We start from the raw sequence: 44484 nt of genomic DNA, 5'->3' as shown, positions 1-44484 counted from the left end.
GGAGCGGGTCGAGGCGGCGGATCTGGATCTGGTGGAGATCAACGAGGCGTTCGCGGCGGTGGGGATCGCGTCGATGCGTGCGTTGGGTGTTGATGAGGAGCGGGTGAACGTCAATGGTGGTGCGATCGCGTTGGGGCATCCGATCGGGATGTCGGGTGCGCGGTTGGCGTTGCACTTGGCGTTGGAGTTGAGGCGTCGTGGTGGTGGGGTTGGTGCGGCGGCGTTGTGCGGTGGTGGTGGGCAGGGTGACGCCCTGATCCTCCGCGTACCGACAGCCTGACCCCGGCCGACCCCGAGATCTACCCGGAGATCCCGCACCGTCGGTGATCGACCGGCTCCGGCGTGGCTACCCTGGACGGCATGAAGTGGCTTCCAGGGGGATGGCAACGGGCTGACCGGGTCGAGCAGGAACGGGCGACCGTCCCGGCACGGCCCCGCAACACCGCCCGTTACACCTCGGACCCGGCCGGAGCCGCCGAACCCGCCACCCGGGTGCAGCCCGGCGGCGGGCACCGCCCGACGCTGCTGAGCGCGGACGCGCACGACGTCGATGTCAGCGCCAGCAGCTTCAAGACGCTGCTCATCGGTGGCGGCATCAGCGGGCTTCTCACCGTGCTGGTCGCCGCGGCGCTGGTCAACAGCGGCAACAGCGTCGGCTTGTGGATCTGGCAGCTCATCTTCGGCGTGATCTTCCTCTGGTTCCTCACCGCCTCGCGGGGCATGCTCAACAGCCGCGGCTTCCTGCTCGACCGCAGCGGCTTCTACGCCCGCACCCGCGGCGAGGTGTTCGGCGTCACGTGGGACGAGATCAAGGCCGTCGGGGTCGGCACGCTGCCGTGGATCCAGCACCGCCGCCCGGTCGCGCCGGAGCGCCGCCACGCGCTGGAGCTCTACCCCGCGGATCCGGGATTCGCGGCGCGGCACCCGGAGCTGGACCGCTGGCGGGTGGAGGAGCAGCCGTCGATGCCGGGGCTGCCCGGCGAGCGCTACCGGTTCCACCTGCCGCCGGTCAGCAGGCTGCCGAAGGAGCTGGAAGGCGCGGTGCAGACAGTCGCCCCGCAGAAGTGGATCGGCCGGTACAAGCGGGAGCTCCCGCCGCCGCAGGCCTGACGGCTACCAGCCGAGGCTGTCGATCGGGTCCGCCGAGGTCAGCTCCGGGGCGTCGATGGCGAAGGTGCGGGCCACCCCGCGGCCGCTGGTGGCGGTCTCGAACCGGACGGTGACGCGACCGTGCCCGGCGCCCTGCACCCAGCCGTGCCCGAACTCCTTGTGCTGAACGTCGTCACCCGCCCGCCAGTGCCGGGTCGACGGCTCCGGGCTCGGTTCGGGGACGGGCAGGGCGGCGGGCGCCGGGGATTCCTGCTGGTCGGCAGGGTTGTCGAACAGCGGCTCCTGCTCCGAGGTCGCCAGTCCCGAGTAGGAGACGCCGACCAGCCGGATCGGTGTGCCCGGCGGGACTGCGACGGGCAGCAGCCGCCGCGCCGCCGCAGCGAGCGCACCGAGATCGCTGGTCGCCGACGAGAACGTCTCCGCGCGGCTGATCGTGGTGAAGTCGGAGTCCCGGACCTTGATCGTCACGGTGCGCGCGGCGCGCCCCGACGACACCAACCGGCGATGCGCCGACTCGGCCATCCCGGTCACCTCGGCCTGCAGCTTCGCCTGGTCGGTGATGTCGACGTCGAACGTCGTCTCGGCGCTGACCTGCTTCGCTTCGGCGCGTTCGGCAACCGGGTGCTCGTCGATGCCGTGCGCGAGGCGGTGCAGCTCGGTGCCGTGCGCCTGCCCGAGCAGCGACGTCACGTCGTTGGGGCGCAGCGCGGCGAGCTCGCCGATCGTCTGGACGCCGATGCGGTGCAGCTTCGACTCCGTCACCGGCCCGATGCCCCACATCTTGCGCACCGGCAGCCCCGACAGCAGTTCCAGCTGCTGCTCCGGCGGCACCACGAGCATGCCGTCCGGCTTGGCCAGTCCCGAGGCGATCTTGGCGAGCTGCTTACCGGCACCCGCGCCGATCGACGCCGTCACGCCGACCTCGCGGTGCACCCGCGCGCGCAGCCGCGTGGCGAAATCCTCGACCTGCGCCGTGGTGGCCCCGGCGAGCTCGGTGGGTTCCAGGAACGCCTCGTCGACCGAGACCTGCTCGACGACGTCCGAAACCTCCCGGACGATGCCGAGCACCCGTTTGCTCACCGCTTGGTAGACGCGGAACCGCGGCGGGAGCACCACCGCGACGGGGCAGCGGCGGCGCGCCTCGGCCATCGACATCGCGGACCGCGCGCCGTACTCCCGGGCCTCGTAGCTGGCGCCGGCGACGGTGCCGCGCGGGCCGAGGCCGCCGACGAGCACCGGGCGCCCGGCGACCGTGGGGCGGGTCAGCTGCTCCACGGATGCGAAGAACGCATCCATGTCCATGTGCAGCACCCACCTCGGCATGACCGTCATTCAACGGGATGCCTCTGACAGCCGCCGCCGCGGCCGGGCGAGGTGAGAGCAAGGGAACCTTCCTGTCACCGCAGGCCGCTGACCTCCACGGCTGGGCGAGAGGATGGGAACCTTCCTGTCACTTCCGGCCGTGCGGGAGCGAGCATGGGAACTTTCCTGTCATCCCGAACCGGGGGTGAGAGCAAGGGAACTTTCCTGTCACCGCGAGCCCGGGTGCGTGCATGGGAACTTTCCTGTCACCGCGCGCCGCCCGGCGGCCGGTCAGCGCAGCTTCGCCCAGGCGTAGGTGATCATGGCGTCGCGCAGGTAGTCGGCCATGCCCTTCGGCTTCCGGCGTTCGATGCGGCGGCGGAACTTCGGCTGGTTCACATACATCTCCGCCAGCCGAAGGTAGGAGGACCGGTCCGGGGTCCAGAAGTGGCAGAGCCAGCGGTAGTGCTCGTGGATCACCTGCTGGGTGCGGGGGTCGTTCTCGGGGACGCCGGTGGCGAACAGTTCGGCGACGGCCGAGCTGATCCGGTTCCAGTCCGCCCCGATGCGCTGTGCGAGCGCTTTGCGCTGCTCCGGGGCGATGGGGCCGTTGGCTCCGGCGGGGGTGAGGTTTCCGATCAGGGCGGTGCCGTCCTCGACGGCTTCGGCCTGATCGAGACCGGGGCTCCCAAACGGCTGCACGGCGTTCCTTCCTCCCCTGACGTGCGGGCACGGCGCATGACGATCAAGCACGGATCGTGATCGACATTGCGAGTGATCACGGCCCTGATCACCTGCCCGTGGCACATTAACGGAGCGAAGTGGACGCTGCGTGTGATTGTGGCGATCCGCTACCAGCCTGTGATGCCCCGATCCGGTGTCGCGGCGCTCAGCCGGCTTCCCTACCAGCGTCGTCGTCCTGCTCGTCGGCCGCGGACCGTTCGGGCGGCGCGAGGAACACCACACCGCTTTCCAGGTCCAGCGGCCCGCCGGGGTCGTGCCCTCGCGAGATGCCGGTCTGGTCGCCTTCGTGCTGGAGCTTCCGGCCGGGGAAGAGTTCGCCGTATTTGCCCATGCACCCAAGGTAGCCCGGCGCCGTGCCGGGGCCGGTGCGATGAAGCCGGCCCCGGCACGGGCGATCAGCAGTGGGCTTTGTAGAAGTACTGCGCCTGCTGGTCGATGTTGTCCTTGGTGATGGCGATCATCTCGGTCTTGGTCTCCCGTTCGACCGGCTGGCCCTTGATCGCCGCGATGGCGCGCTTGACGCCTTCCTGTCCGATCTTGCCGGGGTTCTGCGCGATCAGCGCCTGGACCCGGCCGTTGCGCAGGTCGTCCACCTGCTTCGGACTGGCGTCGAACCCGACCAGCTGCACCTGCCCGGACTTGCCGGCGTTGAACAGCGCGGTGGCGGCGCCTTCGCCGGTGTTGAGGTTGGTGCCGAACACGCCGACCAGGTCGGGGTTCGCGGCCAGCGTCGCTGACACGATCTGCGCGGCGGTCGCCGCCTCGTTCTCGGTGTACTGGGTGGGCAGCAGCTTCAGGTTCGGGTGCTTGGCGATCTCCTCCTCGAAGCCCTTGGCCCGGGCGTCGGTGGTCGAGGTGCCCGCCTTCGTGTTCAGCGCCAGCACCGACCCCGGCTTGTCGCCGACCAGCTGCGCCAGAGTTTGCGCGGCCAGCTGTCCGCCCGCGTAGTTGTCCGACGACAGCGAGGTGACCGAGATGGACCGGTCCTCCAGCGCGGTGTCGACCTCGACGACCTGGATTCCGTTGCTCTTGGCCTGCTGCAACGGCGCGGCCAGCGCCTTGTCGTCGGTGGGCGCGATGATCACCGCGCCGGGCTTGGTGCTGACGATGCCGCCCAGGATCTGCGACTGCTCGGCCTGCTCGAACTTCTCCGGGGCCTGCGAGTTCAGCTGGTAGCCCTGCGCGCTCGCCTCCTGCTGCGCCGCGCATTCGATGGACACGTAGAACGGTTCGCCGCGCATCCCGGTGATCAGGGCGAGGTTCTTGTTGTTGGGATCGGTCTGCCCGCTGCCGGTGTCACCGATCTGGCCCGACCCGCAGCCGGCCAGCAGCAGCGCCGCACCCAGCGCCAGCGCGGTTCTGTGCGTTCTCATCAGCGATTTACCTCCACACGCCGTTGTGCCGAAGATCGAGTGTCAGCGGTTGTTGCGCGCCCGCCGCCTGCGCTGGTCCAGCCAGACCGCGGCGACCAGGACCGCGCCGACCGCGATCGGTTGCCAGAACGGCCGCACCCCGGTCATCACGAATCCGGCGTCGAGCACCGCTGGGATGAACACGCCGATGACGCTGCCGAGCACCGTGCCGATGCCGCCGAACAGGCTGGTCCCGCCCAGCACCACGGCCGCGATCGCGTTCAGGTTGTCGTTGCTGTGCCCGCTGATCGTGGTGGTGCCGAAGTAGGCCAGCGACATGAACCCGGCCAGCCCGGCCAGCACCCCGGTGAGGGCGTAGACGGTGACCAGGTGCCGGGTGACCTTGATCCCGCTGCGGCGGGCGGCTTCGGCGTTCGAGCCGATCGCGTAGGTGTAGCGACCGAAGACCGTGGTGTGCAGCAGCCACAGCGCCAGCAGCGTGATCACCGCCGCGAGGATCACCAGGTTCGGGACCACCACGAACGACGTCCCGGTGCCGAGGGTCTTGCGCAGCGCGCTGGGCACCGTGCGCACGTCGATGCCGTTGGTGAGCAGCTGCGCGGCACCGAGTGCCGCGCCGAACGAGCCGAGCGTGACGATCAGCGCCGGGACCCGGGCGACGGCGACGAGCAACCCGTTCAGCAGGCCCCACAGCGCGCCGCCGACGAGCGCGACCAGCAGGCCGATCGCGATCACGCCCCAGCCGGCGTTCGTCGCGTCGCCGCCGCTGAGCCATTCCATGGTCATCGCCGACACGACGCCGGAGAACACCAGCACCGATCCCACCGACAGGTCGATGCCGGAGGTGATGATCACGAAGGTCATGCCGACCGCGAGCATCAGCAGCGGCGCCGCCTGCACCAGCAGGTTCTGGACGTTGAACAGGGTGGGGAAGGCGTCCGGGCGGAGCACGCTGAACAGCACGCACAGGACGATGAGCACCAGGCCGGTCCACAGCGTGTTCGAGGAGGCCAGCCGTGCGCCGAGCCCCTTCGCCGGGGCCGGCGCCTTCTCTTCCACAGTGGACTCGGGTGTTTCCTGCTGGGTGGCCATCAGCTCGCGTCCTCCTGCGACAGTGCACCGGTCATGGCGCCGACCAGGTCCTCCAGGGTCGCCTCGGCGGCGCTGAACCGCGCCACCCGGCTGCCGAGGCGCAACACCTCGACCCGATCCGCGACCGACAGCACCTCCGGCATGTTGTGGCTGATCAGCACCACCGAGATACCGGTGTCGCGAACCCGCCGGATCACCTCCAGCACGCGTTCGCGCTGCACGACGCCCAGCGCGGCGGTGGGCTCGTCCATGAACACGAGCTTGTCCGCCCAGGTGACCGAGCGCGCGACCGCGACGCTCTGCCGCTGCCCGCCGGACAGCGAGCCGATCGGCACCGACAGGTCTTGCAGCGACACCCCGAACTTCGCGAACTGATCGGCGGCCTGCTCGCGCATCTTCGCTTTGTCCAGCATGCCGAGCCGGCCGAGCAGCCCGGGCCGCCGGATCTCCCGCCCCAGGAACAGGTTCGCGGCGGGGTCGAGGTCCGGTGCCACCGCGAGGTCCTGGTAGGCGGTCTCGATGCCGTGCGACCGGGCGGCGGCGGGGGAGTCGAGCGTCACCGGCTTGCCGCCGACCAGGATCTGCCCCGAATCCGGCTGCTCGACGCCCGAAAGGCATTTCACCAGCGTCGACTTGCCGGCGCCGTTGTCTCCGATGAGCGCGACGACCTCACCCGGGTGCACGGTGAACGATGCGCCGCGCAGCGCCTCCACGCTGCCGTAGCGCTTGACCAGGTTGCGGGCTTCCAAGAGCGGTTCGGTCATCTCGGGCTCCCGGCGGCCGGCGGGCGGCAGTGCACCACGGTGACGTCCCCTTCGAGCTGAGCGGCCCCGGCGGAATGCGGGATCACGGCGGTGCTGCCGCGGTGCAGCGGCAGTTCGGCGCCGCCGTCCGTGCGCAACTTCCCGCTGCCGTCCAGCGCGATGAGCACGCCGAACGACGGCTCAAGCTCGACGCCACCGTGCAGGCGCTCGGCGCGGAAGAAGGGTGCCGCGTCGTCGGCCAGCAGCGGGACGCGGGGCTCGGACCGGTCCGCGGTGCGCTTGATCAGCGAGTCCAGCGCCGCATCGCCGAAACCGGCGCGGTTGACCGTTTCGAGCGCGGTCTGCCGGTCCATGCCGAGGAACGCGCCCTCGGCATCGGCCAGGAAACCCTGCCATTCCAACGTGATCGAGAAGTCCGTCGGCTGCTGCAGCTCGACGATGAACACGCCTTCGCCGATGGCGTGCGGGGTGCCCGCGGGGACGTGCACGGTGTCGCCGGGCCGGACCGGGATCTCGTTGAGCGAACCGAGCATCGCCGACGAATCCTGCGTGGTCACCCAATGCGCGACCGTCTCCGGCGCGACGTCTTCGCGGAAACCCAGGTACACCACCGGGTTCGCGCCGGAGGTACCGACCACGATCCACGCCTCGGTCTTGCCGAACCGGGAACCGAGGTGCTGCTGGGCGAAGGCGTCCGAGGGATGGCAGTGCACCGGCAGCCGCTGCCCCGCGTCCAGGAGCTTGACCAGCAGCGCGGTGCTGTCGCCGAAGGCGGCCACGTGCTCGGCGCCCAGCCACCGCTCGGGTTCGGCGGTCACCGCGTCGCGCAGCAAACGCCCGTCCGGCAGGCGGGACAGGCCCGACTCGGCCTGGCCGAACCGCGTCGTGGTGGACGCGACCCAGTCCTCCGGGCCGAATTCGCGGTCGTCCGAGCCGCGCAGCGCGGCGATCGACGCACCGCCCCGGTAGAACTGGCGGGGCTGGTTGGCCGGCAGGGCGATCGGAACCGCCGGGCCGGACTGATCATTGTGGACAGAACTCAACGTGATACCTCTCCGGAACCTCTGGCGAGCAGCCGAGTGGGAACGACCAGGCGACGTGGCGGCGTGCGGTCGCCGTCCAGCCGCGCGAACAGCAGTTCTGCCGCCGACCGGCCCAGCGCCCAGGTGTCGTGGGTGACCACGCTGATCGGCGGGTCGAGGAGGTCGGCGAGCTCGAAGTCGTCGAAGCCGACGAGCGCCGGCCGACGGGGTCGACCGGCCAGCGCGCGCAGCGCGTGCACGGTGATCCGGTTGTTGCCGGTCACCAGCGCGGTCGCGCGCTGCAGCGTGGAACGCAGCGCCTGCGCGACCGACTCGTCGGTGTGCGGGCCCATCAGGACCAGGTCGGAGGAGAACGGCACACCGGCCTGCGCGCAGCCTTCCCGGAAACCGCGCAGCCGCTCGGCGGCCGTGTGGATCTCCGGAGCGTCGCCGAGGAAAGCGATCTCGCGGTGCCCGTGCTCGGCCAGGTGGCGGGCGGCGAGCGCGGTGCCGCCGGCGTTGTCGATCAGCACGGTGTCGGCGTCGAGGTTGCCCGGCGGCCGGTCGACGAACACCACCGGCGTCCCGGCGTTGATCTCGTGCGCGATGTACCCGTGCTGGTGACCGGCGGGAACCACGATCAGCCCGTCGACGCGGCGCGCGCAGAACTCCAGCACCAGCTCGCGTTCCCGCGCGGGGTCCTCATCGGACGAACCGGTCAGCACCTGCTTGCCCTGCACCCGCGCGATTTCCTCGACCGCGCGGGTCAGCATCGAGTAGAACGGGTTCGCCAGGTCTTCCAGGACCAGGCCCAGCGTGCCGGTCCCGGTGCCGCGGCGGAGGTTGCGGGCGCTGAGGTTGCGGCGGAACCCGAGCTGGTCGATGGCGGCCAGCACCCGCTCCGCGGTCGCCGGATGAACGCCGCTCTCGGCGTTGACGACCCGCGAAACGGTCTTGATGCTCACGCCCGCCAGCCGCGCCACGTCGTTCATCGTGGCGCGCCGGACGTTCCCGGACTCAGACAACGTTGTCATGATGGGCGGCATTGGATCGCAGCCCTTCGCCGCCTGTCAATGCCGCTACCCGGATCTGACTACGCCTGGCCCCACGACATCCGCTGATCGGCCCAACCCAGCCCCGCGTTCCGGGCGGGGTGACAGAAAGGTTCCCATCCTCGCGCCCGCCGATCCCGGCCCGCGCGACCCGCCGGCCCGGCCGATCGATGACAGGAAGGTTCCCATCCTGCGGTTTTCCGGCCCGAGGTGACAGGAAAGTTCCCATGCTCGCAGCCGGAACCCGAGCCGGCGGGGCGTTGTCGCGGCCGCGCGGGTCAAGTCGTCGGGCGGCGGTATTCGGCGCGGCCGAACGCCGCGTCGCGGTGTCGAAACCGGACAAGAACGGCGATCCGCATTGACCTCCGCGGCGTCTCCGACGACGGTGAACCGGCCCGGCTTGACAAGGTTGTCCAGTGAGGAGGCGGCGATGCCCCGAAGCATCCCCAGGAGATCCGCGCTGCGTTTGTTCGGTGGCGCGGCCGTTGCCGGCGGGCTGTTGGCCGCGTCGCCGGCGGTGGCGTCGGGGGCACCGGCCCGGCGGGACTGGAAGCCGGTCGCCGAGGCCGTCCGCCGCGAATTCCTGTGGGCGTGGCAGCACTACGTCGAGCGGGCCATGGGCGCCGATCACATCAAGCCGATCTCCGGCGGCCGGGAGGACTTCTTCGTCGAGGGCCATTCCATCGGGCTGAGCCTCGTGGAGGCGATCGACACGTTGTGGCTGATGGAGGCCGACTCCGAAGTCGAGCGCGCCGTGCAGTGGATCAAGGAGAACCTGAGCTTCGACATCGATGCGCCGTTCCAGGTGTTCGAGACCAACATCCGGATGGTCGGCGGGCTCGCCGCCGCGTACCACTGCACCGGTGAGCAGCGGCTGCTGGAGCTGGCCGTCGACGTGGCGGACCGGCTGCTCCCGGCTTTCACCGAATCCCCGACCGGCCTGCCCTACCGCTACGTGAACCTGGCGACCGGCGCGGTCAGCCGGCCGGAGACCAACATCGTCGAGGTCGGCACCTACGTCGCCGAGTTCGGGATCCTCTCGGAGTGGACCGGCGACCGGCGCTACTTCGACCTCGCCAAGCAGGCCATGCGGGTCGTCTACGACAAGCGGACCGAACTCGGCCTGCTGCCGCACGACATCCACGCCGAAACCGGCGAGTGGCGGAACCGCCAGGCCACCGTCGGCCCGCCGGGCGACTCCTACTACGAGTACCTCTGGGACGGCTACGCGCTGTTCGGCGACGAAGAGCTCCGCCAGTGGTACGACGCGCTCACCGACGCGATCCTCGCCCACCAGGCCGAACGCCACCAGAACATGCTGTGGTTCCCGCAGGTCGACGCGTTCACCGGCGAAGTCCTCAGCCGCGAGCAGAGCGTGCTCGCCTCGTTCTACGCCGGCCTGCTCGGCGAATCCGGCCGCGTCGCAGAGGGGCGCGCCTACCACGACGCGTTCAACACCGTGCAGGACGAGTTCGGGGTGATCCCGACCTCTGTGGACTACTCGACGATGTCGGCGAGCGACCGGAGCAACGCGTTGCGCCCCGAGTTCGCAGACTCGGCTCTCATGCTCTGGCTGGAAACCGGCGACGACGTCTTCCGCGAACGCGCGAACGTCCACTTCGATCACATGGTGAAGACGTCGAAGACGAAGTACGGCTTCGCCGCTCTCGCCGACGTCACGGCGAAGCCGCCGTCGCAAGAGGACACCTGCCCGGGCTACTGGTGGTCCGAGCAGATGAAGTACTACTGGCTGCTCTTCTCCGACACCCCGCGCTTCGATTACCGGAACAACTACCTGAGCACCGAAGCGAACGTCCTGCGCGGAGCCCGCCGCTGACGCGGGGATGACAGGAAAGTTCCCATGCTCTCAGCCGGACGCCGGCAGGAGTGGAGCATGGGAACCTTCCTGTCACCGGCCCCGGCCCCGGCCGCGGGCCGCTGGCTACGCTGGGCGCATGGCTGATCATGTGCAGGTCGTGACCACCACCGACTCCGAGCAGGCGGCCGCCGAGCTGGCCCGCGGCGTCGTCGAGGCGCGGCTGGGGGCTTGCGTTCAGGTCGTGCCGATCCGCAGCTTCTACGTGTGGGAGGGCGCCGCCCAGGACGACGCCGAGTGGCAGCTGCAGATCAAGACCTCGGCCGGGCGGCTCCCGGAGCTCGTCGATCACCTCATGGCCAACCACGGCTACGACGTGCCGGAGATCATCGCCACCCCGATCGTCGGCGGTAACCCCGCCTACCTGGCCTGGGTCGACGACCAGACCCGCCCGTAGCGGACCGGCATCGGTGTGATCGGCGACACCCGGCACACTCGCAGGGGAGTGCCGTTGGAGCGGAAGTGGGTTTGACGTGCCGCGTACGTATGCCAGGTGGTTCCGGGCGGTTGCGATCGCCGAGGCGTTCTCGTGGGTCGGTCTGCTGGTGGCGATGGCGTTCAAGTACGGCTTTCAGCAGCCGCTGGGCGTGACGGTCATGGGCTGGGTCCACGGGCTGGTCTTCACCGCCTACGTGGTGACCTGCCTCGTCGTGTTCAGCCCGCTGCGCTGGCGGTTCGGGGTGCTGGTGCTGGCGCTGGTGGCGTCGATCCCGCCGCTGGCGTCGGTGTGGTTCGAGCGCTGGGCGAACCGGCGCGAGCTGCTGGCCGAATCGGACTCCGACGAGCCGACGTTCTGGGGCCGCGTTCGCTACGCGCTGCGCGAGCTGAACTGACTCAGAAGTCCCCGGCGGCGTGCCGCACCTTGCCGAGCAGCTCGGTGAGCTGTTGGGTCTGCCGCTCGGTGATGCCGCGCAGCCCGAAGTCGATCTCCGTGACCGACTCGGTCGCCTTCTTCATCAGGTCCAGGCCGTCCTCGGTGATCTCCACCAGGGTGGTGCGCCGGTCCGTGGGGTGCGGCACCCGCCGGACCAGGCCGTCCTGCTCCAGCCGGTCGACGATGTTGGTGACGCTGGTCGGGTGCAGTTGCAGCCGGTCGCCCATGACGCGCATCGGGAGGCTGCCGCGCCGCGAGAAGCTCAGCAGCACCAGCGCCTCGTACCGGGCGAACGTCAGGTTGTGCGGTCGCAGCGCACCGTCGACCGCCGATTGCAGGATCTGCTGGACCCGCATCACGCTCGTCACCGCGGCCATCGTCGTCGACGGGCCTACCCGGTCGGCCCAGATCTCGGCCGCGCGAGCGATTGGGTCGAAGGGCAGTGGACTACGGGTGCTCATGGTGTTCGACGCTAGCAGCGGTTACCGATGAGTTGGTGGCTGTGGTGCGGGTAGGGCGAAATCAGGAGGACCGCGCCGCTGCCCGAGCATGATCGTGGTGACCGGCGGACCACGCCGCCGGTCCGGAATGGAGGAGCAGACGTGCTAGTTGCGTTCAGCGTGGCCCCGAGCGGGGCCGGGGACAGCGACAGTGTCAGCGAGGCGGTCGCCGCCGCGGTGAAGGTGGTGCGGGAGTCCGGGCTGCCGCACGAGACGACCTCGATGTTCACCACGATCGAGGGCGAGTGGGACGAGGTGATGGACGTCGTGAAGCGGGCCACCGAGGCGGCTTCTGCGAACGCGCCGCGCACCAGCCTCGTGCTCAAGGCGGACATCCGGCCGGGGCACACCGACCAGCTGCATTCGAAGGTGCGGCGGGTCGAGGAGCACCTGCGCGGGGAGTAGGCGCGGCAAAAGACCGGGGGCGGCGTGCGGCCGCCCCCGGTCTGGCGCTTTAGACGCGTCAGCCCTTGGGGTGGTCCACGATCGGCGCGTTGACGCAGGTGTTGGCCTGCGGCGACAGGATCGGGACCACGGCGCCGATGACGGCAACGTTGTTGCCGCACGCCTGCACCGGGACGGCGCTGATGTTGTTGTCGTTGACCGCGTTGATGCCGTCGTTCTCGGCGCTGTCCGCGAACGCGGCGGTGCCGAGGGTCAGGACACCGAGGGCGGCGGCACCGGCGACGCCGGCAACACGGGTAGCAATGCGCACTGTTTCGTACCTCTCGTTGAACTACTGACTGAAGGTCCCCCAAATGGAGGCCCCGCAGACCCGTGAGAAAACAACCGTCACTCGCGGGCTCAATTTCCACTTCGGCGGGTAGTGGCGCCGAGCCTTAGGGGTGAACCCGCTTTGCCACCTGTTCGAGCGACATTTCCTCACTACTTCGGTTTGATCTCGGGCGTCGTCGGCGTGTCGGTTCTGGATGTGCGGTTTCGCGGGCCGCGGAAGATCTGCCGCCCAGCGACCACGCGACCGGCGGGACGTGTCAGGATGGAGGCGTGACGAGGCCGGATCCACGCCAGCAAGCAGCAGCGATGTCCGCCGCGATGGCGGGCGCAGTCGACCTGTCGGCCCTGAAGAACCGGGCCGACGCCACCGCCCGGGCCGCCCAGGCGCCCGCCAACGGCGACAGCCCAGCGGCGCCCGCGAGCGCCGCGGTCATCGATGTCACCGAGGCCACCTTCCAGGCCGAGGTCGTCGAGCGGTCGCTGCAGGTGCCCGTGGTCGTCGACCTGTGGGCGACGTGGTGCGGACCGTGCAAGCAGCTGTCGCCGGTGCTGGAGCGACTCGCCCAGGAGAGCAACGGCGCCTGGGTCCTGGCCAAGGTGGACGTCGACGCGAACCCGCGCATCGCGCAGCTCTTCCAGGTGCAGTCGGTGCCCACGGTGATCGCCATCGCCGGCGGTCAGCCCGTGGACGCCTTCTCCGGCGCCCAGCCGGAACCGCAGATCCGGCAGTGGATCGACTCGCTGCTGAACGCCCTGCGCGACCAGCTGCCCGGCATCCGCGCGGCCGAGGAGGGCGTCGAGCCCGTCGCCGAGGAGCCCGAGGACCCGCGGTTCACCGCCGCCGAGGACGCGCTGGAGAGCGGTGACTACGCCGCCGCCGAGGCCGCCTACCAGAAGATCCTCGACAGCGAGCCGAACAACGAGCAGGCCAAGGCCGCGCTGGCGCAGGTCCGCTTCACCGCCCGCGCCGAACAGGCCGACCCGGGCGCGATCGAGCGGGCCGACGCGGCCCCCGACGACATCGACGCGCAGCTCGCCGCCGCGGACGCGGAGGTCGCCGTCGGCCGGGTGGCGGAGGGCTTCGACCGGCTGATCCGCGCGATCAAGCGCACCTCCGGCGACGACCGGGACCGGATCCGCCGGCACCTGATCGAGATGTTCGAGGTCTTCCCCGAGGGCGACGACCGGGTCGCCGCGGCCCGCCGGGCGCTGGCCAGCGCCCTGTTCTGAGCAGGGTTTCCCGGGCGCCGATTTCACGCGAAATCGGCGCCCGGTCTTTCGCGTCCTAGTCGAGGAGCCTGTCCCGCAAGGCGGTCACATCCGCGTCGGGAAGACCGCCGGAACGCAGGTATGCCGCCATGTTCCGCGAGGTCGCGGCCTCGCGGATGAGGTCGCCCGCCGTCGTGCCGTGCTCGGCGATGAGCTCTTCGATCTTCGGTGTGTCGTCGCCCAGGCCCACCCTGGCGCACTGCTCGGCGCGGCGGACGTGGCTGAGGGCGTAGTCATCGGCGATATCCGCCGGGTCGGCGCCGACCAGGGCGAGCAGCACGAGCACGATCAGGCCGGTGCGGTCTCGCCCGCCGCCGCAATGCACCAGCACGCCGCCCGGTTCTGCGCGGGCGATCGCTCCGCACACCTCCGCGGTGCGCTGCGGGAACCGGTCCAGGAATGCCCGGTAGTACAGCGGCGTGCAGGAGATTCCGCCGCCCCACCGGTCCCAGAAGTCGGTGTCGGAGTGGTCGTCCAGCGGTAGGTGCACCGTCGTCAGCTCGGGCGGGCGCGGTGCTGCGTCCGGCTCCTGCTCGTCGTCTCCGGTCAGGTCGATGATCGTGCGGATGCCGTGCTGCTGGAGGCCGGACCACCCTGCCGCGGTGAGGGCCGCCGGGTCTTCCGAGCGAACCACCGCTCCCCAGCGGATTGTCCGGCCCTCGTCGGCGCGGAGGCCGCCGAGATCCCGCGCGTTCAGGAAGCCTTCCCAGTCGAGAACTCGTTCCGTCATACCCGTGGGACGTGCGTGGCCGGTTCGGGTTGTGCGCAAGGAAAAAGCGGTGCCGCCCCGATCCGGGACGACACCGCCGGTTCCGTCAGCTCACGCGCCGTACTTGGTGCTGCACGGGGCGAATCCTTCCTGGACGCCGACCCGGAAGGCCTCCACCCGGGCGAACCCGACGGGCACCTGATCGCCGTTGACGTTCGCCGCGATCAGGCTGTCCTCGCCGAGCAGCGCGGACACGCCCTCATCGATGTCGTCCGGCGCGATCCGCAGGCTGCCGACCGGGTTGCGCTGCCCGAACGGGTCCTCGACCAGCAGCCCGCTCCACGAACCGACCATGCAGGCGGTGCGCAGGCCGGCGGCCTCGTCGTCCAGCGGCAGCCCCGTGGCCTTCTGCACCGAGAGCGCATACCTGGACGCGACCTGGGCGTATGCGGCGAAGTCGCCGTAGCCGGTGGAATCCGCGTTCTTGCTCGGCGGTTGGCCGATCTTCTGCAACGCCGCCATGTCCAGCGAGATCGTGTTCGTGCTGGGGCAGTACGAGGCCGGTGATGTGGCCTCCTGGCTGCCGCACGGCTTCAGCCCCGCGACGATCTTGGGCGGCTCGGCGCCGGTGTCGCGGAACACCGTGCGCAGGCTCTTCTCCACCGCGTCGAGGCTCTGCTGGTCCACGGGCAGGTTGGCGTTCTCCTTCTGGATGGGCTTCCACGCCTGGAAGAGCGTCGTGCGCCGCTGGACGTCGTTGAAGTCCATCTTGGCGCAGCGCTGCGGGCCCTCGCTGAACCCGAACTGGAACGCCGTGACCCGGTCGAACGCGGAGCCGTGCGCGTTGCCGTCGCGGAAGTCGGAATCGCCCGGCGAGTCGCGGATGAAGTTCAGCACGCCCATGACCTCGTTGAGGCCCTGCCCGGTGGAAACCTGGAAGTACTTCGAGGAACCCTCGGCGACGTGCCGGAAGTACGCGCCGGTGAAGCAGTCCGCCTGCTGCTCCAGCACGATCACCTGGTCGTTCGCGGTGGCCGTGCTCGCGCGGTGCTGCACGGCGTGCCCGATCTCGTGCGCGAGCACCGTCACCACGGCCATCGGCCCGAAGCTGTTGTTCAGCTCGGGGAGCAGGGTGCCCCGGTCCCACGCGATGGAGTCCTCCGGCGGGCAGTAGAAGGCGTTGACCACGCCCGCCGTGTTCTGCCCGCACAGCTGGAGCCCGGGACCGCCCGAGTCGTAGGACACCAGCCGCTTGACCGGCTCGAAGCGCTTGCCGGGGAAGGCCTTCGGGAACGTCTCGCTCCAGTACTCGTCGATGTCGGCGACCGCGTCGCGCGCGAGCTTGTCCATCGCGCCGTTGTCGGTGCCCTCGACGGGCAGGGACGAACTCGGCGCACCTTCCTTGGGGCCGCTCGGGCCGTTGGTGGCGGGCAGGCCGGCGACCTCGGTGGTCGAGTAGCCGCCGAGCGTCGTGGGGGTGCCGCTGATCGGCCGCGAGCACCCGCCGATCAGGGCCGCGCACGCGAGCACGGAGACCGCGGTGCCGAGGATCCGCTTTCGCCGTCGGCTTCTTGTCGATACCGGTACCACTGACGCGCCCCATCCTGCTGGCCGAAGTCCTCCTGCGCCGGGCCGGCGGCAGTGCCACCCGGTGCCGGAGCAGCCTATCGGTTACCTGATCGACCTCACGTGCGATCTCGCCGGATCGCCAAGGGGCGGGGTGACAGGAAGGTTCCCATGCTCACGCCCGGTCGTCGGCGGTGACAGGAAGGTTCCCATGCTCTCGGGCTGCAGATGGGGTCTGGCGGGGGCGGATGACGGTGACGGCGAGGATCAGGGCGGTCGCGACGAAGGCCGCGCCGACGAGGAACGCCAAGCGGTAGCCGCCGGTGATCGCCTCCGCAGGCTGCTCGCCGGTGGCCTGCAGCGCATTCGTGTGCGCCGTCGCCAGCGTGCTCAGGACTGCCAGGCCGAAGGCGCTGCCGACCTGCTGCATCGTGTTGAACATGCCCGACGCCACCCCGGAATCCTCGGGTGTGGCCGCCGACATGGCGAGGGTCGCCAGCGACGGCATCGCCAGGGCGAATCCGGTGCCGAGCAGGATCAGCGCGGGCAGCACGTCCGCCAGGTACACCCCATCGGCCGGGACGCGGCCGAGCAGTCCGAGACCCGCGACGATCAGCGCGAGCCCAGGGATCAGCACGGTGCGCGGGCCGAAGCGGCCGATCAGCTTGGGGGCGCCGCCGAGGGAGAGGACGCCGATCGTCAGCGAGATGGGGAAGAGCCCGAGGCCCGTGTGGACCCCGTCGAAGCCGAGGATGCGTTGCAGGTAGAGCACGCTGAGGAACTGGAACGAGAACATCCCGGCCACCAACAGCGCCTGGATGCTCAAAGCGCCCCGAACATTGCGCGGGCGGAACACGCGCAGCGGCAGCAGCGGTTCGGCGGCGATCGCTTGCCGTGCGACGAACGCCACCAGCAGCGCGACGGCTCCCGCTCCGCAGCCGAGGGTGTGCGCGGAGGCCCAGCCGCGGTCCGCGGCTGCGATGATCGAGTAGACGCCGAGCATCAGCGCCGAGGTGATCAGCAGCGCGCCCAGCACGTCGACGGCGGCGCGGCCGCCGGTTTCGGGCGCGAGGACCCGTCCTGCCAGCAGCGTGGCCGCGATCCCGATCGGCACGTTGACGATGAAGATCCAGTGCCAGCCCACGGCCTGCGTCAGCACGCCACCGGCGAGGAGCCCGATCGACCCGCCTGCGGACTGGACGAAGCTGTAGACGCCGATGGCCTTCGCCCGTTCGCGAGGCCCGGGGAACAGGGTCACGACCATGCCGAGGGTGACCGCCGAGGTCACCGCTCCGCCGGCGCCCTGGACGAAGCGCGCGACGAGCAGCGTCGCCGGGTCCTGGGCCAGGCCGCAGAGCAGGGAGGCGGCGGTGAACAGCGCAAGTCCCGCCACGAACACGCGCTTCTTGCCGAGCAGGTCGCCGAACCGGCCGGCGAGCAGCAGCAGGCCGCCGAAGGGCACCAGATAGGCGTTGACCACCCAGGTCAGTCCGGACGGCGAGAACCCGAGGTCTTCCTGGATGGCCGGGAGCGCCACGTTCACGATGGTCCCGTCGAGGATGACCATCAGCTGCCCGGCGCACAGCACCGCCAGCGCGAACCAGCGCGACGCCGCGAGGTGTCGAAACATGGGGAGAACTCCAAAGGTGCACGACTTGTTACTGGAGTCATCTTCTGTAACCATTGCGGCGGGCGGAAGGAGGCACTTTCTTGTCACGGAGTCACACGGATGTGTCCGACCGGCTCAACCACGAGGCGTGCCCGATCAACGAGGTGCTGGATCACGTCGCGGGCAAGTGGAGCATCGGGATCCTGGTCGCCGCCGCGGACGGCCCGGTCCGGTTCACCGAGCTGGAGCGCAGCATCCAGGGCATCAGCCGGCGGATGCTCACGCTGAACCTGCGGAAGCTGGAGCGCGACGGCCTGCTCGTGCGGACCGTCCATCCGACGGTGCCGCCGAAGGTCGAGTACGAGCTCACGCCGATGGCGCGCGAGCTGCACGAGACGCTGGCCGGCTTGGTGGGTTGGGCCGAGCGCCACCGGCCCGGGATCGTCCGGGCGCGCGCCGACTACGACGCCCGGTCCTGATCAGCAGGCCGTCGCGCCGCCGAGCGCGCCGGTGCGGAAGGCTTCGAGCCGGGCGAATCCGGTCAGGGAGTTCGTGCCCTGCGCGTCACGGGCGACGTCGTCGGATTCGAGCACGACCGCGACGGCCTCGTCGAGGTCGCCTTGCGACAGCCCCGGCTGCGTGACGGTGTATGCGCCGGTGAGGCACATGATCTGCGTGCTCGCGGCGGGTCCGGTGGTGGGGCGGCCGAGTTCGGTGAGCGCGGCGAGCGCGAAGCGGGAGGCGAGCAGCGTCGTGGCTGCTTGGTCGCCGATCCTGCGGTGCGGTTCGGTGATCGCCGCGCGATCGATGACGATCACGGGCGGCCGCGCGCAGAACGTGGCGGGGCCGGTCGCTGCGGGACATGCGGGCGTCGAGCGGACGTCCGGCGCGGTCCAGCGCCCGCCGCGCTGGGCGACGAGATCGCCGAAGTAGCCGGAAATCCGGTCGGCGCGCAGTGCTTCGTCCAGCGGTTTGTTCGCATCATCCGGGTCAGGCGAGGCCAGCGACGTTCCCGTCACGTCGGCGCAGCGTCGCGCGCCGTCGCGGAAACCGCTCTGGAACGCCGAAACGCGGTCGAAGGCGGTGCCGTGCGCCGCGGTGCTGCTCGTGCTCGCCGGGTCGCGGAAGACGACGATCGCGCGCATCGCCCGGTCCAGCTGCTCCGGGTCGATGCGCAGGTGCTCGGCGTGGCCGTCGACGACCCAGCGGATGAACGAACCCGAGTAGCAGTCGGCCATCGCTTCGAGGCGCACCGAGGCGTCGTCGACATCCATGCCGGCGCGCTGCTGCACCGCGTGGCCGATCTCGTGCGCGAGAACCACCACGACAGATGCGTCGCCGTAGTGCTCCCGCAGCACCGGAAGCAGCGCTGCGCGGTCCCAGGCGATCGCATCGACGGTGGCGCAGTAGTACGCGTTGCCTTCGACGTCCTTCACATCGGTCGCGCACGGTGGCGGGGCGCCGGTGCCGTTGGTGTCGACCGAGAAGAACCCGCCGTCCAGGTCCCGCCAGGGCTTGCCGAACACCGCCGGGTACTGGGCGGCCCAGAAGCGCTGCACGTCGGTGACCGCCGTGGCCGCGAGCCGGTCGGCGTCGCCGTGGTCGGTGCCGTGCACGAACGCCGGATCGACCGTGTGATCGGCCACACGGGCCGGTTCGGGCGGTGCAGTCGTGCAACCGCTGGCGATCACCAAGATCACCAGCGCCACCAGTCCAATCCCGCGCACGACGCCAAGCTTCCCATCGGTCGCGGTCGTGGGCTGCGCTGGCACGTCCGCGGACGGGCCGCGGCGGGCCGAGATATGGTCCGCTGCTGTGAGAGCAGTCCACCGCTTCACCGTGCGAGCCCACCTGCCCGAGCAGCTGAGCGCGCTCGGCACGCTGGCGACCAACCTCCGCTGGGCCTGGCACCCGCCGACCCAGGACCTGTTCGCCGCGGTCGACCCGCAGGTGTGGTCCGCGGTGGGGGCGGACCCGCTGCGGCTGCTCGCGGAGGTGCCGGCCGAGCGGCTGCGGCAGCTGGCCGGCGACCAGGACTTCCTGGCGCGCACCCGGGCCGTCGACGACGACCTGCGCCGATACCTCTCGGTGCCGCGCTGGTACCAGCAGCGGCAGGACGAGGACGCCGGGCTGCCCACCTCGATCGCCTACTTCTCGATGGAGTTCGGCCTCACCGAGGCCCTGCCGAACTACTCCGGCGGCCTCGGGGTGCTGGCGGGCGACCACCTGAAGTCGGCCTCCGACCTCGGCGTGCCGATGATCGGTGTCGGGCTGCTGTACCGGTCCGGGTACTTCCGGCAGTCGCTGTCGGCGGAGGGCTGGCAGGTCGAGCACTACCCGGTGCTGGATCCGCGCGGCCTGCCGCTGGAGATGCTGACCGAGCCGTCCGGGAAGCCGCTCCAGGTGCGGGTCGCGATGCCCGCCGGGCGCACCCTGCACGCGCGGATCTGGAAGGCGCAGGTCGGCCGGGTGCCGCTGCTGCTGCTGGACAGCGACCTGCCGGAGAACGAAGACGACCTGCGCAAGACCACCGACCGGCTCTACGGCGGCGACGCGGCGCACCGGATCCGCCAGGAGATCCTGGCCGGCATCGGCGGCATGCGCGCGGTCCGCGCCTACTGCGAGCTGACCGGCCACCCGCAGCCCGAGGTGTTCCACACCAACGAGGGCCACGCCGGGTTCCTGGGCCTGGAGCGGGCCCGCGAGCTGCAGGAGGACCCGGGGCTGCAGTTCGACCAGGCGGTGGCCGCGGTGCGAGCCGGGACGGTGTTCACCACCCACACCCCGGTCCCGGCCGGGATCGACCGCTTCCCGGTGGATCTGGTCCGGCACTACTTCGGCGACGGCTCGGCGCAGGCCCTGCTGCCCGGTGTGCCCACGGATCGGGTGCTCGCGCTGGGCGCCGAGGACAACCCGGGCATGTTCAACATGGCCCACATGGGGCTGCGGCTCGCGCAGCGCGCCAACGGCGTCTCCGAGCTGCACGGCGAGGTCATCCGCAAGATGTTCCGCAACCTGTGGCCGGGCTTCGGCGTCGCGGAGGTGCCGATCCGGTCGGTCACCAACGGGGTGCACGGCCCGACCTGGTCGGCGCGAGAACTCGGCAAGCTGATCGGTGAGTCCGAAATGGACAGCGGCGCCGGATTGCGCGGCATCGAGCCGGTCAGCGACTCGCTGCTGTGGGAACTGCGCTGCTCGCTGCGCCAGCGGCTGGTCGACGAGGTGCGCAGGCGGCTGCGCACCGCGTGGCTGCGGCGCGGCGCCTCGGACCTGGAACTCGGGTGGTGCGACACGGTTTTCGACCCGGACGTGCTCACCATCGGCTTCGCCCGCCGGGTGCCGACCTACAAGCGGGCCACGCTGATGCTGCGCGACACCGAGCGGCTGCGGGAGTTGCTGCTCGACGCGGAACGCCCGGTGCAGATCGTGGTCGCGGGGAAGTCGCACCCGGCGGACGAGGGCGGGAAGGCGATGATCCAGCGGATCGTGCGCTTCGCCGACCAGGCCGACGTGCGGCACCGCATCGTGTTCCTGCCGGACTACGACATGTCGCTGGCCAAGTACCTGGTGTCGGGTTGCGACGTGTGGCTGAACAACCCCGTGCGGCCGCTGGAAGCGTGCGGCACCTCGGGGATGAAGGCGGCGCTCAACGGCGGCCTGAACCTGTCGGTGCGGGATGGCTGGTGGGACGAGATGTTCGACGGCCACAACGGCTGGGCGATCCCGAACGCCGACGGCGTCAGCGACCCGAACCGGCGCGACGACCTGGAGTCCGCCGCCCTGTACGAGCTGATCTCCGACCACGTGGCCCCGATGTTCTACGAGCGCAACACCGACGGGGTGCCGGGCAAGTGGATGTCGATGGTGCGCCACACCCTGGCGACGCTGGGCCCGCGCGTGCAGGCGTCCCGGATGATCCGCGAGTACGTCGACAACCACTACACCCCGGCCGCCCGGTCGGTGCGGGCCGTGTCGGCGGACGACTACCGCGGGGCGCGGGAGATCGCGGACTACCGCGCCCGGCTGCAGGCGGCCTGGACCTGGGTGCGGATCAGCGACACCGAGATGTCCGTCGACGACGGCGGCACGCCGCTGCTCGGCGGGCAGGTCACGGTGCGGGCGCGGGTCGACCTGGCCGGGCTCGATCCGTCCGATGTGGACGTCGAGGTCGTCGTGGGGCGCGTGGACGACTCCGACGTGCTGCACGACTTCGTCACCGCGTCGATGCGCCCGGCGGACGGCGGCCGCTACGAGGCGGCGGTGACCCTGCCGCACGCCGGTCCGGCGGGCTACACCGTCCGGGTCCTGCCCCGGCACCCGCTGCTGTCCGGCCCGGCCGAGCTGGGCAAGGTCGTCCTAGCCGGCTGACCCGTGAGCGTTTTCGGGTGCCATAGCACCCCAAAACGCTCACAGGTCGGCTCAGGTCACGCTTCTGCCCGGACCGGCACCGGGGTTTCGCCCACGCTGACGCTCGGCGCGTGCTGAGACCGGCGCTGCAGGTAGCCGGCCCACGCCGCGGCCAGCAGGCCCGCCGCGCCGATCGCGGCGCCCACCCAGGCCACCGAGGCGAAGCCGAACCCGGCGCTGATGGCCATGCCGCCCAGCATCGGCGCGAGCGTGTTGCCGATGTTGAACGCCGAGGTGTTGACGGCTCCCACGAGCGTCGGAGCCCCGGGGGCGAGGGTGAACGCCCGCGACTGCAGGGCCGGGTTGGTGACGAACCCGCCGACACCCAGGACGAAGACGAGGATGGTCGTGATGATCGCGTTGCCCGCCGTGACTGCGAGGAGCGCGGAGGCGATCACCAGGGTGCCGAGGCCGACGAGGAGCGTGCCGACCGGGCGCGCCTGCGCGGTGCGCCCGCCGATCGTCATGCCGATCAGGCCGCCCAGCCCGAACAGCGCCAGCTCGGCGGGAACCCACGCCTCGGGCAGCCCGGTCACGTCGGTCAGCACCGGGGCGAGGTAGCTGAAGGTCACGATGACCGCGCCGAAGGCGAAGGTCGTGATCGCGTACGACAGCCACAGCTGGGGCCGGGCCATCGCGCGCAGTTCGGCTGCGGCGCTGCTGGGCTGCTCGGGCGAGGCCGCGTCGTGGATGGTGAACAGCGAGCACACCAGGCTCACCGCCGTGAGGACGGCGACGGCCCAGAACACCGCTCGCCAGCCGGCGAGTTGGCTGAGCACGGTGCCCGCCGGAACCCCGACGATGGTGGCGAGGGTCAGGCCGCCCGCGACGATCGCGACGGCCCGGCTCCTGGCGCCGGGCGGCACGAGGCTCACGGCGGCGGCCACCGCGACGGCCCAGAACCCCGCGTAGGACAGGGCGCTCACGATGCGGGTGGCCATCAGCACCCCGTAGCCGGGAGCTAGCGCGCCGACGATGTGCGCGGCGATGAAGACGCCTTGCAGCGCCACCAGCGCTTTCCGGCGCGGCCAGCGGATGGTGGCGATGGCCAGCAGCGGGGCGCCGACGACCATGCCGATGGCGAACGCGGAGATCAGCAGGCCCGCGTCCGGGATGGACACGCCGAGATCTGCGGCCATGCCGGGCAGCAGCCCCGAGAGCATGAACTCCGAGGTTCCCTGGGTGAAGATGCCCAGGCCGAGGATGTAGACGGCAAGGGGCATGGAAGGCCCTCCAACGAGTCGGTGATCACTGCGGGCCGACGCTAGCAATGTTTTGAAGCGGTCGATTCAAAATGTGACCGAGGTTTCGTTGCGATCGCTTCAAAACTGCTACGGTGGGGGCATGGCCCGGCCGAGGAAGTTCGACGACGCCCGCGTCCTCGACGCCGCGATGGACACGTTCTGGCGCAACGGGTACGAGGCTACGTCGACCCGGGACCTGAGCGACCGCACCGAACTGGGGCCGTCGAGCCTCTACAACGCGTTCGGCGACAAGCACCAGCTGTACCTGAAGTCGTTGCGCAAGTACTACGAGACCGCCACCGCGGAACAGGCCGCGGTGCTGCAAGGTCCGGGGCCGGTCAAGGACAGGGTGCGGGAACTGCTGGCCGACGCGATCGACGCCGACCTCTCCGGCACCGACCGGCCGGGCTGCTTCGCGATCAACGCGGCCATCGAGCGCGCGAGCTCGGACCCGGACGTCCGCGCCGAGGTGCGGCGGAACTTCGCGGCGGTCGAGGAAGCGCTGCGCGAAACCCTCGAGAGAGGACAGCGCTCCGGCGAGATCGACCCGACGCGCGACGCGGAAACCCTGGCGCGCCAAGTGCTCAGCACGTACTACGGGCTGCGCGTCCTGGCCCGGGTCCAAGACGACCGCCAAGTGCTGATGAGCATCGTGGAGAACCTGCTGGACGGGCTCTGAGCCGCCTGCCGGGGCTGTGGCGCATGATGGCCGCGTGGATGATCAACGGCGGATCGAGCCTCCGCGGGCGGGTGACGAGCGGGCGACCTTGACCGGCGTCCTCCAGTTCCAGCGCGAAACCCTGGCCATGAAGTGCGCGGGGCTGACCGCGGAGCAGCTCAGGGAGCGCGCGGTCGCGCCCTCGGGGCTCTCGTTGCTCGGGCTGGTCCGGCACCTGGCCGAGGTCGAGCGCAGCTGGTTCCGGAACGCGTTCCGCGGCGAGAACGGCAAAAGCCCCTGGACTCCGCCGGGGTCCGACGAGTTCGCCGATTTCGACGTGGACGCCGCCGATCCCGGCGAAGCGTTCGCGATCTGGCGCCGGGAGTGCGCGCGATCCCGGGAGATCGTGTCCGCCGCCGAATCCCTCGATGCCACTTGTGAATACCGCGGCGAGGTCATCTCGCTCCGCTACGTCCTGGCGCACCTGATCGAGGAATACGCGCGGCACAACGGGCACGCCGATCTGCTGCGCGAACGCATCGACGGAACCACCGGCGAATAGCGGTTCCGGTTCGTTCGCAACCAGCCGGTCGGCTGCGGGAGTACTGTTCGAATTGTGTCCCGCAACGCGGAATCCACCAGAGCCCGGATCTTCGGGGCGGCGGTCACCGAATTCGCCGCCCACGGCATCGCCGGTGCCCGCGTCGACCAGATCGCCAAGCGGGCGCGGGCGAACAAGCAGCTGATCTACGCCTACTTCGGCAACAAGGACGCGCTGTTCTCGGCGGTGCTGGAACGAACGATGGACGCACTGGCCGCCGAAGTCCCGATCGAGGGCGACGACCTGCCCGGCTACGCCGACCGGCTCGCCGCCTACCACCTCGCGAACCCCCACGTGCTGCGCCTGCTGCTGTGGGAATCCCTGGAGCGCGGCGATTCCGGCGTCGTCACCGGCTCCGAACGCTGGGCGCACTACCGCGAGAAGGTGGCCAGCGTCCGCCGCGCCCAGGAAAGCGGAACGGTCACCGGCGAATTCGACGCGGGGATGCTCGGATTGCTCTCGATCGGCATGGTCGGCTGGCCGCTGGCCGTGCCGCAGCTGCGCCGCATGATGCTCGGCGACGCGGAGCCTGCGGATCTCCGGGCGGCGGCCCGCAAAGCCGTCGAGCGCCTCGCCGAACCGCGCTGATCCGGCGGGTTTCAGGCGCCGGCGCGGAAGGTGCGGCGGTAGGTCAGCGGAGCGACGCCGATCGCGGTGTGCAGGTGCTGGCGCAGCGACGCGGCCGTGGCGAAGCCGACCTGGGCGGCGATCTCCTCGATCGGCAGATCGGTGGATTCGAGGAGGTGGCGGGCCCTGGCGACGCGTTGCTGGATGAGCCACCGGCCGGGGCTGAGCCCCACCTCGTTGCGGAACCGGCGGGCGAACGTGCGGCCGCTCATCCGGGCGTGCTCGGCGAGATCGGCCAGCGTCAGCGGCAGGTGGAGGTTCGCGGCCGCCCAATCCCGGGTCGGCGCGGTGCCCAGCTCGGACGGTTCGGGGACCGGCTGCTCGATGTACTGCGCCTGGCCGCCATCCCGCCACGGCGGCACGACGCACCTCCGCGCCACCTGGTTGGCCACCTCGCTGCCGTGGTCGGAGCGCACGATGTGCAGGCACACGTCGACCCCGGAGGCCGCGCCCGCGGAGGTCAGCACGTCGCCGTCGTCGACGAAGAGCACGTCCGGGTCGAGGAGCACGTTCGGGAACATCCGCCGGAACGGCTCGACCAGGCACCAGTGCGTGGTCGCCGGACGACCGTCGAGCAGCCCGGCCGCGGCCAGCACGAACGCGCCGGTGCAGATCGACACGATTCGGGTGCCGGGGCGGACGAGCGCCAGCGCATCGGCCACCGGCCGCGGCAGCTCGGAGGTCACCTCGGTGAGGTCGTACGGCGGGATCACGACGGTGTCGGCGGTGCTCAGCACCTCCGGGCCGTGCTCGACCGAGATCGTGAAGTCGGCGTCGCTGCGCACCGGGCCACCGTCGGCGGTGCAGGTCAGCACCTCGTACCGGCGGCCGGCGCTGCCGAAGATCCGCTTGGGGATGCCCAGCTCGAACGGGTACACGCCGTCGAGCGCCAGAACCACGACCCGATGCATGGCACGATCCTATCGAATGTTGGCAATCAAGCCATTTCGTCGGGCTTGGCCGGGAGGCAGGCTGGAAGGCATGAGTGAAGCCAGCAAGATGCGCGCCATCAGCCAGGACGTCCTCGGCGGACCCGAGGTGCTCCAGGAGGTGCGGCTCGACCGACCGGTTCCGGGCCCGGGCGAGGTGCTGATCCGGGTGCGCGCTGCCGGGCTCAACCCGACCGACTGGAAGCACCGGGCGTACAAGGTGTTCCTCGGCGAACCGCCGCTCGTCCTCGGCTGGGACGTCTCCGGCGTCGTCGAGGCCGTCGGCGTCGGCGTCACCCTGCACAAGCCGGGCGACGAGGTCTTCGGGATGCTGCCCTACCCGCACGGCGTCGGCTCCCACGCCGAGTACGTGACCGGCCCGGCTCGCGCCTTCGTCCCCAAGCCGTCCAATGTGGACCACGTGCAGGCGGGAGCCATCCCGCTCGCCGCGCTGACGGCATGGCAGGCCCTGGTGGACACGGCCCGCCTGCAGCCGGGGCAGCGCGTCCTGATCCACGCGGCCGCGGGCGGAGTCGGGCACTTCGCCGTGCAGATCGCCAAGGCGCGCGGCGCCCACGTGATCGGGACGGCCAGCGCGGGCAAGCACGATTTCCTGCGCGGCCTCGGCGCCGACGAGCTGATCGACTACCAGAACGTCGATTTCGCGGACGTCGTCAGCGATGTCGACGTCGTGCTGGACCCGCTCGCAGGCGACACCCGCACCCGCTCACTGCGCACGCTCCGGCGCGGCGGCGTCCTCGTGTCGATCCTGCCGTTCGGGCGGGAAGAAGACGCCGCCGAAGCGGAGCGTCGCGGCGTGCGGGTGGAGCTGATGCTGGTCGAGGCGGACCAGGAGGGCATGCGCGCCATCGCCGAACTCGTCGAGTCGGGCCGGCTGCGCCCGGAAATCGCCGGGGTGTTCCCGCTGGCGGACGCGGCCAAGGCCCACGCCCTCGGCGAAACCGGCCGCACCACCGGGAAACTGGTACTCGCGGTGGAGTGATCCGTTCTGGAAGGGATCACGCCACCGAAAGCCGCTGGCGGGTCTCGGTGACCCGGGGCGACCACGGGGCCAGCTCCTCGGCCTTGGCCAACGCGGCGCGCGCGGCGGCGTTGTCGTGGCAGGCCATGTGCGCGCGGGCGAGCGTGGCGAGGTCGTCGGCGCGGGAGAGCGGGGAGTGGTTGTACTCGGCGCCGGTCATGGCGAGGTGGACAGCGCGGTCCGCGTCGCCCTCGATCAGCGCGAGGAGCCCATTGGTGCCGCTCAGCTCGAACTCCGGGTAACCGAGCTGGATCGCGTCCTCAAGCGCCTTCTTGGCGGTCGGCAGCAGGGTTTCCGCGGGCAGTTGGCCGGCTTCCACCGCCTTGAACCCGAGCCCCGCCAGGCCCGCCAGCAGGTAGGGCATCTTGCGCGGCGGGATCTCGTCGCTGTTGGCCAGCAGCTTCAGCATCATCATGACCCCCGTCGCGTAATCGCCGCGCGACTCCAGCACGGAGATCTGGCACGTGACCGTTCCGTTCAGGCCCGGATACTGCGCGGCGAGTTCATCGGCGTGCTCCTGCGCGCGATCGATGTCGCCCTTGCGCAGCGCCTCGTACGCACGAGCGGCCAGCGGTGCGGACAGGAAGTCGGAGCGTTCGGGATCCTTCATGCGAGGAAGCGAGAAGAGCAACCAACCGGTCGACGTGGTCAGCGGAACCCGCATCGGCCACAACTTGTAGAGCATCAACGGCGTTGCGGCGAGCACGAAGCCGCGCCCGAACGGGCCGTCGGCGAGCAGCCAGCCCGCCACGACCACGGCGACACCCACCAGTGCCGACAGCATGCCGGCCAACCAGCACCGCAAGATCACCGGCGAACGCCACGGGCCGATCTGAGCCCGCAGCGTGATGGGCAAGGAACGGATCGTGAAGGTCACGTGGCCCAGCCGCCACGACGCGACCTCCCGCATCGCGCCGAAGATCACCTGCCGGACTCGCAGTCCGAAAACCACCGAACCCAAGAGCAAACCCAGCTGGGTCGCCATCGGAAGCAAGGCCACCCCGACCAGGGCGCCGAGCCAACCGATGGCCGCCCCGGCCGGCCCGCTGCCGGCGATCAGCTCCACGGCCACGACGGCGACCGCACCCGCCACGGCGGCTATGAACCAAGGGCGGAACAAAAGACTCTGAGCTCGCACAAGGACGAAAGCGTACGGGACCGGGCCGCGGCCGATACCCGCTTTCGACCAGGCGCCCAACCACCGACGGCGCCAGGCGCCGGGCGCGAGCATGGGAACTTTCCTGTCACCGACCGCGGGCGCGGCGCGAGCATGGGAACTTTCCTGTCACGGATGGCGGGGCCTTGTCGTGAGCATGGGAACTTTCCTGTCATCAAGCCTGTGGTCGGCGCGAGGATGGGAACTTTCCTGTCAACGGAGGCGCCTTCGAGCTTGGTGGGTCGTGGTGTGAGCAAGGGAACCTTCCTGTCACGGGTGGCAGGAAGGTTCCCTTGCTCGCGGTTGGTCGGAGTGTCAGACGTTGGTGGTGACCGGGAGGCCGGCCGCCTTCCAGGCCCGGAAACCGCCCGCCAGGTCCGTGGCCTTGGTCAGGCCGAGCCCCTTCGCCTGGGCGGCCGCGAGGCTGGAGGCGTAGCCCTCGTTGCACACCAGGACCACCGGGCGGTCGGGGTGCAGGCCGTCCAGCCGGTGGCCGCCGGCCGGGTCAAGCCGCCACTCCAGCACGATCCGCTCCACCGTCAGCGAGCCTGGGATCTCGCCTTCGGTGAGACGGTCGGACTGCGGCCTGATGTCGATGATCAGGCCGCCGTCCTGCTGCAACGCGAACGCCTCCCGCGGCGAGACGCGGGTGAGCTTCGCGCGCGACTCGGCCAGCAGGTGGTCGATGCCGTACGGACCGGCTGTGATGCTGTCCTGTCGCTGGGTCGGGATCTCGCTCATCCGAGCTCCTTCAGCTGCGGGGTGGGCGGTTGTGGCGCGTGAATCCGCTGCGGCGGGACCGGTGGCACCTCGGCCAGATCCGAGTAGTAGCGGACCGGTAGCAGCGGCGGCGAGTACGCGTGCACGCTCGCCGAGTTCACCGAGCTGACGTTGCGGACCTGGTGGGCGCGCCCGCTGCCGAAACCGACGCCCGAGCCGACGTCGTGGTGCACAGTGCGCACCGGGCCCGCGGGATAGCGGTAGTCCTCCCGGAGCGCGCCGAACAGCACGGAGAACGAGCCGGACGCACCGCCGTGGTCGTGCGGCTCCGTGCCTTGCCCCGGCGCCCATGACAGCAGCCACAGCTCGACGCCCGCGGTCAGGGCGAGCTTGGCCCACCAGCGTTGTTGGTCGTCGACCCGGACGATGTCGAGCAGCGGTCCGGTCAGTTCGGACGTGACCAGACTGGTGAGGTCGCGCAGTTCGCGTGGGCTCCACAGCAGGTGATCGGGGCGGATCAGGTCGTGCAGCAGCGGCAGGTCGAGGCCGGGGTGCAGCTCGACCGTGCCCGGCGCGGGAACCGGTTCGGCCGGGGTGTATTCGGAAACGGGGGTGGTCGGGTTGTCGTTGGACAGGTGCTGTCGCACAGCGCTCATGCGTGTCTCCAAGTTCGTGTCTTGCAAATGAGCACGGCACGACACGCACGTCCCGCTATGGGGCGTGATTCGGTGGATTGATTCGTCGGGCCGCGCGATGAGCCTGGAAGGCGGTAGCAGAACCGCTTCAGCGACAGGCGGAGGTGACGACCAGGAAGAGGTCGATCACGCGATCGCGGGTGAGAAACGAATCGGACACGCTTGCGATCGTGGCACGGCCGCGGGGATCGTGCCAGCACGATCGCGGTCGTCCCGGTATCTGGGCGCCCAGCGCGCGCTCGTGCGGCCGGGATCTGCCGGCCGGGCGAGCACAGGATGCGCCCGGCCGCAACTGCTGACGGAGCAGACGGAACAATGGGGCTCCGGAGGGACCTGCCGGAATCTGCGGCGGTCCGGACGGAGACGAACCGCCTGCGCGTCGCTCGCGGCGCCGCGGTCGGTCACGGCTGGGAGGTAGACGTGGACGACCTGGTCATCCGGATGGATGGCGTCGGTGTTCGGCGGGGCACGACGACGCTGGTGGCCGACGTGAACTGGTCGGTCGAGCTCGACGAGCGCTGGGTGGTGCTGGGCCCCAACGGCGCGGGCAAGACGACGCTGCTGAAGATGGCCAGCACCGAGATGCACCCGAGCGAGGGCAGCGTCGACGTGCTCGGCGAACGGCTCGGCAAGACCAACGTGTTCGACCTCCGTCCCCGCATCGGCCTGTGCTCGGCTGCGCTGGCTGCCCGCATCCCCGGCGACGAGCTGGTCCGCGACGTCGTCGTCAGCGCCGGATATTCGGTCGTCGGCCGGTGGCGCGAGGAGTACGACGCGATGGACACCGACCGGGCGGCCGAGCTGCTCGACCTGCTCGGCGTGGCGCACCTCGCCGACCGCGAGTACGCGACGTTGTCCGAAGGGGAGCGCAAGCGCACCACCATCGCGCGTGCGCTGATGACCGACCCCGAGCTGCTGCTGCTCGACGAGCCGGCCGCGGGGCTGGACCTGGGCGGCCGGGAGGACCTGGTGGCGCGGCTGTCCGCGCTGGCCATGGATCCGGACGCGCCCGCATCCGTGCTGGTCACCCACCACGTCGAAGAGATCCCGCCGGGCTTCACGCACGGCCTGCTGCTGCGCGAGGGCGGCATCGTCGCGCAGGGACTGCTCGAAGACGTGCTCACCGAGGACAACCTGTCGAAGACCTTCGACCAGGACCTGGAGCTGCAGCGCAGCGGCGCCCGTTACTTCGCCCGGCGGCGCGGCTGAGTTCAGGGTGGCAGGCGCCGCTGCGGGATCGGACGACGTTCCTGGTCGAGCGGGTGCTGAGATCCGTGACACAGCAGTCGTGGGGCGGCGCGCGATAGCCTGCCCGGCGAGGTGGCGGTTCGACGAGGAGGTTGCTGCGTGGGCGAGTTCGTCAGGCTTGAGGTGGACGGCGCGATCGGGACGATCCGGTTGGATCGGCCGCCGATGAACGCCTTGAACCGGCAGATCGAGATCGAGCTGCGGGAAACGGCGATCGAGGCCGCCGAGCGCTCCGATGTTCGCGCCGTGATCGTCTACGGCGGCGAGAAGGTCTTCGCGGCGGGCGCGGACATCAAGGAAATGGCCGACATGTCCTACACCGACATGGCGCGCAAGGAGGAGCGCGGCCTGTCGGACGCGATGAGCCAGGTCGCCGCCATCCCGAAGCCGACCGTGGCAGCCCTCACCGGGTACGCCCTCGGCGGCGGCTTCGAACTGGCGCTGAGCTGCGACCGGCGCATCGCCGGGGAGAACGTCAAGGTCGGCCAGCCGGAGATCCTGCTGGGCGTCATCCCCGGCGCCGGCGGCACGCAGCGGCTCGCTCGCCTGATCGGGCCCAGCAAGGCCAAGGACATCATCTACACCGGACGTTTCGTCGACGCCCAGGAAGCGCTTTCGCTGGGCATGATCGACGAGGTCGTCGCGCGCGACGAGGTGTACGCGGCGGCGCGCCGCTGGGCCGAGCAGTTCACCGGCGGCGCGGCCCGTGCGCTGGCCGCGGCGAAGGCCGCGATCGACGGCGGGCTGGACGTCGACCTGGACACCGGGCTGAAGCTGGAGACCCACCTGTTCGCGGGCACCTTCGCCACCGAGGACCAGAAGATCGGCATGCGCTCGTTCGTCGAGAACGGGCCCGGCAAGGCCGAGTTCACCGGGAACTAGGCCCGGACGGAACGAATCGTGACAGCCCGCCCCACCAGTCCGCCCTGCGCTTCCGTTGCCGGAGCGCGGTTCCGGCGACGGCGTTGAGGAGTTCTGGTGGGGTACGGCTTCGATCTCGATGATGTCGCGTTCCTGCGCTCGGCGGCCGGACGGGATGCCGTCGCCGAGCTTTCCTGGCTCGCGCTGACCAATTCGACGCGGCTCAACGACGTCGCCGCCGCTCGCAAGCTCGTCGGCGAGCGGTTCGCGGCGGCCGCGTTGGAGACGGCCGTGCTGCGGCGCAAGGCGGAGTCCAAATTGGACGACCCCGCCGGCTGGTTGTTCACCGATCCGGCGCTGCAGCAGGCGACGGCGAGCGTGGTGGCGCGGCATCGCGCGCAACGGCTGGCCGGGCGCGACGTGCACGACGTGACTTGCTCCATCGGGGCGGATCTGGCCGCGTTGGCCGCCGTCGCTCGTCGCTGCGTGGGCTCCGACCTCGATCGAGTCCGGTTGGCCATGGCCCAGCACAACCTCGCGGTTTCCGAGCGGTCGGTGGCGCTCGTGGAAGCCGACGCACTGCGCCCGGTGACCCGCGGCACGGCCGTTGTCGCGGACCCGGCGCGCCGGGACGACGCCGGCCGGCGTCGCTGGAACCCAGCGGATCTCGTCCCGCCGCTGGACGACCTGCTCGACGTCTACGCTGGCCGCGATCTCGTGGTGAAGTGCGCCCCTGGTCTGGATTTCGCAGCGGTCCCGGACGCCGCCGAGGCCGAGGTGGTGTCGCTGGCCGGGCAGGTTCGGGAGGCCGCGCTGTGGTTCGGCGGGCTGGCGGATCCGCAGGTTCGGCGGCGGGCGACGGTGCTGCGGCCGGACGGCACCGGGTGGGCGATCACCGACGCGGAGCCGGACGACTGCCCCGCAGTCGAGGTCCGGCAGTGGATCGTGGACCCGGACGGCGCCGTGGTGCGCGCCGGGCTCGTCCGGCACTACGCCGCGCGGCACGGGCTCGCCCAGCTCGACCCGCACATCGCCTACCTGACCGGCGACGAGCCTCCCCCGGGCGTCCGCGCCTTCCGGGTCTTCGAGCACTGCCGTTACAACGAGAAGTCGCTGCGCGCCCTGCTGCGCAGGCACGAAGTGGGCAGGCTGGAGATCCTGGTCCGCGGTGTCGACGTGGATCCGGATGCGCTGCGCCGCCGCCTCAAGCTCAAGGGCTCGCAGGAAGCCACCGTGGTGCTGACCAGGGTCGGCGACACCGCGATGGCGTACCTGTGCCACGCCGAGCGCACCTGAGTGCGCTAGGTCACTCGATTTCCCCCTCCGGGAGGGCGCGCTGTGAGCGTGCCGAAAACCAGAGGCAGTCGGTGGGGCGTCTTCTCTATGCTTGGGCGAAGTATGGGTACGTCGTCTGTTGAATCTCCGCTCGTCGATCTGCGCGAACGGTTGTCCGAGCTGATGCTGCACGACCAGCGTCGGCTGCGTCGTCGCATCGAGGGCGCCCGCAAGATCCGCGACCGGCAGGCCCTGGCGGCCGTGACCGCGGAGATCACCGGCGACATCGAGGCCGCGGAGCGGCGGATCGAGCAGCGCCGCGCGAACGTGCCCGAGATCAGCTATCCGGAGGCGCTGCCGGTCAGCCAGCGCCGGGACGACCTGCTCGCGGCCATCCGCGACAACCAGGTCGTCATCGTCGCAGGTGAGACCGGTTCCGGGAAGACGACGCAGCTGCCGAAGATGTGCCTGGAGCTGGGCCGCGGCATCCAGGGCCTGATCGGGCACACCCAGCCCCGGCGGCTGGCCGCCCGCACCGTCGCCGAACGCGTCGCCGAGGAACTCGACACCGAGCTCGGCGACGCCATCGGCTACCAGGTGCGCTTCACCGAGCGGGCCGGCACCGACACCCTGGTCAAACTGATGACCGACGGCATCCTGCTGGCCGAGATCCAGCACGACCGGCTGCTGCGGCGCTACGACACGCTGATCATCGACGAGGCGCACGAGCGCAGCCTGAACATCGACTTCATCCTCGGCTACCTCAAGCAGCTGCTGCCGCGCCGCCCCGACCTGAAGGTGATCATCACCTCGGCCACCATCGACCCGGAGCGCTTCTCGCGGCACTTCGACGACGCGCCGGTGATCGAGGTCTCCGGGCGCACCTATCCCGTCGAGGTCCGGTACCGCCCGCTGCTGGACGACTCCGACGAGAACGAGGACGTCGTCCGCGACCAGACGCAGGCCATCTGCGACGCCGTGGGCGAGCTCTGCGCGGAAGGGCCCGGCGACATCCTGGTCTTCCTCAGCGGTGAGCGGGAGATCCGGGACGCCACCGACGCGCTGAAGCAGCAGAACCTGCGCAACACCGAGGTGCTGCCCCTGTACGCGCGGTTGACGGCCGCCGAGCAGCACCGCGTGTTCCAACCGCACTCCGGCCGCCGGATCGTGCTGTCCACCAACGTGGCCGAGACCTCGCTGACGGTGCCGGGCATCAAGTACGTCATCGACCCCGGCACCGCGCGCATCTCCCGGTACAGCTTCCGGACGAAGGTGCAGCGGCTGCCCATCGAACCGATCTCGCAGGCCTCGGCGAACCAGCGCAAGGGTCGCTGCGGCCGGGTTTCCGAAGGCATCTGCGTCCGGCTGTACTCCGAGGAGGACTTCGAGTCCCGCCCGGAGTTCATCGACCCGGAGATCCTGCGCACCCACCTGGCCTCGGTCATCCTGCAGATGACCTCGCTGGGGCTGGGCGAGATCGAGTCGTTCCCGTTCCTGGAGCCGCCGGACCGCCGCCAGATCACCGACGGCGTCAACCTGCTCCACGAGCTCGGTGCCCTGGACCGGTCGAAGACCGAGCTGCACAAGCGGCTGACCCCGGTCGGCCGCAAGCTCGCCCAGCTGCCGATCGACCCGCGCATCGCGCGGATGGTGCTCGAAGCGGAGCGCAACGGCTGCGTGCGCGACATGCTGGTGATCGCCGCCGCGCTGTCCATCCAGGACCCCCGCGAGCGACCCGCGGACAAGCAGCAGGCCGCCGACCAGAAGCACGCGCGCTTCGTCGACAAGGACGCCGAGTCCGACTTCGTCACCTACCTCAACATGTGGCGGTACCTGCGCACCCAGCAGAAGGAACTGTCCTCCAACCAGTTCCGGAAGCTGTGCCGGACCGACTTCCTCAACTACCTGCGGGTCCGCGAGTGGCAGGACCTCTACGGCCAGCTGCGGCAGATGGTCAAGTCGATGGGCATGACGCTCGGCGACGAGCAGGCCGAAGCGTCGCGGATCCACCAGTCGGTGCTGGCCGGCCTGCTGTCGCACATCGGTCTCAAGGATGTCGAGAAGAAGACCGAGAAGAAGCCGGGGCAGCCCGGGCGCGGTTCGAACGAGTACCAGGGCGCGCGCAACGCCAGGTTCGCCGTGTTCCCCGGCTCGTCGCTGTTCAAGAAGCCGCCGCGCTGGGTGATGGCGGCGGAGCTGGTGGAGACCTCCCGCCTCTGGGCGCGCATCGCCGCCCGCATCGAACCGGACTGGGTGGAGCAGCTCGCGCAGCACCTGGTCAAGCGCAGCTACAGCGAACCGCACTGGGAGAAGGACCGCGCCGCGGTGGTCGCCGTCGAGCGCGTCACGCTCTACGGCGTTCCTCTGGTGGTCGGCCGCAAGGTCAACTACGGGCGCATCGACCCGGGGCTGAGCCGGGAGCTGTTCATCCGGCACGCGCTCGTGGAGGGCGACTGGGACACCCGGCACGCGTTCTTCCACGAGAACCGGGCGATGCTCGACGAGGTCGAGGACCTCGAGGAACGGGCCCGGCGGCGCGACATCCTGGTCGACGACGAGACGCTGTTCGAGTTCTACGACCAGCGCATCGGCGCCGACGTCGCCTCCGGCAGGCACTTCGACTCGTGGTGGAAGAAGGCCCGCCAGGAGCAGCCGGACCTGCTCAACTTCGAGAAGTCGATGTTGATCAACCAGGAATCGGCGGCGGTCAGCGACCAGGACTACCCCGACTTCTGGGCGCAGGGCGGGCACCGGCTGCCGCTGTCGTACCAGTTCGAGCCCGGCGCTGACGCGGACGGCGTGACCGTGCACATCCCGCTGGCGGTGCTCAACCAGATCGAACCGGATGGTTTCGACTGGCAGATCCCCGGCCTGCGCGAGGAAGTCGTGACGGCCCTGCTGAAGTCGTTGCCGAAGAACGTGCGCCGGAACTTCGTCCCGGCTCCGGACTTCGCCAAGGCTGCGCTGTCCCGGATGCCCTCGCCGGAGGGCCCGCTGCTGGACGCCCTGCAACGACAGCTCCAGGGCATGACCGGTGTCGCCGTGTCGCGCTCCGAATGGGACCTCGAGCGGGTGCCGGAGCACCTGAAGATGACCTTCCGCGTGGTGGACGGCAAGGGCCGCAAGCTCGCCGAGTCCAAGGACCTGGAGTCGCTCAAGCAGCGGCTCAAACCCAAGCTCCGCGCCGAGATCTCCGCCGCCGCCGACGACGTCGAGCAGCGCGGGCTGCGCTCCTGGAGCTTCGGCTCGTTGCCTCGCACCTTCGAGCAGCAGCGCTCGGGCCACGCGGTGAAGGCGTATCCGGCACTGGTGGACGAGCAGGACAGCGTCGCGGTGCGGATGTTCGACACCGAGGAGGAGCAGCGGCAGGCGCTGTGGGACGGCACCCGGCGAATGCTGCTGCTGAACCTCCCGTCGCCGGTGAAGTCTATCCAGCGCGGGATGAGCAGCACCGCCCGGCTCGTGCTGGGCAGCAGCCGGTACGGCGACCTCGCCGCCGTGCTCGACGACTGCGTGAGCTGCGCCGTCGACAAGCTGATGGCGGATTACGGCGGCCCGGTGTGGGACCAGGCTGCCTACGATTCCCTGCAGGCCAAGGTCCGGGCACGGCTGGGCGAGGTCACCGTCGACGCGGTGTCCAAAGTGGAACAGGTGCTGATGGCGGCGCAGCGGGTGGAGACGCTGCTGGCCGACCAGCCCCGGAACCTGAACCCCGCCGCGCTCGCCGACATCCAGGACCAGTTGGGCGGGCTGCTCTACCCCGGCTTCGTGACCGGGACCGGTTTCGCGCGGCTGTCCGATCTGACGCGCTACCTGCGCGGGATCGAGCAGCGGCTGGACAAGCTGCAGCACCATCCGCAGCGCGACCGGGACTGGATGCAGCAGGTGGACGAGGTCGAGCAGCGCTACCGGGACATGCTGGCGGACCTTCCGCCGGGGCGCGCCCCGGGCGAATCCCTGCGGCAGATCGGGTGGCTGATCGAGGAGCTGCGGGTGAGCCTCTTCGCGCAGACGCTCGGCACGTCGCAGCCGGTGTCGGTGAAGCGCATCCACCGCGCGATGGACAAGTTGGAGCGCTGATCCGGCGCTCGCCGCGACTGCCGGCGAGCCGGGCAAGTGCTTGAGCACGGCCGTGACGTGCATGGCTGTTCCCTCCGGGGTGCGAACTGGTGCGTCGGGTGGGCACCGCGACCGGTCGGCCTGGTTCGGTGCATCCGAGGCGCGACCGTTTTCGAGCTCGCGTGATTCATCGGGAATTGCGTGCTCGAACGGCCGTGATCCCCGAAAAACCGTGCTCTGCAAGGTCATGCGCCTGCAAAGGCCGCCGCCGTGTGCCCGCAAGCCGGGTGCTTTGCGAAGTCGTGTTCGGCGAAGGCTTTGCAGGAACGGAGTTTCGGAGAAGGCGCCTCAGGCCGCCCAACATCGAGTATTCGCGCTCGAACTGTCGTTCGCATCACTCGACGGGGTGGAACCCGCTGCGAGATCGCGGTTTCGGCTTCTCGTGCGCGGCCGCAGCCGGAAAACCCGTTGGGAATGGGGAAGATCCGCGTCCGCCGCGAACTCGGCGGCGAACGCGGCGGAGCGCTGCCGTGCCGCTCAGGTAGCGGGAGAGACGGTCACGCCCAATGCGCCCGGCCCCGCGTGGGCGCCCAGGACCGCGCTCGTCTCCTCCAAGGTGACGCGGCGGATCTGGGGCAGCTGGGACCGCAGGTCGTCCAGCACGCGCTGAGCTCGGTCGGCGAACTGGAAGTGCTCGACGCCGACGTCGACCGGTCCGCTGCCGGCTCGCTGGACCGCGTTCGCGACCGCCTTCTTGAGCGCCCGGTCCGGCCCGATGCCCTTCGTCAGCTGGTCGATGATGCCCTCCTTGAGGACGAGCACCGGCTTGATCGACAGGGTCTGGCCGAGCCAGGCCTGCGCGCGCCCGATCCGGCCGCCGCGCTGCAGGTATTCCAGGGTGTCCACGTAGAGCAGCTGCGTCGTGGTGCGCAGGCGCCGGTCCAGCACGCTCATCACGCCCTGCGGGGTCGCGCCGGAGATGGCGGCTTCGGCCGCGGCCATCACCGGGAAGCCGAGGCCGAGTCCGACCAGCCGGGAGTCGACCACGTAGACCGGGATGCCGATCTCCGCCGCGGCGGCGCGGGCCGACTGGCAGGTCCGGGACAGTCCTTCGGAGATGTGGATGGAGATGATCGCCTCGGCGCCGGAGGACGCGGCGTCCGTGTAGTTCCAGAAGAAGGCCGGCGGTGGCGGTTCGCCGGTCGCCACCGGGATTCCGTCGCGCATCGCCTGGGCCAGCGTCGAGTGCGGCACCCGGCGCTCGTCGTTGTACTCGTCGCCGACCTTGAGTTCCAGCTGGACGATGGAGATGCCCAGCTGTTCGGCGACGTCGTGCGGTATGGAAGCCGTCGAGTCGGTCACGATGGCGACGCGTTGCCTCATGCGGGCCAGGCTACTAATTGGTAGCCGGTCGGCGTGCGTGCCCCGGCGGAAATACCGTCACCGGCACCCGGCGTTCTGAGGTACGGCGAGGTGAGTACCGTCACTCCAGGGGCCTGGTTGCACCGGTGCTACCGGCTAGTAACATTCCGGGTGGTTGGCGTCACTGTGCTTTTCGAACAGGGACGTGGCAAGGTCAACCTACCCGGACAAAACAGCGCCGGGTCCACAAGCAAAGCCGCTGGAGGACCAGCGAGCGTCGTCTGTCCGCAGGAGGTCGAAGAGGGCCCATGAACATCGTCGTCCTGGTCAAGCAGGTGCCCGACACGTATTCCGAGCGGAAGCTGTCTGCGGCGGATCACACGTTGGATCGCGAGTCGGCCGATGCGGTGTTGGATGAGATCAACGAGCGCGCGGTGGAGGAAGCGCTGTTGATCAAGGAGGCTCAGGGCGGCGAAGTGACCGTCGTCTGCATGGGCCCGGATCGCGCTACGGATGCGATTCGCAAGGCGTTGTCGATGGGTGCGGACAAGGCGGTGCACCTCTCTGATGAGGCGTTGCACGGCACGGACGCGCCGTCGACCGCGCGGGCGTTGGCGAAGGTGATCGGCACCGTTGAGGGTGTGGATCTGGTGATCGCCGGTAACGAGGCCACGGACGGTCGCACGGGTGCGGTGCCGGCGATGGTGGCCGAGGTGCTGGGCTGGCCGCAGCTGACCTTCGCGCGCAAGGTCGTCACCGATGGTTCGAGCGTGTCGATCGAGCGGGAGACCGACGCGGGGATCCTGAACGTCGAGGCCGCGTTGCCGGCGGTCGTCAGCGTGACGGAGAAGATCAACGAGCCGCGGTACCCGTCGTTCAAGGGCATCATGGCCGCGAAGAAGAAGCCGGTCGCCGTGTTGTCGCTGGCGGATGCGGGGATCGACGCGGGCGAGGTGGGCCTGGCCAGTGCCGGGTCGGCCGTGGTGGAGTCCGCGCCGAAGCCGCCGAAGTCCGGTGGCGTGAAGGTCACCGACGAGGGCGAGGGCGGCGTGGCCGTCGCGGAGTTCCTGGCCGGCGAGAAGCTGCTCTGAGTCGTTCACGGGTTTTCGAGGAGGCATTGATTCATGGCTGAGGTTCTGGTCCTCGTCGATCACGTGGACGGCGAGGTCAAGAAGGTCACGCACGAGCTGCTGACCGCGGCGCGCCGGCTGGGCGAGCCGTCGGCGGTGGTGGTCGGCGAGCCGGGTACCGCTGGGAAGCTCACCGATGCGCTGGCCGCCTACGGTGCGGCGAAGGTCTACGCCGCGGAATCGGCGGAGGCCGCGCAGTTCCTGGTGACCCCGCAGGTCGACGTGCTCGCCGCGCTGGTGGGCAGCGTGTCGCCGGCGGCGGTGCTGGTACCGGCGTCGATCGACGGCAAGGAGATCGCCGGCCGGCTGGCGATCCGCATCGGTTCCGGTCTGCTGTCGGAGGTCGTGGACCTCGACGGCGAGGGCGTGGCGTCGCACTCGCTGTTCGGTGGCACCTACGACGCCAAGGCCAAGGTCACCAAGGGCACGCCGGTGATCACCGTGCTGCCGGGCGCGATCGAGCCCGAGCAGGCCGCGGGTGCCGCGGCGGTGGAGTCCGTGGAGGTTCCGGCCTCCTCGGGCGCGAAGATCACCGGCCGGCAGCCCGCCGAGGCCGGCGACCGCCCCGAACTCACCGAGGCCAGCATCGTGGTCTCCGGTGGTCGTGGTGTCGGTTCGGCGGAGTCCTTCGATGTCGTGGAGAAGCTCGCCGACAGCCTGGGTGCCGCGGTGGGTGCCTCGCGCGCGGCGGTGGACTCCGGTTACTACCCGCACCAGTTCCAGGTCGGCCAGACCGGTAAGACCGTGTCGCCGCAGCTGTACATCGCCCTCGGTATCTCCGGCGCGATCCAGCACCGGGCCGGTATGCAGACGTCGAAGACGATCGTCGCGGTGAACAAGGACCCCGAAGCCCCGATCTTCGAGATCGCCGACTTCGGCGTCGTGGGTGACCTGTTCAAGGTCGCCCCGCAGCTCACCGAGGAGATCACCAAGCGCAAGGGCTGATCCCCGAGCTGATCTGACGCAGAAGGCGGGCCGCACCCATGTGCGGCCCGCCTTCTGCGCGTCAGCCCGCGCGAGCTTCGTCGCGGCCCTGGCAGGCGAGCCGGTCGGCGCGTTCGTTCTCCGGGTGGCCGTTGTGCCCCTTGACCCACTCCCACTGCACGTCGCCGTGGCGCGCGCATTCCGCGTCCAGGCGCTGCCACAGATCGGCGTTCTTGACCGGCTGCTTGGCCGACGTCAACCAGCCGTTGCGCTTCCAGCCGTGCACCCACTGCGTGATGCCCTTGAGCACGTACGTGCTGTCCGTGAAGATGCGCACGGCGGGCATCGGCCGGGTCAGCGCGGCCAGGCCCTCGATGACCGCCATCAGCTCCATCTTGTTGTTCGTCGTCGCCGCGTCCTTGCCGTAGAGCTCCCGCTCGTGGTCGCCGTACCGCAGCACGACGCCCCAGCCGCCCGGGCCGGGATTTCCGCTGCATGCGCCGTCGGTGTAGAGGTCGACGTGGTCCGTCGTTCGCTGCATACCCCGGAATCTAATCGTCGGCGCCGTTGCGCCGGTCCGGCGGTAGGTGACAGGAAGGTTCCCATGCTCGCGCCCGGGCGCTCGGGAATGGCAGGAAGGTTCCCTTGCTCCGCGTTCCAGGGGCGGCGGATGACAGGGAAGTTCCCTTGCTCTCGCGCCTGTGGCAGGAAGGTTCCCTTGCTCGCATTCGGTGTCGTCTGTGGCAGGAAGGTTCCCCTGGTTCGAAAATCGGGTGCGGGGGTTGGTGGGGAGTGGCATGCTCGGCGGGCGTGCGAATACTGTTCACCGCCGGGCCCGGTTATGGGCTTATGCTGCCGATCGTCCCGTTGATCTGGGCCGCTCGGATCGCCGGCCATGAAGTGCTGGTCGCCACCACTGCCGAAATGCCCGATGTCGTTGCGCGGGCCGGGCTTCCCGTCGTGGACGTCTTCCCGGAGCACGACGTGTGGGACGCGTTGCTGCGCGGGATCACGTCGGAAGGGGATTCGCCCGAGGTCCAGCGGGTGGCCGCTGCCACGGGGTTGTCCGAGGCCTACGAGAAGGTGTCCCAGTCGGGCAATCCGTTCGGGCTGTTCACCTTGACCATGACCGAAGGCACCATCGACGCGGGCCGGGCGTTCGGCGCGGACCTCGTCGTGCACACCACCGATCACGCGGCCGGGCGGTTGGCCGCTGCCGCGCTCGGGGTGCCGGTGCTGGAGGTCGGCAACCGGATTTCCTGGTCGTCGCGGGACCCGGAGTTCCGCAACGGGCGCAACCTCTACGACGATGACGACGTCACCCTTGCCCTGCGGGACAAGCTCGGCATTCCCGGCGGTCCGCCGCGGGTGATCGCGCGGATCGATCCGCGCGCGCCCAGCATGGGCGGGCTCGTCGCGGACGAGCCCGATCCGCTGGACGGCATCCCGTGGTGGTCGATGCGGTTCGTGCCGTTCAACGGCGGGGTCGTGGTTCCCGAGTGGGCGTTGCGGCGGCCGGAGCGGCCGCGGGTCGGCGTCACCCTCGGTACCGTGGTGCCGGTCATGAGCGGCACCAGCAACCTCTCGGCCGTGATCGAGGCGCTCGGCGGGATGGACGTGGAGGTGGTGCTGGCCGCGGGCAAGGCGGATCTCGCCGATCTCGGGACGCTGCCAGAGAACGTGCGCTCCGCCGGCTTCCTGCCGCTGTCGACGTTCTTGCCGACCGCTTCGCTGATGGTGCACCACGGCGGCTCCGGCACCACGGCCGCGCCGCTGCACTACGGCGTTCCGCAGCTGGTCCTGCCCGCTTTCGCGGACAACCCGATGTCCGCGGAGCGCGTGGTGGCCCGGGGCGTGGGGCTCTCCCACGATCCGGCCACTGTGGACGTCGACACGGTGCGGGCGATGACCGAGCGGCTGCTCACCGAGCCCGCGTTCCGCGCGGCGGCGCGCGAGGTGAGGGAGGAGATGGCCACCCAGCCCAGCCCTTCGTCGATCATCGAGCGAGTGATCCCGCTGGTCGGCGCGTAAGCCCGTCCCGAGGAGCCGACGCTCGCGCCGGGTCCGGCTCCTCGGGGTGACGCCGTCGAATATCTGCTGTTCGGGCGGGGTTTCAGGAGGCCGTTCGGGGCAATGGTCCGGCGTCGCACCTGGGATTCACCGAAAGTTCCTGCTCCGTGTCATCGACTGGTGTGTTGGGCGTTCGCCGCGCGGCGATACACCTGCGGCATGTCCGAGACGCAGCTGCTGGCCAGCGCCGCACCGAGTGCGGCGGCCGACGCCCACTACTCGCTGCTGGTCGCCAGAGACTCCGATGAAGTGCACGCCGCGCAACGCCTGCGCTACCAGGTGTTCGCCGAGGAGATGGGGGCCACGGTCACCGGTCGCGAGTTCGGCGTCGACCGGGATTCCTTCGACGAGCACTGCGACCACCTGATCGTCCGGGACGACCGTTCCGGCGCGGTGGTCGGGACCTACCGGATGCTGCCGCCGGATCGGGCGAAGGCAGCCGGAATGCTGTATTCGGAAACCGAATTCGACCTCTCCGCGCTCGACGAGCTGCGCCCCTCGCTGGTGGAGACCGGCCGGTCGTGCGTCCACCCGGACCACCGCAACGGCGCCGTCGTCAGCCTCGTGTGGACGGGGATCGCGCGGTACATGCTGTTGCACGGCCACACGATGCTCGCCGGCTGCGCGTCGGTGGCGCTGGACGACGGGGGCGTTCAGGCCTCGCACGTCTGGAACGCGGTGTCGGCGAAGCACTACGCGCCGGAGGACCAGCGCGTGCACCCCTACCGGCCTTGGGAGCCCTTCGAGGTCACCGGGCGCGCGCCGCTGCCGCCGCTGCTCAAGGGTTACCTGCGGCTGGGCGCTCAGGTGTGCGGCCGCCCGGCGCACGATCCGGACTTCGGGGTGGCCGACTACTTCGTGCTCCTGGACCTCAAGCGCGCCGACCAGCGCTACCTGCGGTTCTTCCTGGGCGAATCGGCATGAGCCAGTGGATGCCCGCCTCGCCGTGCGGGCCGGGTTGCCTTCCGCCACGGGACAAGCAGGCCGAGGTCGGGCTGCCCCGGGTGGTGCTGCGGCTGGGCGGGACCGCCGGGTTGCTGCTGGTCGGGTGCTTCCTCGCGCTGGCGCTCTCGGTGTTGCGGGCGGCGTGGCGCGATCGGGCGCTGGCGTTGTGGTTCCGGATGTTGTTGCGCACCTTGGGGATCGGTCTCGTGTTCGGGGAGCGGATCCCGCCGGGCGGTGCGCTGGTCGTCAGCAACCACGTCTCCTGGCTGGACGTCGTCGCGCTCCAGGCGCTTCACCCGATGCGGATGCTGGCCAAGGTCGAGGTCCGGTCGTGGCCGTTCCTGGGACCGCTCGCCGGCCGGGTGGGCACCGTGTACATCGATCGCGACCGGCTCTCGGCGTTGCCCGGTGCGGTCCGGACCATCGCCGATGAGTTGCGCGCCGGGGCCGTGATCGGGGCCTTCCCGGAAGGGACGACCTGGTGCGGGCGGGCTTCCGGGCGGTTCCGGCCCGCCGTCTTCCAGGCCGCCATCGACGCGGGCGTGCGGATGCAGCCGGTTGCGCTGCGGTTCCGGACCGCCGCCGGGGAACCGACCACCGCGGCGGCTTTCCTGGGCGATGCCACCCTGGTCGATTCGGTCCTCGCGGTGGCGAGGATGCGGGACCTGGTCGTGGAGCTGGTGGTGCTGCCCGAGCTGGTCGGCACCGACCGCCGCGAGCTGGCCAGGCAGGCGCAGGAGGCGATCGCCGCGGCCACCGGTTCCGCCCCGGGCCACCAGGTGCCGGCGGAGCACCGCGCCGCCCAGCGCATCGCCGCCTGACCACCCCGTGCGGGGGGTTTGGTGGGCGGGGGCCCCACAACAACCCCCCGGCCTGATGACCAGAAGCAAAAACAGGGGGGGAAAAAGCCCGGAGGGGGGCAAAGAGGGGACAA

General features: G+C 70.4%; 42 protein-coding genes and 1 pseudogene. 22 read left to right on the top strand and 21 right to left on the bottom strand.

Annotated elements, in window-relative coordinates:
- Together ACWEV3_RS33025 and ACWEV3_RS33020 are read left to right on the top strand one after the other, a co-directional pair.
- A pseudogene (locus ACWEV3_RS33025) lies at nucleotides 1–280 on the top strand (acetyl-CoA C-acyltransferase); the annotation flags it as partial.
- Nucleotides 281–360: 80 nt separating this feature from the next.
- Entirely contained in the window at nucleotides 361–1110 is a 750-nt protein-coding gene (locus ACWEV3_RS33020) for a hypothetical protein (protein ID WP_452617633.1), read from the top strand.
- 3 nt (nucleotides 1111–1113) lie between these two features.
- On the opposite strand, the gene ACWEV3_RS33015 is transcribed toward ACWEV3_RS33020, so the two are convergent.
- The 8 genes from ACWEV3_RS33015 to ACWEV3_RS32980 form a co-directional block, all read right to left on the bottom strand.
- Entirely contained in the window at nucleotides 1114–2433 is a 1320-nt protein-coding gene (locus ACWEV3_RS33015; RefSeq protein WP_452617632.1) for a DNA polymerase IV, read from the bottom strand.
- Between the two features lie 270 nt (nucleotides 2434–2703).
- A complete protein-coding gene (locus ACWEV3_RS33010) occupies nucleotides 2704–3114 on the bottom strand; it encodes a TipAS antibiotic-recognition domain-containing protein (RefSeq protein WP_452617631.1) in 411 nt (136 codons plus the stop codon).
- Between the two features lie 187 nt (nucleotides 3115–3301).
- Nucleotides 3302–3487, bottom strand: coding sequence for a hypothetical protein (locus tag ACWEV3_RS33005; protein ID WP_452617630.1), 186 nt, complete (start codon nucleotides 3485–3487; stop codon nucleotides 3302–3304).
- A gap of 64 nt (nucleotides 3488–3551) precedes the next feature.
- Complete coding sequence (locus ACWEV3_RS33000; RefSeq protein ID WP_452617629.1) at nucleotides 3552–4529, bottom strand: ABC transporter substrate-binding protein; 978 nt, start codon at nucleotides 4527–4529, stop codon at nucleotides 3552–3554.
- Between the two features lie 42 nt (nucleotides 4530–4571).
- Nucleotides 4572–5621 carry an ABC transporter permease gene (locus ACWEV3_RS32995; RefSeq protein WP_452617628.1) on the bottom strand — a complete coding sequence of 350 codons (1050 nt, stop codon included), beginning with the start codon at nucleotides 5619–5621 and terminating at the stop codon, nucleotides 4572–4574.
- Complete coding sequence (locus ACWEV3_RS32990) at nucleotides 5621–6385, bottom strand: ATP-binding cassette domain-containing protein (RefSeq protein ID WP_452617627.1); 765 nt, start codon at nucleotides 6383–6385, stop codon at nucleotides 5621–5623. Before ACWEV3_RS32990 ends, ACWEV3_RS32995 begins: the two co-directional genes overlap by 1 nt.
- Entirely contained in the window at nucleotides 6382–7428 is a 1047-nt protein-coding gene (locus ACWEV3_RS32985) for a class I mannose-6-phosphate isomerase (RefSeq protein ID WP_452617626.1), read from the bottom strand. The genes ACWEV3_RS32990 and ACWEV3_RS32985 overlap by 4 nt, the downstream gene beginning before the upstream one ends.
- The gene (locus ACWEV3_RS32980) at nucleotides 7425–8399 is read right to left on the bottom strand and encodes a LacI family DNA-binding transcriptional regulator (RefSeq protein WP_452617638.1); all 975 of its coding nucleotides are present in this window, start codon (nucleotides 8397–8399) and stop codon (nucleotides 7425–7427) included. Before ACWEV3_RS32980 ends, ACWEV3_RS32985 begins: the two co-directional genes overlap by 4 nt.
- 490 nt (nucleotides 8400–8889) lie before the next feature.
- Between ACWEV3_RS32980 and ACWEV3_RS32975 the strand changes: the two genes are divergently transcribed.
- The 3 genes from ACWEV3_RS32975 (at nucleotide 8890) to ACWEV3_RS32965 (ending at nucleotide 11168) form a co-directional block, all read left to right on the top strand.
- Nucleotides 8890–10296 (top strand): glycoside hydrolase family 47 protein, encoded by a 1407-nt coding sequence (locus ACWEV3_RS32975; RefSeq protein WP_452617625.1) that lies wholly within the window; start codon nucleotides 8890–8892, stop codon nucleotides 10294–10296.
- Between the two features lie 118 nt (nucleotides 10297–10414).
- Complete coding sequence (gene cutA / locus ACWEV3_RS32970; protein WP_358391860.1) at nucleotides 10415–10732, top strand: divalent-cation tolerance protein CutA; 318 nt, start codon at nucleotides 10415–10417, stop codon at nucleotides 10730–10732.
- A gap of 76 nt (nucleotides 10733–10808) precedes the next feature.
- Nucleotides 10809–11168: a DUF3817 domain-containing protein gene (locus ACWEV3_RS32965; RefSeq protein ID WP_452617624.1), complete on the top strand. Its 360-nt coding sequence runs from the start codon at nucleotides 10809–10811 to the stop codon at nucleotides 11166–11168.
- Between the two features lies 1 nt (nucleotide 11169).
- Here ACWEV3_RS32965 and ACWEV3_RS32960 read toward each other — a convergent pair whose 3' ends face one another.
- On the bottom strand, nucleotides 11170–11670 hold the full coding sequence (locus tag ACWEV3_RS32960) for a MarR family winged helix-turn-helix transcriptional regulator (RefSeq protein ID WP_132491979.1): 501 nt from the start codon (nucleotides 11668–11670) through the stop codon (nucleotides 11170–11172).
- A gap of 141 nt (nucleotides 11671–11811) precedes the next feature.
- Between ACWEV3_RS32960 and ACWEV3_RS32955 the strand changes: the two genes are divergently transcribed.
- Nucleotides 11812–12114, top strand: coding sequence for an MTH1187 family thiamine-binding protein (locus ACWEV3_RS32955; protein WP_132491981.1), 303 nt, complete (start codon nucleotides 11812–11814; stop codon nucleotides 12112–12114).
- A gap of 58 nt (nucleotides 12115–12172) precedes the next feature.
- On the opposite strand, the gene ACWEV3_RS32950 is transcribed toward ACWEV3_RS32955, so the two are convergent.
- The gene (locus ACWEV3_RS32950; RefSeq protein ID WP_452617623.1) at nucleotides 12173–12424 is read right to left on the bottom strand and encodes a hypothetical protein; all 252 of its coding nucleotides are present in this window, start codon (nucleotides 12422–12424) and stop codon (nucleotides 12173–12175) included.
- A 326-nt stretch (nucleotides 12425–12750) separates the two neighbouring features.
- Between ACWEV3_RS32950 and trxA the strand changes: the two genes are divergently transcribed.
- On the top strand, nucleotides 12751–13674 hold the full coding sequence (gene trxA / locus ACWEV3_RS32945) for a thioredoxin (protein WP_452617637.1): 924 nt from the start codon (nucleotides 12751–12753) through the stop codon (nucleotides 13672–13674).
- Between the two features lie 55 nt (nucleotides 13675–13729).
- Here the strand turns inward: trxA and ACWEV3_RS32940 are convergent, their stop codons facing one another.
- The 3 genes from ACWEV3_RS32940 to ACWEV3_RS32930 all read right to left on the bottom strand — a co-directional run bounded on the left by ACWEV3_RS32940 (nucleotide 13730) and on the right by ACWEV3_RS32930 (nucleotide 17618).
- Nucleotides 13730–14443: a tyrosine-protein phosphatase gene (locus ACWEV3_RS32940; RefSeq protein ID WP_452617622.1), complete on the bottom strand. Its 714-nt coding sequence runs from the start codon at nucleotides 14441–14443 to the stop codon at nucleotides 13730–13732.
- 90 nt (nucleotides 14444–14533) lie between these two features.
- The gene (locus ACWEV3_RS32935; RefSeq protein WP_452617621.1) at nucleotides 14534–15952 is read right to left on the bottom strand and encodes a neutral zinc metallopeptidase; all 1419 of its coding nucleotides are present in this window, start codon (nucleotides 15950–15952) and stop codon (nucleotides 14534–14536) included.
- Nucleotides 15953–16163: 211 nt separating this feature from the next.
- The gene (locus ACWEV3_RS32930) at nucleotides 16164–17618 is read right to left on the bottom strand and encodes an MFS transporter (protein WP_452617620.1); all 1455 of its coding nucleotides are present in this window, start codon (nucleotides 17616–17618) and stop codon (nucleotides 16164–16166) included.
- 80 nt (nucleotides 17619–17698) lie between these two features.
- On the opposite strand from ACWEV3_RS32930, the gene ACWEV3_RS32925 reads away from it, so the two are divergent.
- The gene (locus tag ACWEV3_RS32925; protein ID WP_452617619.1) at nucleotides 17699–18076 is read left to right on the top strand and encodes a winged helix-turn-helix transcriptional regulator; all 378 of its coding nucleotides are present in this window, start codon (nucleotides 17699–17701) and stop codon (nucleotides 18074–18076) included.
- Here ACWEV3_RS32925 and ACWEV3_RS32920 read toward each other — a convergent pair whose 3' ends face one another.
- Nucleotides 18077–19324, bottom strand: coding sequence for a peptidase (locus ACWEV3_RS32920; protein ID WP_452617618.1), 1248 nt, complete (start codon nucleotides 19322–19324; stop codon nucleotides 18077–18079).
- An 88-nt stretch (nucleotides 19325–19412) separates the two neighbouring features.
- Here ACWEV3_RS32920 and glgP point away from each other — a divergent pair, with 88 nt between their 5' ends.
- Nucleotides 19413–21965: an alpha-glucan family phosphorylase gene (gene glgP / locus ACWEV3_RS32915; protein WP_452617617.1), complete on the top strand. Its 2553-nt coding sequence runs from the start codon at nucleotides 19413–19415 to the stop codon at nucleotides 21963–21965.
- Between the two features lie 56 nt (nucleotides 21966–22021).
- On the opposite strand, the gene ACWEV3_RS32910 is transcribed toward glgP, so the two are convergent.
- Nucleotides 22022–23227: a Cmx/CmrA family chloramphenicol efflux MFS transporter gene (locus ACWEV3_RS32910; protein WP_452617616.1), complete on the bottom strand. Its 1206-nt coding sequence runs from the start codon at nucleotides 23225–23227 to the stop codon at nucleotides 22022–22024.
- Between the two features lie 121 nt (nucleotides 23228–23348).
- On the opposite strand from ACWEV3_RS32910, the gene ACWEV3_RS32905 reads away from it, so the two are divergent.
- The 3 genes from ACWEV3_RS32905 to ACWEV3_RS32895 are packed head-to-tail and all read left to right on the top strand — an operon-like array spanning nucleotide 23349 to nucleotide 25095.
- Nucleotides 23349–23927, top strand: coding sequence for a TetR/AcrR family transcriptional regulator (locus ACWEV3_RS32905; RefSeq protein ID WP_452617615.1), 579 nt, complete (start codon nucleotides 23349–23351; stop codon nucleotides 23925–23927).
- Nucleotides 23928–23961: 34 nt separating this feature from the next.
- Nucleotides 23962–24468 (top strand): DinB family protein, encoded by a 507-nt coding sequence (locus tag ACWEV3_RS32900; RefSeq protein ID WP_452617614.1) that lies wholly within the window; start codon nucleotides 23962–23964, stop codon nucleotides 24466–24468.
- 54 nt (nucleotides 24469–24522) lie between these two features.
- Nucleotides 24523–25095 carry a TetR family transcriptional regulator gene (locus tag ACWEV3_RS32895; RefSeq protein ID WP_452617613.1) on the top strand — a complete coding sequence of 191 codons (573 nt, stop codon included), beginning with the start codon at nucleotides 24523–24525 and terminating at the stop codon, nucleotides 25093–25095.
- 11 nt (nucleotides 25096–25106) lie between these two features.
- On the opposite strand, the gene ACWEV3_RS32890 is transcribed toward ACWEV3_RS32895, so the two are convergent.
- Nucleotides 25107–26045 (bottom strand): GlxA family transcriptional regulator, encoded by a 939-nt coding sequence (locus ACWEV3_RS32890; protein ID WP_452617612.1) that lies wholly within the window; start codon nucleotides 26043–26045, stop codon nucleotides 25107–25109.
- An 88-nt stretch (nucleotides 26046–26133) separates the two neighbouring features.
- Here ACWEV3_RS32890 and ACWEV3_RS32885 point away from each other — a divergent pair, with 88 nt between their 5' ends.
- A complete protein-coding gene (locus ACWEV3_RS32885; protein ID WP_452617636.1) occupies nucleotides 26134–27066 on the top strand; it encodes an NADP-dependent oxidoreductase in 933 nt (310 codons plus the stop codon).
- Nucleotides 27067–27082: 16 nt separating this feature from the next.
- On the opposite strand, the gene ACWEV3_RS32880 is transcribed toward ACWEV3_RS32885, so the two are convergent.
- The 3 genes from ACWEV3_RS32880 to ACWEV3_RS32870 all read right to left on the bottom strand — a co-directional run bounded on the left by ACWEV3_RS32880 (nucleotide 27083) and on the right by ACWEV3_RS32870 (nucleotide 29637).
- On the bottom strand, nucleotides 27083–28198 hold the full coding sequence (locus ACWEV3_RS32880) for a hypothetical protein (protein ID WP_452617611.1): 1116 nt from the start codon (nucleotides 28196–28198) through the stop codon (nucleotides 27083–27085).
- Between the two features lie 378 nt (nucleotides 28199–28576).
- Nucleotides 28577–29002, bottom strand: coding sequence for a rhodanese-like domain-containing protein (locus tag ACWEV3_RS32875; RefSeq protein WP_452617610.1), 426 nt, complete (start codon nucleotides 29000–29002; stop codon nucleotides 28577–28579).
- Nucleotides 28999–29637, bottom strand: coding sequence for a cysteine dioxygenase (locus ACWEV3_RS32870; protein ID WP_452617609.1), 639 nt, complete (start codon nucleotides 29635–29637; stop codon nucleotides 28999–29001). The genes ACWEV3_RS32875 and ACWEV3_RS32870 overlap by 4 nt, the downstream gene beginning before the upstream one ends.
- A gap of 480 nt (nucleotides 29638–30117) precedes the next feature.
- Between ACWEV3_RS32870 and ACWEV3_RS32865 the strand changes: the two genes are divergently transcribed.
- The 4 genes from ACWEV3_RS32865 (at nucleotide 30118) to hrpA (ending at nucleotide 37140) form a co-directional block, all read left to right on the top strand.
- Complete coding sequence (locus ACWEV3_RS32865; RefSeq protein WP_358575790.1) at nucleotides 30118–30885, top strand: ABC transporter ATP-binding protein; 768 nt, start codon at nucleotides 30118–30120, stop codon at nucleotides 30883–30885.
- Nucleotides 30886–31023: 138 nt separating this feature from the next.
- Entirely contained in the window at nucleotides 31024–31806 is a 783-nt protein-coding gene (locus tag ACWEV3_RS32860; protein WP_452617608.1) for an enoyl-CoA hydratase/isomerase family protein, read from the top strand.
- Between the two features lie 96 nt (nucleotides 31807–31902).
- Nucleotides 31903–33081 carry a THUMP-like domain-containing protein gene (locus tag ACWEV3_RS32855; protein ID WP_452617607.1) on the top strand — a complete coding sequence of 393 codons (1179 nt, stop codon included), beginning with the start codon at nucleotides 31903–31905 and terminating at the stop codon, nucleotides 33079–33081.
- A 102-nt stretch (nucleotides 33082–33183) separates the two neighbouring features.
- The gene (hrpA, locus tag ACWEV3_RS32850; protein ID WP_452617606.1) at nucleotides 33184–37140 is read left to right on the top strand and encodes an ATP-dependent RNA helicase HrpA; all 3957 of its coding nucleotides are present in this window, start codon (nucleotides 33184–33186) and stop codon (nucleotides 37138–37140) included.
- Nucleotides 37141–37656: 516 nt separating this feature from the next.
- On the opposite strand, the gene ACWEV3_RS32845 is transcribed toward hrpA, so the two are convergent.
- The gene (locus ACWEV3_RS32845) at nucleotides 37657–38502 is read right to left on the bottom strand and encodes a DegV family protein (RefSeq protein ID WP_452617605.1); all 846 of its coding nucleotides are present in this window, start codon (nucleotides 38500–38502) and stop codon (nucleotides 37657–37659) included.
- 287 nt (nucleotides 38503–38789) lie between these two features.
- On the opposite strand from ACWEV3_RS32845, the gene ACWEV3_RS32840 reads away from it, so the two are divergent.
- Both ACWEV3_RS32840 and ACWEV3_RS32835 read left to right on the top strand, forming a co-directional pair.
- Nucleotides 38790–39572: an electron transfer flavoprotein subunit beta/FixA family protein gene (locus tag ACWEV3_RS32840; RefSeq protein ID WP_452617604.1), complete on the top strand. Its 783-nt coding sequence runs from the start codon at nucleotides 38790–38792 to the stop codon at nucleotides 39570–39572.
- A gap of 33 nt (nucleotides 39573–39605) precedes the next feature.
- Nucleotides 39606–40556: an electron transfer flavoprotein subunit alpha/FixB family protein gene (locus tag ACWEV3_RS32835; RefSeq protein ID WP_452617603.1), complete on the top strand. Its 951-nt coding sequence runs from the start codon at nucleotides 39606–39608 to the stop codon at nucleotides 40554–40556.
- 61 nt (nucleotides 40557–40617) lie between these two features.
- Here the strand turns inward: ACWEV3_RS32835 and rnhA are convergent, their stop codons facing one another.
- Nucleotides 40618–41076: a ribonuclease HI gene (gene rnhA, locus ACWEV3_RS32830; protein ID WP_452617602.1), complete on the bottom strand. Its 459-nt coding sequence runs from the start codon at nucleotides 41074–41076 to the stop codon at nucleotides 40618–40620.
- A 308-nt stretch (nucleotides 41077–41384) separates the two neighbouring features.
- Here rnhA and ACWEV3_RS32825 point away from each other — a divergent pair, with 308 nt between their 5' ends.
- From ACWEV3_RS32825 to ACWEV3_RS32815, 3 genes are all read left to right on the top strand, one after another.
- The gene (locus ACWEV3_RS32825; RefSeq protein WP_452617601.1) at nucleotides 41385–42566 is read left to right on the top strand and encodes a nucleotide disphospho-sugar-binding domain-containing protein; all 1182 of its coding nucleotides are present in this window, start codon (nucleotides 41385–41387) and stop codon (nucleotides 42564–42566) included.
- Nucleotides 42567–42764: 198 nt separating this feature from the next.
- A complete protein-coding gene (locus ACWEV3_RS32820) occupies nucleotides 42765–43529 on the top strand; it encodes a GNAT family N-acetyltransferase (RefSeq protein WP_452617600.1) in 765 nt (254 codons plus the stop codon).
- A complete protein-coding gene (locus ACWEV3_RS32815; protein ID WP_452617599.1) occupies nucleotides 43526–44371 on the top strand; it encodes a lysophospholipid acyltransferase family protein in 846 nt (281 codons plus the stop codon). Before ACWEV3_RS32820 ends, ACWEV3_RS32815 begins: the two co-directional genes overlap by 4 nt.
- The last annotated feature ends 113 nt before the right edge of the window (nucleotides 44372–44484 follow it).

The sequence above is a fragment of the Saccharopolyspora sp. NPDC003752 genome, assembly GCF_053605825.1.
Note: the sequence above shows the minus strand (reverse complement) of the source record. Positions and strands in the feature narration are given on the sequence as shown.

Coding starts and splice junctions, on each gene's coding strand:
- ACWEV3_RS32890 (WP_452617612.1), bottom strand. CDS start 26,045: ATGCATCGGGTCGTGGTTCTGGCGCTCGACGGCGTGTACCCGTTCGAG.
- ACWEV3_RS32825 (WP_452617601.1), top strand. CDS start 41,385: ATGCTGCCGATCGTCCCGTTGATCTGGGCCGCTCGGATCGCCGGCCAT.
- ACWEV3_RS32930 (WP_452617620.1), bottom strand. CDS start 17,618: ATGTTTCGACACCTCGCGGCGTCGCGCTGGTTCGCGCTGGCGGTGCTG.
- ACWEV3_RS32990 (WP_452617627.1), bottom strand. CDS start 6,385: ATGACCGAACCGCTCTTGGAAGCCCGCAACCTGGTCAAGCGCTACGGC.
- ACWEV3_RS32865 (WP_358575790.1), top strand. CDS start 30,118: ATGGATGGCGTCGGTGTTCGGCGGGGCACGACGACGCTGGTGGCCGAC.
- ACWEV3_RS32910 (WP_452617616.1), bottom strand. CDS start 23,227: ATGCCCCTTGCCGTCTACATCCTCGGCCTGGGCATCTTCACCCAGGGA.
- ACWEV3_RS33005 (WP_452617630.1), bottom strand. CDS start 3,487: ATGGGCAAATACGGCGAACTCTTCCCCGGCCGGAAGCTCCAGCACGAA.
- ACWEV3_RS32995 (WP_452617628.1), bottom strand. CDS start 5,621: ATGGCCACCCAGCAGGAAACACCCGAGTCCACTGTGGAAGAGAAGGCG.
- ACWEV3_RS32870 (WP_452617609.1), bottom strand. CDS start 29,637: ATGAGCGCTGTGCGACAGCACCTGTCCAACGACAACCCGACCACCCCC.
- ACWEV3_RS33015 (WP_452617632.1), bottom strand. CDS start 2,433: ATGCCGAGGTGGGTGCTGCACATGGACATGGATGCGTTCTTCGCATCC.
- ACWEV3_RS33020 (WP_452617633.1), top strand. CDS start 361: ATGAAGTGGCTTCCAGGGGGATGGCAACGGGCTGACCGGGTCGAGCAG.
- ACWEV3_RS32820 (WP_452617600.1), top strand. CDS start 42,765: ATGTCCGAGACGCAGCTGCTGGCCAGCGCCGCACCGAGTGCGGCGGCC.
- ACWEV3_RS32975 (WP_452617625.1), top strand. CDS start 8,890: ATGCCCCGAAGCATCCCCAGGAGATCCGCGCTGCGTTTGTTCGGTGGC.
- ACWEV3_RS32835 (WP_452617603.1), top strand. CDS start 39,606: ATGGCTGAGGTTCTGGTCCTCGTCGATCACGTGGACGGCGAGGTCAAG.
- ACWEV3_RS32940 (WP_452617622.1), bottom strand. CDS start 14,443: ATGACGGAACGAGTTCTCGACTGGGAAGGCTTCCTGAACGCGCGGGAT.
- ACWEV3_RS33000 (WP_452617629.1), bottom strand. CDS start 4,529: ATGAGAACGCACAGAACCGCGCTGGCGCTGGGTGCGGCGCTGCTGCTG.
- ACWEV3_RS32885 (WP_452617636.1), top strand. CDS start 26,134: ATGCGCGCCATCAGCCAGGACGTCCTCGGCGGACCCGAGGTGCTCCAG.
- ACWEV3_RS32845 (WP_452617605.1), bottom strand. CDS start 38,502: ATGAGGCAACGCGTCGCCATCGTGACCGACTCGACGGCTTCCATACCG.
- ACWEV3_RS32875 (WP_452617610.1), bottom strand. CDS start 29,002: ATGAGCGAGATCCCGACCCAGCGACAGGACAGCATCACAGCCGGTCCG.
- ACWEV3_RS32905 (WP_452617615.1), top strand. CDS start 23,349: ATGGCCCGGCCGAGGAAGTTCGACGACGCCCGCGTCCTCGACGCCGCG.
- ACWEV3_RS32960 (WP_132491979.1), bottom strand. CDS start 11,670: ATGAGCACCCGTAGTCCACTGCCCTTCGACCCAATCGCTCGCGCGGCC.
- hrpA (WP_452617606.1), top strand. CDS start 33,184: ATGGGTACGTCGTCTGTTGAATCTCCGCTCGTCGATCTGCGCGAACGG.
- rnhA (WP_452617602.1), bottom strand. CDS start 41,076: ATGCAGCGAACGACGGACCACGTCGACCTCTACACCGACGGCGCATGC.
- cutA (WP_358391860.1), top strand. CDS start 10,415: ATGGCTGATCATGTGCAGGTCGTGACCACCACCGACTCCGAGCAGGCG.
- trxA (WP_452617637.1), top strand. CDS start 12,751: ATGTCCGCCGCGATGGCGGGCGCAGTCGACCTGTCGGCCCTGAAGAAC.
- ACWEV3_RS32980 (WP_452617638.1), bottom strand. CDS start 8,399: ATGAACGACGTGGCGCGGCTGGCGGGCGTGAGCATCAAGACCGTTTCG.
- ACWEV3_RS32840 (WP_452617604.1), top strand. CDS start 38,790: ATGAACATCGTCGTCCTGGTCAAGCAGGTGCCCGACACGTATTCCGAG.
- ACWEV3_RS32815 (WP_452617599.1), top strand. CDS start 43,526: ATGAGCCAGTGGATGCCCGCCTCGCCGTGCGGGCCGGGTTGCCTTCCG.